Below are 56,420 nucleotides of genomic sequence, written 5' to 3' on the forward strand. Positions count from 1 at the left end.
CGGCAGCACCCGCAGGGAGACGTTGCCGATCAGCTCCTTGTCCAGCCGGTCCTTCACCATCCGGGCGGTGACCTTGGCGCCCTTGACCCGGCCGACCAGCGGCGAGGTGTTGGTGCCGATGGTCATCGAGATGGCCGGCTCGTCGACGGTGATCAGCGGCAGCGGGATCGGGTTCTCCGCATCGGCGAGCGTCTCACCGATCATGATCTCGGGGATGCCGGCGACCGCGATGATGTCGCCCGGACCGGCCGAGTCGGCCGGCTTGCGCTCCAGCCCCTCGGTCATCAGCAGCTCGGAGATGCGGACCCGCTGGGTGGTGCCGTCCGTGCGGCACCAGGACACGCTCTGGCCCTTGTTGATCGTGCCCTGCCGGACCCGGCACAGCGCCAGCCGGCCGAGGAACGGCGAGGCGTCGAGGTTCGTGACGTGCGCCTGCAGCGGCGCGTCCGCCTCGTACGCGGGAGCCGGGATGGTGTCGAGCAGGGTGCGGAACAGCGGCTCCAGGGAGTTGCTGTCGCTGGGCACCGAGCCGTCGGCGGGCTGGGTGAGCGAGGCGATGCCGTCGCGGGCGCAGGCGTAGACGATCGGGAAGTCGATCTGCTCCTCGTCGGCGTCCAGGTCGAGGAAGAGCTCGTAGGTGTCGTCCACGACCTCCTTGATCCGGGCGTCCGGACGGTCCACCTTGTTGATCACCAGGATGATCGGCATCCGGGCGCGCAGCGCCTTGCGGAGCACGAACCGGGTCTGCGGCAGGGGGCCCTCGCTGGCGTCGACCAGCAGCACCACCCCGTCGACCATGGTCAGGCCGCGCTCCACCTCGCCGCCGAAGTCGGCGTGCCCGGGAGTGTCGATGATGTTGATGGTGACCGGATCGGACCCGTCCGCCGGCAGGTACCGCACGCCGGTGTTCTTGGCGAGGATGGTGATGCCCTTCTCCCGCTCAAGGTCCATCGAGTCCATGACCCGCTCGGTCGTCTCGCCGCGGGCGCCGTAGGCGCCGGCCTGCCGCAACATGGCGTCCACCAGGGTGGTCTTGCCGTGGTCGACGTGAGCGATGATGGCGACGTTGCGGAGGTCGGTGCGAAGCTGCATACCCTCCATACTCCTGTCTACGGTTGCCGGGGCACGTGTCGGGGTCACCCCCAGATGGCCCGGATCTGTGCCGGAACTGCTGTTCCGACCGTTCCAGCGGCTGGCATGCTGGCCCCCGCGTGCTGGGGGACCGGATGCGTGACCTGCTGACCTCGCTGCAGGGCCTGTCGTCCCTGCTGATCTGTGTGATCGCCGCGACGATCGTCGCGGGGGAGACCGCGGTGATCTTCGGTCTGCTGGTGCCGGGCGAGGCGACCCTGTTGCTGGTCGGCTTCCTAGCGTACGCGGACACGCTGCGGCTCGTGCCGGCGCTGCTCGTGATGATCATTGCCGCGGTGATGGCAGACACACTCGCCTTCCGATCCGGTCGCCGCCCCGGCCCCCGGACCCGGCCGCCGTCCGGTTTCCGACCCGGTACGCGGTCGCCGGCCGCCAGCGGACGCACGCTCGCCTGGCTGGTCTCCCGCGACGCCCGCCGGCCGCTCGCGGAGGCGGCCTGGACGGCGCGGCGGCGGGCATAGCCGTGCTCGCCGGGGCCCGTGCCCACCTGGGCTGGAGCACGGCCGGCGGGACGGCGAGCGGTGCTGCCCGAGGGCGCCTGGACTGCCGTCTTCGTGCTGGTCCGGGCGACCCGGGACCGGGCCGTGCGGGTCGCGGACCGACCGCCGCACCTCGCCGGCCGGGTCGGTGGACCGGTAGGGCGGCGGTCGCGCGGGGCCCCGCGCGGCGGCGGAGCCCTGTTACGGTGCCGTTGGCCACCACGGGGAGGGGTTGACATGCGTCGACGGTCTGGTCGGCTGGCGCCGGCGGCGCTCACCGCCCTGCTGCTGCTGACGACGGCGGGGGTCGGCTGCGCCCGGGCGGAGCAGCCTCCGGTCGAGGTGGCCGCGCCGGTGGAGCTGCCCACCCCGGGGGCGGGCGACGCGCCCGCCGACGAGCCGACCGCGACGCCGCCGGCGGTGGAGTCGATGGGGGTCGCGCCCAGCCGCTCGGCCACGCCGAAGCCGAAGCCGAAGTCGAAGTCGACCGGTGCCCCGACTCGGGCCGGCGCGCCGCGGCCTCCGACGAAGCCGTTGACCGAGACCGGCGCCCCGCCCGCGCCGCGGCCTCCGGCGCCCACCGGGTGCGCGCCCAGCTACCGGGGCGCCGCGGTGAGCCGCAGCCAGGTGAAGGCCGCGCTGACCGACGCGGCGCAGCGCAGCTACTGGCCGGTCTCGGCGCCGGAGATCAGGATCCCGGTCCACCTGGTCAAGGCGACCGCCTGGCAGGAGAGCGGCTGGCAGTCGAACATCATCGCCTGCGACAAGGGCATCGGGCTGATGCAGGTGCAGCCGGAGACGGCCGAGTGGATGAACCAGCGCTTCGAGCGGGACTACGACGTGTACGACCACCAGGACAACGCCTACCTCGGCGGCACGTACCTGGCCTGGCTCACCAAGAAGATCGGCGACACCCACTTCGCCTCGGACTACCGGCTCGACTCCGCCCTGTGTGGAGAGGAGCTGAACTCGTGCCTGTTGAACGCCGTCATCGCGGCGTACAACTTCGGGGTGGGCGCGGTGATCCCGCAGGAGGAACAGGGGCCGATCGTGATCCCCAACTCCCAGTACGTCTACAACGTGCGCGCGCTGATGCGCGACTGCGTCTGCCTGGACTACTGACGCCCGGGGGGTCGCGGCGCGCCGCGACCCCCCGGGGGCCGGTCAGTTCCGCGCCGTCACCGGTTCCGGCGTGGCCGGAGGGGCCACCGCGGTCTCCCGCGCGATCCGGCCCGGCCACCAGAACCGGTCGCCGAGCACGAAGGCCAGCGCCGGGACCAGGACCGTCCGCACCAGCAGGGTGTCGAGCAGGACGCCGATGCAGACGATGATCCCGATCTGGGTGAGCGTGATCAGCGGCAGGACGCCGAGCACGGCGAAGACCGCGGCGAGCAGCACACCCGCGCTGGTGATCACACCGCCGGTGACCCGCAGCGCCGAGAGCATGCCGTCCCGGGTGCCGGTCCGCCGTGCGTCCTCGCGGGCCCGGGTGACGAGGAAGATGTTGTAGTCCACGCCGAGCGCCACCAGGAACACGAAGGCGAGCAGGAGGACGCCGCTGTCCAGCGCCGGGAAGTCCAGCACGTGTGCGAAGAGCAGCCACGCCGCGCCGAGGCTGGCGAAGAACGACGCGATGACGGTGAGCACCAGCAGCAGCGGCGCGAGCAGGCCGCGCAGCAGCAGCACCAGCACGGCGCCGACCAGCAGCAGGATGATCGGCAGGATGAGCCGCTGGTCCTTGGCGTTGGCCTCGTCGCTGTCGTAGGTGGCGGCGACGGTGCCACCGACCAGGGCCCCGCGCGGGGCGTCGGCGCCCGGTGCCGCCGGCGGGGCGGAGTCTCCGACCGCGGCGACCGCCTCCCGCAGCGCCTCGACGGTGCGGTCGGAGGCGGTGGTGCCGGGCTCGGCGGTCAGGACGACGTCGACCTGGGCCACGGCGTCGCCGGCCGTACCGGGACGCGCGGAGGCGACGCCGGGGACGGCCGCGGCGGCCCGGGTGACGGCCGGTACGGCGGCGGGGGACGTCAGCACGGCGACCGGCTGGGTCGTCCCGGCGGGGAAGGCCCGGGCGAGGGTCTCCGCGCCGGCGACTGCCTCGGGCTCGACCCGGAACTGCCCGGTCTCCGACAGGCCGGTGCGGATGCCGAGCCCACCGAGGGCGAGCCCGGCCAGCAGCAGGGTCGCCAGCACCGCGACCGGCACCGGGCGGCGGACCACGGCGGCGCCGAGCCGGCCCCAGAGCCGGCCCTCACGAACCGCGCCGCCGACCTGCGGCACGAACGGCCAGAACAGGCCCCGGCCGAAGATCACCAGGACGGCGGGCAGGACGAAGAGGGCCGAGAGCATGGCGAGCACGACGCCGGTGGCGCAGGCCACGGCGAGCGCCCGGTTCGTCTCCTGCTCGGACAGGAGCAGGGTGAGCACGCCGAGGACCACGGTGAAGCCGCTGGCGAGGATCGGCTCGGCGGTGCGGCGCACGGCGGCGCGCATGGCGGCGAAGCGGTCCTCCTCGCGGTGCAGCTCCTCGCGGTACCGGGCGATCAGCAGCAGGGCGTAGTCGGTGGCCGCGCCGAAGACCAGGACGCTGGCGATGCCGGTGACCGCGCCCTCCTGGAGGTGGATGCCGACCGCCGGGACGATCGTGTCGACCGCGCGCAGGGTGAGCTGCTCGGTGGCCGCGACGACCACCAGGGGGACGATCCAGAGGAACGGGCTGCGGTAGGTGATGAGGAGCAGCAGCGCGACCACGGCGGCGGTGACGACGAGCAGCGTGACGTCCGCGCCCTCGAAGACCTTGGTGAGGTCGGCGGTGAACGCCGGCGCGCCGGTCACCTCCACGGTCAGGCCGTCGGGCAGGGCGGCCAGGGAGTCGCGTACCTGCGCGACCGAGTCGGCGACGGCCTGCTGGCCGCCGGCGGTGGAGAGCGGGACGGCGACCAGCGCCACCGTGCCGTCCGGGGACAGCTGCGGCGGGCTGACCCGGCCGCCGACGGCGAGGCGGCTCAGCTCGCCCGACACCCCGGCCAGCGTGGCCCGGTCGGCCCCGGTGAGCGCGCCGCGGTCGGCGCGGCTGACCACGACGATGGCCGGCTGGACCTCGCTGGAGGGCAACTGGTCCTGGAGCCGCTCCACCTGGGTCGAGTGCCACTCGACGGAGAGGCCGGTGGAGGAGACGGGGGCGGGGTTGTCGGGCTTCGGCAGCCCGAAGACGGCCGCGCCGACGACGGTGGCGGCCACCACGGTGAGCCAGGCGGCCAGCCGGCTACGGGCGACGCGGGTGAACAGAGACATCGGATGCCCTCATGGTCCTTCGACGTTAGAATCTCGACTGCCGAGAGTTTCGCCTATCGAGAGTACGGCGACAAGGGCGATTCCGCGAATCTCAAATATCTCGACAGCCGAGGTTGTTGCCGGCTGCTCTATGCTGCAACCGGCCGTTCCGACAGGGGGAAGCGACGAGACGTGGCAGCGCACGGCATGTATCGGCGACGGGACGACCCGCGCGCGCGGATGATCGCGGAGATCACCAACGACCTGCGGCGCTACGCCGTGGACGCGCAGCACGTCGGGCACGCCTTCGCCGGCCTGCACGGGCTCAACGCCACCGACCTGCACGCCCTGATCGCCGTGATGGACGCCGAGCTGGCGGGCGACCCGATCACCCCCGGCCGGCTCGGTGAGCAGCTCAACATCTCGTCCGGGTCGGTGACCGCGCTGGTCGACCGACTGGAGCGGGCCGGCCACATCCGGCGTGACCGGGACACCGCCGACCGCCGCAAGGTCTTCCTGCACTACGCCGACCAGGGCGCCGCCCTGGCGATGAGCTTCTTCGGCCCGCTCGGCCGGCGCACCGACGAGGTGATGGCCCGCTTCAGCGACGAGGAGCTGGAGGTCGTCCACCGGTTCATGGCGACGATGGGTGCCTCGATGCGGGAGCACCGGGACGCGGTCCGCGCCGCCCGTCCCGAGTCGCCCGGCCGGCCGGCGGGCTGAGCCGCCGGTCCCCGGCCGCCTGGCCCGGAATCCCGCCGTCGCGCCCGATGGGCGCGTACGAATGTCACCCTCCGCAGTGGACTCGCGAGAGCCGTGGTGATCCTCCCGAGCGAAAAATCGCTCGTCCCAGCGTTCTCACAGGTTCGATCCATCTGAAAATAGACCGTTTGAGCTGGGGATTCATCACGCCCGAGGGCTACCGTCCGAATCGACGCCCGGCGCCGTGCAGCACAGGTCGGGCTCGCCGCTGGGCTCCGACATCGGTCACCCGGTGTCACGTGCCCGACCCCTCACCTGACGGAAGGGGGATCCATGACAACGGCTCCAGCCAACCTGCTGGCCGTCCGTCGGCTGCTCCTCGACCACCTCAACATCGATCCCGACACCGTCCGCGGCGACGACCTCGAACCGGCCGAGGTCGGCATCGTCGGCGACCCGAACCACCGCGGCGGATACCACTGCGGTTCCGACCGGGTGGTGACCAACGACTACTCGGTGGTGGAGTCCACCCGGGACTCCTCCGGCCTCACCCTGAACGCCTCCGCGCTGGACGTCGGCCTGTTCACCGTCCGCTCCGGCGGCGGCACCCACACCCTCTTCAGCTTCTCGACCTGGTGCGTCGCGCAGTGCGTGGCGAACACATCGGACAGCCGCGACGTACGAGAGATCATCTACTCCCCGGACGGGCGGACCGTCCGGCGGTGGGACCGTCTCGGCCGGCGTACCAGCGGGGACAACTCCCACCTCTTCCACACCCACTTCAGCTTCTTCCGCGACTCGACCAGGGCCGGCCGGGACCAGACCCCGCTGTTCCGCCGTTACCTCACCACCATCGGACTCCTGGAGGACACCATGAGCACCACCGCCGAGAACCAGATCCACAGCATCTTCACCGGCATGTTCAACGGCGGGTCGAGCATGGGGCGCAGCGTCGACCCGGACGGCTCCGGCCCCCGGCCCAGCGGCAACAGCCTGATCGCCAAGCTGGACTACCTCATGTTGCGTACGGACGCGATCGGGACCCAGTTGACTGCTCTGGCCAACCGGGACGTGACCGACGAGGCGGCCATCGTCGCCGGCGTCCTCGCCGGGCTCACCCCGGAGAAGATCGCGGCGGCGATACCGCCGACCATCGCCAAGCAGGTCGCCGACGAGTTGGCCCGCCGCATGGTGGCCTGACCCCACCGGCCTCCGCACCTGCCCGGGTCGATGCCGGGCAGGTGCGGAGGCCCGGTCAGGCAATGAGCATTGCGCAATAACTCTTGCGTAAGTCGGGTCGCGGGACCACGCTGGCCTCGTGGAACCGACACCGGTACGTCAGATCACCGACTCGCGGGTGCTGGCCGCCATGTCCCACCCGCTGCGCCGCCGGCTGCTGGACGTGCTCAAGGTGCACGGGCCGTCGAGCGTCGGCATGCTGGCCGAACGTACCGGCCAGGCACCCGCCAACATCAGCCACCACCTGAAGGTGCTGGCGGCCGGCGACCTCGTCGTCGAGGCCCCCGAGCTGGCCCGGGACCGCCGGGAGAGGTGGTGGCGGCTGGTCGCCCGGGGGCTGCGCTGGTCCCACACCGACTTCGAGGCCGACCCGGCCGCGCGGGCGGTCGCCGACGCCGCCGCCTCCCTCAACCTGGACCGCCACATCGCCCACGCCCGGGCCTGGCACGCCGCCGACGACGAGGAGCGGGCCGCCTGGGGGCAGGGGCCGTTCTCCACCGACCGGTGGCTGCACCTCACCCCGGACGAGCTCGCCGAACTCGGCCGCGAGGTGATCGACCTGCTGGCCCGCTGGGGCGACCGGGAAATCCCGGACGACGGCCGGGACCGCCAGCCGGTGTTCCTGTTCGCCCACGGCGTCCCGGCCCGGCCGTGACCGCCGTCGCCCGGCCCCGCCCGACGGCCTCGTCCGGGACGACGACGAAGCCCCCGGCGCGGCGCCGCGGGGGACTGCTGTGGCACCGGGACTTCCGGCTGCTCTGGGCCGGCCAGACCGCCAGCGCGGTCGGCAGCAACGTCAGCGCCGTGGCGCTGCCGCTGGTCGCGGTCGCCGTCCTGGACGCCAGCACCTTCCAGGTGGCGGTGCTCACCGCCGCCGCCTGGCTGCCCTGGTTGGTGATCGGGCTGCCGGTGGGCGTCTGGGTGGACCGGATCCGGCGCCGGCCCGTCATGGTCGCCTGCGACCTGATCTCCGCGCTGCTGTTCCTGAGCGTCCCGATGGCCGCGCTGGTCGACCTGCTGACCGTCGGCCAGCTGCTCGCCGTGGCCTGCGGCGCCGGTGCGGCCCGGGTCGTCTTCGAGACCGCCGACCAGGTGTACCTGCCGGTGCTGCTGCGGCCCGCGGAGGTGCCGGAGGGCAACGCCAAGCTCCAGGCCACCCAGACCGCCAGCTACGTGGTCGGGCCGGGGCTCGCCGGCGTGATCGCCCAGCTCGCCGGCGCGGTGACGGCACTGCTGGTGGACGCGGTGAGCTTCCTGGTCTCGGCGTTCTGCCTGCTGCGGATCCGGGCGGCCGAGCCGCCGCCGGCCCGACACGGCCGCTCGGCGTCGCTGCGTCGGGAGATCGCCGAGGGCATCGGATTCGTCGCCCGGGATCCCTACCTGCGGGTGCTGACCGCCTTCGGCGCGGCCAGCAACATCGGGCTCATCGGCTACCAGGCGGTGCTGGTGGTGTTCCTGGTCCGCGAGGTCGGGGTGGCCCCCGGCCTGGTCGGCGTGCTGATCGCCGGGTCGAGCCTGGGCGGGGTGGCCGGCGCGCTCGTCGCGCCCGTCGTCGCCCGGCGGCTCGGCACCGCCCGGACGGTCCTGCTCGCCGGGGCCCTGACCGGGCCCCCGGCGCTGCTCATCCCGCTGACCGGCGCCGGGACGCGGCTGCTCTGGCTGCCGCTGGGCGGGGTGCTGGTGAGCCTCGGCGTGGCCGTCGGCAACGTCGTCAAGGGCAGCTTCCGGCAGACCTACACGCCGCACCACCTGCTCGGCCGGGTGACGGTCAGCGGGCACCTGCTCAACTACGGGACGATCCCGTTGGCCGCGCTGCTGGCCGGCGCGCTGGGTGCGGCGTACGGGCCGGGCCCGGCCGTCCTGGCGATGACCGGTTGGCTGGCGCTGACCCCGCTGATCCTGCTGCTCGGTCCCCTGTGGCGGCAGCGGGATCTGCCGGCCAGGGCCGGTGCGGCCTGATGCGCCCAGTGGCGGCGGCCGTTCGGCCGCCGCCACCCGGCACGGCTGCTACATCGGGCGGACGTTGTCCGCCTGCGGACCCTTCTGCCCCTGGGTCACCTCGAACTCGACCTTCTGGCCCTCGTTCAGTTCCCGGTAACCGCTCGTCGCGATCGCCGAGTAGTGGACGAACACGTCCGGACCTCCGCCGTCCTGCTCGATGAAGCCGAAGCCCTTTTCCGAGTTGAACCACTTGACCGTGCCGGTTGCCATGCATCTCTCCCTGCTCAAGACGGGCCATCACCGCGTCGGCGGATGATCGCCCTGTGCCTCCCCGACAGTAACCGGCGAATCCGCCGTTCGCTGGCTGAAGTGCCGCATGGCGCGGATCGAAAACATCCGCGGGTCGCGCCGGAAAACCCGCGCGGCGTCCGGTCGGCTCCGGCACACTCGACCGGTGACCGCACCGAGCACGTCGGCGTTGTCCGTCCTGGAGCGTGAAATCGCCGCCTCCGGGGACGGGCTGGACCGGCTGCGGCTGGTGCCCACCCTGTTCGTGCCCGAGGTCCGGCTGCACCTGGCCGAGGACGCGATCGTCTGGTGGGCCCGGATGGAGGCGGCGGCCGGCCGCACCCTGCCCCCGCCGTACTGGGCCTCGGTCTGGGCCGGCGGGCAGGCGCTCGCCCGCCACCTGCTGGACCACCCGGAACTGGTCGCCGGACGTCGGGTGCTCGACCTGGCCGCCGGGTCCGGCCTGGTGGCCATCGCCGCCGCGCTGGCCGGCGCCGACCAGGTCGTCGCCAACGACATCGACCCGTACGCGCTGGCCGCGGTCACGGTCAACGCCCGGGCCAACGGGGTGACGGTCGCCACGAGCGAGGGCGACCTGCTCGAGGGCGACGGCGGCGACGTCGACCTGCTGCTCGCCGGTGACGTGCTCTACGACGAGGCGCTGGTCGGGCGGGTGCTGCCGTTCCTGCGTCGGGTCGTGGCCGGCGGTGCGCAGGTGCTCGTCGGCGACCCCGACCGCGGGCACGTGCCGCCGGACGCCCTGGAGGTCGTCGCCAGCTACCCGGTGCCGACCACCGAGCCGTTCGTCGACTCGCCGGTGCGCCGGGTCCAGGTGCTGCGTCCCCGCTGACGCTCAGGGCTGAACCCCGAGGTGGGTTCAGGGGACGGTGGGGGATCGGACCGGATGTGCCCGACCCGCCGCGGCCATAGCGTTCAGGCCATGCTGGATTCGTTGGCACAGGTCGGGGAGTTGCCCATCGTCCTCCTCATGGGAGCGCTGGGGCTGGTCATGCTCTTCGACGCCGTGCCGCTGCTCGGGGTGCTGGTCCCCGGCGACGTCGCGATCCTCGCCGCGGTGGCGGCGGGTCGCCCGGCCACCGGGGCGGCGACCGTCGCCGCGGTGGTCGCCGGCTGCGTCGCCGGCTGGTCGCTGAGCTTCCTGGCCGGCCGGTTGTACGGCGACCGGCTGCGGCACAGCCGGATCGGCGGCTGGATCGGCGAGTCCCGCTGGGCGGCCGCCGAGGACGTCCTGCGCTCCGGCGGCGGGCGGATGGTGCTGATCGCGCCCTTCCTGCCGGTCTTCAACGCCCTGCTGCCGCTGGCCGCGGGCGGGCTGCGGATGTCGTACCGGAGGTTCCTGGGCTGCGCGACCGTCGGCGCGGCGCTCTGGGCCGGCCTCTACCTGGCGCTGGGAACCGCGTCCCGGTCCCTGGCGGGGCTGCTGCCGGGCAGTCCGCTGCTCGTCACGATGGCGGTGGGTCTGGCGCTGGCCGGGGTGGTGCTGCTCGGCACCCGGCGCCGGCTGCGCGCCCTGACCGGCGTCGGCCAGCCGAGCTGACCGACGCCGGGAACGCTCACCAGCCGCGGGCCCGCCACTGCGGCAGCGACGGCCGCTCCGCGCCGAGGGTGCTGTCCTTGCCGTGCCCCGGATAGAACCAGGTCTCGTCCGGCAGCCGGTCGAAGAGCTTGTGCTCCACGTCGTCGATGAGCTGGCCGAAGCGCTCCGGGTCCTGGTCGGTGTTGCCGACGCCACCGGGGAAGAGGCTGTCGCCGGTCCACAGGTGCGGGGTGCCGGCCGGGTCGCGGTGCAGCAGCGCGATCGAGCCCGGCGTGTGCCCCCGGACGTGGATCACCTCCAGGGCGCAGTCACCGACCGGCACGGTGTCGCCGTCGGCGAGCGTCTCGGCCGCGATGGGCAGTCCGTCGGCGTCGTCGCCGTGCACCAGGACGCGCGCGCCGGTCTTGGCGACCACCTCCTCCAGCGCCACCCAGTGGTCCATGTGCCGGTGGGTGGTGACCACCGCGGTCAGCCCGCCGTCACCGATCAGGTCGAGCAGGCGGGGGGCCTCGTTCGCGGCGTCGATCAGCACCTGCTCGCCGGTGGCCCGGCAGCGCAGCAGGTAGGCGTTGTTGTCCATCGGACCGACCGACAGCTTGGTGACGGTGAGCCGGTCCAGGTCCCGGACGGCGGGCGCGCCGCCCGGCGAGACGTCTCCGGTGTAGCTCATGACGGTGGCTATATCCATTCCGGTGGGGTCGGCAGCTGACCGTCCGGGGTGACGGTCAGCACGTCGCCGCTGCTGCGGCCGATCAACCAGGCGGCCAGCTCGGTGACGGGACCGGTGACCAGGGGCGCGTTCTCCCGGTCACCCAGGACCACCTCGTGCCGGCTGCCGTCGAAGCGCAGCACCATCGCCGGCACGTCGGCCCGCGTGGCGAGGCCGTTGGTCACCTCGTGCAGCAAGTGGTGGGAGAAGGCCTCCGGCCAGTCGGCGCACCGGTAGCCGACGTCCAGGTCGACGTGGTGCACCTCGATCTCGCGCAGCCGGCCCCAGACCAGCATGGCGGCCTTCCACGGCCCGAGCCGGGCCTCGACGGTGGCCGTCCACGCCTCCACCGGCATCGCCGCGACCGCCTCGGCGAACCGCTCGGCGGAGCGGCGCAGGTCGTCCAGGTGGGCGGCGGGCGGCCGGGCGGCGCCGGCCTCGATGTCGGCCGTGCGGGCCGCGGTGCTGGCGTACATCGGGATGCGTTCACCCGTACGGGCGGCGGTGAGCAGGTTGACGAAGCCGTCCGCGTTGCGGGCCAGGTGGGCCAGGACGTGGCCGCGGGTCCAGCCCGGGAGCAGGGAGGGCGCCGCGATGTCGGCGGCGTCGAGGTCGGTCGCCGCGCGGAGCAGGCGGGCCGTGGCGTCGTCCACCTCGCCGGTCAGCAGAAGCGGATCAGTGGTCACGCTCCGACCCTAGTGGTCCGGGGCCGCCCCGTCTCCGGGGAAATCGCTTTCGGCGCGTCGGCGCGCCCCCTACCGTCGGTGGCGTACGCGGCGCCGGAGGTCGGAGGGGGTGGTCACGAATGCCGGTCTCAGCACGCGTGTTCCACCACCACCCGGTCCGACCCTCGTGAGGATGCCATGACCATCGATCTGACCGCCCTCGGCCTCGACGCCGAGCGGGCGGCGTACGCGCGTCGGCGCCCCGACCGCCGGCCCGGCCGGGTGGCCCGGGTCGACCGCGGGGTGTGCACCGTGCTCCGCGCGGACGGCCCCGTCCGCGCCTCGCTGGGCCCGGCGGTGCTGGCCGCCGCCGCCCGTGACCTGACCGCCCTGCCCTGCGCCGGCGACTGGGTGCTCCTGGCGACCTGGCCGGACGGCCCGGTCACCGTCGAGACCGTGCTGCCGCGCCGCACCGCGCTGGTCCGGCGCACCGCCGGCAAGGACGCCAGCGGCCAGGTGCTCGCCGCGAACCTCGACGCCGTCGCGGTCGTCGAGCCGGTGCACCCCGAGCCGGACGTCGCCCGGATCGAGCGGCTGCTCGCCCTCGCCCACGAGTCCGGGGCGCGGCCGCTGGTCGTGCTCACCAAGGTCGACCTGGCCGCCGATCCGGCCGCGGTCGCCCGGCAGTTCGCCGCGGTGGCGCCCGGCGTGCCGGTGCTGCCGGTCAGCGCCGAGCGGGGCACCGGACTGGACCCGCTGCGGCCCTTCGTCGCCCCCGGGCGGACCCTCGGGCTCGTCGGGCCCTCCGGGGCGGGAAAGTCGAGCCTGGTCAACGCGCTGGCCGGGGCGGTGGTCATGCCGACCCAGGCGATCCGCGGGGTCGACGGCAAGGGCCGGCACACCACCACCTGGCGGGCGCTCGTCCCGGTCCCCGGCGGCGGGGCGGTGCTGGACACCCCGGGGGTGCGGGCGGTGGGCCTGTTGGACGGGTCGGCCGGGCTGGACCGCGCCTTCGCCGACATCGCCGAGTTGGCCCTCGGCTGCCGGTACGCCGACTGCGGGCACGAGGCCGAGCCGGGCTGCGAGGTGCGGGAGGCGCTGGCGACCGGGGAGCTGCCCGCCCGCCGGTGGGAGAACTGGCGCCGGTTGCAACGCGAGGTGGCGTACGAGAGCGGCCGGCGCGAGGCCCGGCTGGCCGCGCAGCGCCGGGGTGGCTGGCGCAGCGGCCGGAAGCGGACCGCCCGTCCCTGACCGGCGCGGGCCGCGGGGCCGGTTGAGCTGGGGGAATGCGCTGGCGCGGTAAGTTGTCGTACCTCGGGGCTAAGGTTGCCGAGGCGTCTCTTCTGCGCCTCGAAAACCACACAGACCTCGCTCTGAGCGACAGATCCGCCTCACTTTCTTCTTCCGGGAGCACACGCACCGTGGCCGACCGACTGATCATCCGTGGCGCGCGCGAGCACAACCTGCGTGACGTCAGTCTCGACCTGCCCCGGGACGCCCTGATCGTCTTCACCGGGCTCTCCGGTTCGGGCAAGTCGAGCCTGGCCTTCGACACGATCTTCGCCGAGGGGCAGCGCCGGTACGTCGAGTCGCTGTCGTCGTACGCCCGGCAGTTCCTCGGCCAGATGGACAAGCCCGACGTCGACTTCATCGAGGGTCTGAGCCCCGCGGTCTCCATCGACCAGAAGTCGACCTCGCGCAACCCGCGCTCCACCGTCGGCACCATCACCGAGGTCTACGACTACCTGCGGCTGCTCTTCGCCCGCATCGGCGAGCCGCACTGCCCGGTCTGCGGGGAGCGGATCTCCAAGCAGAGCCCGCAGCAGATCGTCGACCGGGTGCTCGCGATGGCCGAGGGCACCCGGTTCATGGTCCTCGCCCCGGTCGTACGCGGCCGCAAGGGCGAGTACGTCGACCTCTTCGCCGAGCTCCAGGCCAAGGGGTACGCCCGGGCCCGGATCGACGGCGTGGTGCACCCGCTGACCGAGCCGCCCAAGCTCAAGAAGCAGGAGAAGCACACCATCGAGGTGGTGATCGACCGGCTCACCGTCAAGCCGAGCGCCAAGCAGCGGCTGACCGACTCGGTGGAGGCCGCGCTCGGCCTCTCCGGCGGGCTGGTGCTGCTCGACTTCGTCGACCTGGCCGAGGACGACCCCGACCGGGAGCGCCGCTACTCCGAGCACCTGGCCTGCCCCAACGACCACCCGCTGGCGATCGAGGACCTGGAGCCCCGGGTCTTCTCCTTCAACGCGCCGTACGGCGCCTGCCCGGAGTGCACCGGCCTGGGCACCAAGAAGGAGGTCGACCCGGAGCTGGTCGTCCCCGACCCGGAGCGCACCCTGCGCGACGGCGCGATCCAGCCCTGGTCCACCGGGCACAACCTGGAATACTTCCTGCGCCTGCTGGAGGCGCTCGGGGAGAGCCAGCACTTCGACATCGACACGCCCTGGCGGGCGTTGCCCTCTCGCGCCCAGAAGACGATCCTGCACGGCTCCGACGACCAGGTGCACGTGCGCTACCGCAACAAGTACGGCCGGGAGCGCTCCTACTACACCGGCTTCGAGGGCGTGGTGCAGTGGATCGAGCGCCGGCACTCCGACACCGAGTCGGAGTGGTCGCGGGACAAGTACGAGGGCTACATGCGGGACGTGCCCTGCGCGGCCTGCGGCGGGGCCCGGCTCAAGCCCGAGGTGCTCGCGGTCACCCTGGCCGGCAAGAGCATCGCCGAGGTCTGCAACCTCTCCGTCGGCGAGGCGGCCGAGCTGCTCGCCGGCATCGAGCTCACCGACCGGCAGAAGATGATCGCCGAGCGGGTGCTCAAGGAGATCAACGCCCGGCTGAAGTTCCTGCTCGACGTCGGGTTGGACTACCTCTCCCTGGACCGCGCGGCCGGCACCCTCTCCGGCGGCGAGGCGCAGCGCATCCGGCTCGCCACCCAGATCGGCTCCGGCCTGGTCGGCGTGCTCTACGTGCTGGACGAGCCGTCCATCGGCCTGCACCAGCGGGACAACCACCGGCTGATCGAGACCCTGCTGCGGCTGCGCGGCCTGGGCAACACGCTGATCGTGGTGGAGCACGACGAGGACACCATCCGGGTCGCGGACTGGATCGTCGACATCGGCCCGGGCGCCGGCGAGCACGGCGGCGAGATCGTGCACAGCGGCTCGGTGCCGGCGCTGCTGGAGAACCCCGAGTCGGTCACCGGGGCGTACCTGTCCGGGCGCAGGTCGATCCCGACGCCGCAGCGGCGTCGCCCGCAGACCCCGGAGCGGGAGCTGGTGGTGCACGGCGCCCGGGAGCACAACCTGCGCAACCTCACCGTCTCCTTCCCGCTCGGCCAGCTCATCGCGGTCACCGGGGTCAGCGGTTCCGGCAAGTCGACCCTGGTCAACGACATCCTCTACGCGGTGCTGGCCAACCAGATCAACGGCGCCCGGCTGGTCCCCGGCCGGCACACCCGGGTCACCGGCCTGGAGCACGTGGACAAGGTCGTCGGCGTCGACCAGTCACCGATCGGCCGGACGCCGCGGTCCAACCCGGCCACCTACACCGGGGTCTGGGACCACGTCCGCAAGCTCTTCGCCGAGACCACCGAGGCCAAGGTCCGGGGGTACGGCCCGGGCCGGTTCTCGTTCAACGTCAAGGGCGGCCGCTGCGAGGCGTGCTCCGGCGACGGCACCATCAAGATCGAGATGAACTTCCTGCCGGACGTCTACGTCCCCTGCGAGGTCTGCAAGGGCGCCCGCTACAACCGGGAGACGCTGGAGGTGCACTACAAGGGCAAGACCGTCTCCGACGTGCTGGAGATGCCGATCGAGGAGGCGGCCGAGTTCTTCTCCGCCATCCCGGCCATCCACCGGCACCTCAAGACGCTGGTCGACGTCGGCCTCGGGTACGTCCGGCTCGGCCAGCCCGCGCCGACGCTCTCCGGCGGTGAGGCGCAGCGGGTCAAGCTCGCCTCCGAGCTGCAGAAGCGCTCGACCGGCCGGACGGTCTACGTGCTCGACGAGCCGACCACCGGCCTGCACTTCGAGGACATCCGCAAGTTGCTGATGGTGCTGGAGGGCCTGGTCGACAAGGGCAACACGGTGATCACCATCGAGCACAACCTCGACGTGATCAAGACCGCCGACTGGCTGATCGACATGGGCCCGGAGGGCGGCCACCGGGGCGGCACGGTGCTCGCCACCGGCACCCCCGAGGAGGTGGCCGAGGTGACCGAGAGCCACACCGGGCAGTTCCTGCGCCAGGTGCTCAAGCTCGACGGCGAGGCCAAGGGCGCCAAGGCGGCCACCACCCGGGCGGCGCGGGCCAACGGGAGCGCCACGAAGTCGCGTACCCGCAAGGCCGCCGCCGGGGCGCGCTGAGCGGGCGACGTCGCGCGGACGGGCGGGCCGGGAAACCGGTCCGCCCGTCCGCTTCTCCGTGTCGACTGGGCGACGGGTGAACCGTCGGGCACAGTGATCCGTGTGCAGATGTGTGGCCGTCGATCACCGACCGGCGACGGCAGCCGAGAGAGAGGCCGGAGATGAGTGACGATCAGGTATTGACCGGACCCGTCGCGCGCACGCGGCGCGCCCTGCTCGCCGGGGCCGGGGCGGTGGGGGCGTCGGTCGTCCTGGCCGCCTGCGGCGACGACTCCGGTGACGGCGGCGTGTCCGCGCCGACCAGCGGCGGCCCGGGCGCGACCGGGGCCGGCGACGCCGAGGGCGGCGACCGCGAGGGCGCGTCCTCGCTGGCGAAGACGAGTGACATCCCGGTCGGTGGCGGGGCGGTCTTCGCCGCCCAGGGCGTGGTGATCACCCAGCCCAGCCCGGGGGAGTTCAAGGCCTTCGACCCGATCTGCACCCACCAGAACTGCCCGGTGTCGAACGTCGACGGGGGCACGATCAACTGCACCTGTCACAACAGCAAGTTCTCGATCACCGACGGCGCGGTGAAGCAGGGTCCGGCGACCAGGCCGCTCGCTCCCAAGGCGATCAAGGTCCAGGGCGACCGGATAAGCCTGGCCTGACCGCCACCGGGTCCGGCGCGGCCGCCACCGCGCCGGACCCGGTCGCGTGGCGGCGCTCACCGGAGCCTGTCGGATGCCCGGACTAGTCTTGGTTCGTGGCTGACCCCTCGACCTACCGTCCCGCACCCGGCACCATCCCGGAGCAGCCCGGGGTCTACCGCTTCCGCGACGGCACCGGCCGGGTCATCTACGTCGGCAAGGCCAAGAACCTGCGCAGCCGACTCAACTCCTACTTCGCCGACCTGTGGGGGCTGCACCAGCGCACCCAGCAGATGGTCACCACCGCAGAGTCGGTCGACTGGGTCACCGTCGGCACCGAGGTGGAGGCCCTCCAGCTCGAATACACCTGGATCAAGCAGTACGACCCCCGGTTCAACGTCCGCTACCGCGACGACAAGTCCTACCCCTACCTGGCGGTCACCCTCGACGAGGAATATCCGCGGCTGCAGGTGATGCGGGGCGCGAAGCGCAAGGGCGTGCGCTATTTCGGGCCGTACTCGCACGCCTGGGCGATCCGCGAGACGCTGGACCTGCTGCTGCGCGTCTTCCCGGCGCGGACCTGCTCCTCCGGGGTGTTCAAGCGGGCCGGCCAGGTCGGCCGCCCCTGCCTGCTGGGCTACATCGGCAAGTGCTCGGCGCCCTGCGTCGGCAGCGTCTCCGCCGAGCAGCACCGCGACATCGTCGACGGCTTCTGCGACTTCATGGCCGGCCGCACCGACACCATGGTCCGCCGGCTGGAACGGGAGATGACCGAGGCCAGCCAGCAGCTGGAGTTCGAGCGGGCCGCCCGGCTGCGCGACGACGTGGCGGCGCTGCGTCGGGCGTTGGAGAAGCAGACCGTGGTGCTCGGCGACGGCACCGACGCCGACGTGGTGGCCTTCGCCGACGACCCGCTCGAGGCCGCCGTGCAGGTCTTCCACGTCCGCGACGGCCGGGTCCGTGGCCAGCGCGGCTGGGTGGTGGAGAAGACCGAGGAGCTGAGCACCGGCGACCTGGTGCACCACTTCTGCACCCAGGTCTACGGCGGTGAGCAGGGCGAGGCGGACGTGCCCCGCGAACTGCTCGTCCCGGAGCTGCCCGCCGACGCCGACGCCCTCGCCGACTGGCTCTCCCACCACCGGGGCAGCCGGGTCAGCCTGCGGGTGCCGCAGCGCGGTGACAAGAAGTCGCTGCTGGAGACGGTGGAGCGCAACGCCAAGGACGCGCTGGCCCGGCACAAGCTCAAGCGGGGCAGCGACCTGACCGCCCGGAGCCGGGCGCTCGACGAGATCAGCGACGCTCTCGGCATGCGTACCGCGCCGTTGCGCATCGAGTGTTTCGACGTGTCGCAGATCCAGGGCACCGACGTGGTCGCCAGCATGGTGGTCTTCGAGGACGGCCTGGCCCGCAGGAGCGAGTACCGGCGGTTCATCGTCCGGGGCGCCACCGACGACCTCTCCGCGATGTCGGAGGTGCTGCGCCGTCGCTTCGCCCGGTACCTGGACGCGCGGGCCGAGAGCGGGGAGATCGGCGAGGAGACCGCCGGTGACCCGGACCGGCCCGGCATCGACCCGACCACCGGCCGGCCGCGCAAGTTCGCGTACCCGCCCCAGCTGGTGGTGGTCGACGGTGGCGCCCCGCAGGTCGCCGCGGCCGCCCAGGCCCTCGCCGACCTGGGCATCGACGACGTGGCGCTCTGCGGCCTGGCCAAGCGGCTGGAGGAGGTCTGGCTCCCCGACGACGAGTTCCCGGTCATCCTGCCGCGCACCTCGGAGGGGCTCTACCTGCTGCAACGGGTCCGCGACGAGGCGCACCGCTTCGCCATCACCTTCCACCGGCAGCGGCGCTCCAAGCGGATGACCTCCTCGGCGCTGGACGACGTGCCCGGGCTGGGGGAGGTGCGCCGCAAGGCGGTGCTGCGGCACTTCGGCTCGCTCAAGCGGCTCTCCGCCGCCACCGTCGAGGAGATCACCGAGGTGCCGGGGGTGGGCAGGCGCACCGCCGAGGCCATTCTCGCGGCGCTCGACGGCGACGAGGCGAAGACGCCGGCCACCGACTGACCGGCGTCGGGTCGACAGCGACCCGCGCGGCGGGGAGCGGGCAACCGGTCAGGACGGGTCGGCCAGGACGGTGAGGATCTGCTCGCCGTACTTGGCGAGCTTGTTCTCCCCGACGCCGTTGACCCGGGACAGGTCGGCCAGCGACCCCGGCGCCTCGGTCGCGATCTGCCGCAGGGTGGCGTCGTGGAAGATCACGTACGCCGGCACGCCCTGCTCCTTCGCGGTCGCCGCCCGCCAGGCGCGCAGCCGTTCGAACAGCGAGGTGGCCCCCGGGGTCAGGTCGGCCACCACGGTGGCCGCCCCGCGGGGCTTGGCCGACCGGCCCGACGCCGGCTTCTCCGGCTCCCGTCGCATGGTCACCGTACGGCGGCGGCCCAGCACGTCGGCGCTGGCCTCGGTCAGCGCCAGCGTGCCGTAGTCGCCCTCGACCGCCAGCAGGCCCTCGGCCAGCAGTTGGCGGACCACCCCGCGCCACTCGGCCTCGCGCAGCTCGGTGCCGATGCCGAAGGTGCTCAGCGCGTCGTGGCCGTACTGGGTGATCTTGTCGGTCTGCCGGCCGAGCAGGATGTCGACGCAGTGTCCGGCGCCGAAGCGCTGGTTGCGCTCGCGGTCCAGCCGGAAGACGGTGGAGAGGAGCTTCTGGGCGGCGACGGTGCCGTCCCAGGTCTCCGGCGGGGTCAGGCAGGTGTCGCAGTTGCCGCAGCCGGCCGCCCCGGCCTCGCCGAAGTATTCGAGCAGCTGCACGCGCCGGCAGCGGACCGTCTCGCAGAGGGCGAGCATCGCGTCGAGGTGGGCGGCGAGGTTGCGCCGGTGCGCCAGATCGCCCTCCGACGTCTCGATCATCTTCCGCTGCTGCACGACGTCCTGGAGGCCGTACGCCAGCCAGGCGGTCGAGGGCAGGCCGTCCCGGCCGGCGCGCCCGGTCTCCTGGTAGTAGCCCTCCACCGACTTGGGCAGGTCGAGGTGGGCGACGAACCGGACGTCGGGCTTGTCGATGCCCATCCCGAAGGCGATGGTCGCCACCATCACCAGACCGTCCTCGCGCAGGAACCGCTGCTGGTTGGTCGCGCGGGTGCTCGCGTCCAGCCCCGCGTGGTAGGGCAGCGCGGCGACCCCGTTGGCGACCAGGAACTCCGCGGTCTTCTCCACCGACGCCCGGGACAGGCAGTAGACGATGCCGGCGTCGCCCGGGTGCTCGTCGCGCAGCAGGCTGAGCAGCTGCTTGCGCGGCTCCTTCTTCGGCACGATCCGGTACTGGATGTTGGGTCGGTCGAAGCTGGCCACGAAGTGCCGCGCCTCGGTCAGCTTGAGCCGGGTGGCGATCTCGCCCCGGGTCGCGCTGGTCGCGGTCGCGGTCAGCGCGACCCGGGGGACCGCCGGCCACCGCTCGTGCAGCATCGACAGGGCCAGGTAGTCGGGGCGGAAGTCGTGCCCCCACTGCGACACGCAGTGCGCCTCGTCGATGGCGAACAGCGCGATCCGGCCCCGGTCGAGCAGGCCGAGGGTGGACCGGCTGCCCAGGGCCTCCGGGGCCAGGTAGAGCAGGTCCAGCTCGCCGGCGAGGAACGCCGCCTCCACCTTCCGCCGGGCGTCGAGATCCTGCGTCGAGTTGAGGAAGCCGGCCCGCACGCCGACCGCGGTCAACGCGTCGACCTGGTCCTGCATCAGCGCGATCAGCGGCGAGACGACCACCGCGACACCGTCGCGGACCAGGGCCGGGATCTGGTAGCAGAGCGACTTGCCGCCGCCGGTGGGCATCAGCACCAGGGCGTCGCCGCCGGCCACCACGTGGTCGATGACCTCCCGCTGGAAGCCGCGGAAGGCGTCGTAGCCGAAGACCCGGTTGAGCAGCCCGAGGGCGTCCTCGGTACGCAGGTCGGTGGGGGAGGTCATCCGGGGAGTCTACGAGCCCGCCCCGACACCGCCGACGACGCCGAGCGGACCGGGCCGCGGCGGAGCGGCAGCGCCCCGCGGCCGGCCGGCGAGGGAATATCGCGCCCGGCGTCGCTGCTTCCCCGGTGGCGGCAGCGGACGCCGAGGTCGACACCGGGACCGGTCGGACGGGCAGGAACGGATCGACGGCGTCCGCCGGGATAGAGTCGCTGACTGACCGCGCGCGTCCGGGCGAACCGGACGCGGCGCCACGGCTTGGGGGTAGTGGGTGAGCGAGGCGCGGACGACCGACGGGCACGCCCCGGACGGCGGCACGGGGACGGCGGAGGTGGAGACCACCCTGGTGGTGGTCACCGGGCTGTCGGGCGGTGGGCGCAGCACGGTGGCCCGGGCGTTGGAGAACGTCGGTTACTACGTGGTCGACAACCTGCCCCAGGCGCTGATGCTCGACATGGCCGAGCTGGCCGTGAAGGCCGGCGGGGCGGCCCGGCGTACGGCGATGGTGCTGGACGTCCGCTCGCGGGCCTTCTCCACCGACCTGGCCGGAGCCATCCGGGAGCTCAAGGAGCGGGGCTTCTCGCCCCGGGTGGTCTTCGTCGACGCCGACGACGAGGTGCTGATCCGCCGCTTCGAGAGCGTCCGCCGCTCGCACCCGTTGCAGGGGGAGGGGCGGCTGGCCGACGGCATCGCCGTCGAGCGCGCCCTGCTCGAGGAGGCCCGCGACCAGGCCGACGTGATCATCGACACCAGCCACCTGAACGTCAACCAGCTGCGCCGTCGGGTCGAGGAGCTCTTCGGCGGCGAGGACGCCCGCCGGCTGCGGGTCACCGTGCTCTCCTTCGGCTTCAAGTACGGCCTGCCGCCGGACGCCGACTTCGTGCTCGACGCCCGCTTCCTGCCCAACCCGTACTGGGTGCCGGAGCTGCGTGAGCACACCGGGCGGGAGGAGGCGGTCAGCGCGTACGTGCTGGGCCAGGAGGGCGCGGACGCCTTCGTCGCCGCGTACGCCGACCTGGTCAACGCCACCACCGCCGGCTTCGAGCGGGAGGGCAAGCGCTACCTGACGGTGGCCGTCGGCTGCACCGGCGGCAAGCACCGCAGCGTCGCGATCGCCGAGGAGTTGGCCGGCCGGCTGCGTCAGTCCAGCCTCGCGGCCAACGCCCAGCACCGGGACCTGGGGCGGGAATGACGGCGACGAGGGTGGTGGCCTTCGGCGGAGGGCACGGACTCTCCGCCTCGCTGCGGGCGCTGCGGCACTGCGCCGGCGAGCTCGACCTCGACATCACGGCGGTGGTCACCGTCGGCGACGACGGTGGCTCCAGCGGCCGGCTGCGCGCCGAACGGGGCGGCCTGCCCCCGGGCGACCTGCGGCAGGCCCTGGTGGCGCTGGCCGGGGACCATCCGGCGACGCGGCGCAGCGCCGGGCTCTTCCAGCACCGGTTCGCCGGGGGCGCCGGCGACGCGCTGGCCGGGCACGCGGTGGGCAACCTGATCCTCTGCGGCCTGGTCGAGCAGCTCGGCGACCCGGTCGCCGCCCTGGAGCACGCCGGGGCGATGCTCGGCGCGGTCGGCCGGGTGCTGCCGATGTCCCGCCAGCCGGTCGGCATCGCCGCCCGGGTGCGCGGCGCCGACCCGGAGCGTCCCGACGAGGTGCGCACCGTACGCGGCCAGCACCAGGTCGCGGTGACGAGCGGCCGGGTGGAGTCGCTGCTGCTCACCCCGGAGGCCCCGGAGGCGTGCGACGAGGCGGTGGCCGCGGTCGGCGCCGCCGACTGGCTGGTCTTCGGTCCGGGCAGCTGGTACACGAGCGTCCTGCCGCACCTGCTGGTGCCGGGCCTGGCCGAGGCGATCGTGGCCAGCCCGGCCCGTCGGCTGGTCACGCTCAACCTGGCGGCGGAGAAGGAGACGCTCGGCCTCTCCGTGGCCGACCACCTGGCCGCCCTGCACTGGTACCTTCCGCAGCTCGCCGTGGACTTCGTGCTGGCCGATTCCAAGGCGGTGGGCGATCCCGAACCGGTGGGGCGTGCGGCAGAATCGCTGGGTGCCCGGCTGGTCCTCGCCCCGGTCGCCGTCACCGACGGCACTCCCCGCCATGATCCGGCCGCACTGGGCGCCGCGCTGGTGCCTGTCCTGGGCGCCGATCGTTAAGCACGTACGTAATCACCGGCGACACGCCGGTACCGGTCCGTGGAGGGGCGCAGAATGGCGATGACGGCCGCGGTCAAGGACGAGCTGAGTCGGGTCGACGTGCCCAAGCCCTGCTGCCGGCGGGCGGAGATGGCGGCGCTGCTGCGCTTCGCCGGTGGGCTGCACATCGTCTCCGGCCGGGTCGTGGTGGAGGCCGAGCTGGACACCGGGGCGGTGGCCCGCCGGCTGCGCCGGGAGATCGCCGAGGTCTACGGCTATCCCAGCGAGATCCACGTGCTCGCCTCCGGTGGGCTGCGCAAGGGCAGTCACTTCATCGTGCGGGTGGTCAAGGACGGCGAGGCCCTGGCCCGGCAGACCGGCCTGCTCGACGTGCGGGGCCGCCCGGTGCGCGGCCTGCCGCCGCACGTGGTCGCGGCGAACGTCTGCTGCGCGGTCTCGGCCTGGCGGGGCGCGTTCATGGCGCACGGCTCGCTGACGGAGCCGGGGCGCTCCAGCGCGCTGGAGATCACCTGTCCCGGGCCGGAGTCGGCGTTGGCGTTGGTCGGCGCGGCCCGCCGGATCGGCATCACCGCCAAGAACCGCGAGGTGCGCGGGGTGGACCGGGTGGTGGTCAAGGACGGCGACGCGATCGCCGCGCTGCTCACCCGCATCGGCGCGCACTCCAGCGTGCTGGCCTGGGAGGAGCGCCGGGTCCGCCGCGAGGTCCGGGCCACCGCCAACCGGCTGGCCAACTTCGACGACGCCAACCTGCGCCGCTCCGCCCGGGCCGCGGTGGCCGCCGCCGCCCGGGTCACCCGGGCGCTGGAGATCCTCGCCGACGACGCCCCCAACCACCTGACCTCGGCGGGCCGGCTGCGGCTGGAGCACCGGCAGGCGTCCCTGGAGGAGCTGGGCGCGCTGGCGGACCCGCCGCTGACCAAGGACGCCATCGCCGGCCGGATCCGCCGGCTGCTGGCGCTGGCCGACAAGCGCGCCCGCGACCTGGGCATCCCGGATACCGAAGCTGCCGTCACGCCCGACATGCTCGTGGTCTGATGGGACGGTGAGGCGCCAGCATGCGAGCGGGATCTCCACCCGGCGCGGCGCGGCGTCGCAGGCTCGGATAGGGTCGCTGCGTACGGCAAGGGGGCCGGTACAGGCACTCCTCGCCGTGTACACCGCCTCGGGCGGTCAGGTCCGCACAGACCGCGGCGGGGTGGCCGAGATGAACCGTCAACGGCCGGCTCCACGGTCGGCGCACACACCTCCGCCGGTCCGGGTCTAACGCCGGCGGACCAGAACGCGAGGAGATGGGACCTGTGACCATCCGGGTTGGCATCAACGGCTTCGGCCGGATCGGCCGTAACTTTTTCCGGGCAGTGCTGGCATCCGGCGCTGACGTCGAGGTGGTGGCGGTCAACGACCTGACCGACAACGCGACGCTCGCCCACCTGCTCAAGTACGACAGCATCCTGGGTCGCCTCCCGCACGAGGTGAAGGCCACCGCCGACGAGATCACCGTGGGCGGCCGGACCATCAAGGCGTACGCCGAGAAGGACCCGGCGAAGCTGCCGTGGGGCGAGGTCGGCGCGGACGTCATCATCGAGTCCACCGGCTTCTTCACCGACGCCAGCAAGGCCAAGGCGCACATCGACGGCGGGGCCAAGAAGGTCATCATCTCCGCTCCGGCGAAGAACGAGGACGTCACGGTCGTCATGGGCGTCAACCACGACCAGTACGACCCGGCCAAGCACAGCATCATCTCCAACGCCTCCTGCACCACCAACTGCCTCGCTCCGATGGCGAAGGTGCTGCACGACACGTTCGGCATCCAGCACGGTCTGATGACGACGATTCACGCGTACACCCAGGACCAGAACCTCCAGGACGCGCCGCACAAGGACCTGCGTCGGGCCCGGGCCGCCGCGCTGAACATCGTCCCGACCTCGACCGGCGCCGCCAAGGCGATCGGCCTGGTGCTGCCGGAGCTCAAGGGCAAGCTGGACGGTTACGCGCTGCGCGTGCCGATCCCCACCGGCTCCACCACCGACCTGACCGTCAACGTGGGTCGGGAGACCACTGTGGACGAGGTCAACGCCGCGATGAAGGCCGCCGCCGACGGCCCGCTCAAGGGCATCCTGATCTACAACGAGGACCCGATCGTCTCCTCGGACATCGTCACCGACCCGGCGTCGTGCGTCTTCGACGCGCCGCTGACCAAGGTCGTCGGCAACCAGGTCAAGGTCGTCGGCTGGTACGACAACGAGTGGGGCTACTCCAACCGCCTGGTCGACCTGGTCAAGCTGGTGGGTCAGTCGCTGTGAGCATCCGTACCCTCGACGACCTGCTCGCCGAGGGGGTGTCGGGTCGGCGCGTGCTGGTGCGCGCCGACCTGAACGTCCCGCTCGACAAGCAGACCGGTGAGATCACCGACGACGGCCGCATCCGGGCCGTGCTGCCGACGCTGAAGGCGCTGGTCTCCGCCGGCGCGAAGGTCGTCGTCTTCTCCCACCTGGGCCGCCCGAAGGGCGCGCCGGACCCGCAGTACAGCCTCCGCCCGGTCGCCGGGCGGCTCGGTGAGCTGCTCGGCACGGCGGTCCACGTCGCCGAGGACACCGTCGGCGAGTCCGCGCGCTCCACGGTGGACGCGCTGGCCGACGGTCAGGTCGCCCTGCTGGAGAACCTCCGGTTCAACAAGGGGGAGACCAGCAAGGACGACGCCGAGCGGGGCGCGTTCGCCGACCAGCTCGCCGCCTTCGGCGACGCCTACGTCGACGACGCCTTCGGCGCGGTGCACCGCAAGCACGCCAGCGTGTACGACGTGCCGGCCCGCCTGCCGCGCTTCGCCGGCCGGCTGGTGCTGCGCGAGGTGGAGGTGCTCTCCAAGCTGACCGGCCAGCCGGAGCGCCCGTACGTGGTGGTGCTCGGCGGCTCCAAGGTCTCCGACAAGCTGGCGGTCATCGAGGCGCTGCTGCCCACGGTGGACCGGCTGCTCATCGGCGGCGGGATGTGCTTCACCTTCCTCAAGGCCCAGGGCCACGAGGTGGGCAGCTCGCTGCTGGAGCAGGAGATGGTCGAGACCTGCCGCAACCTGATGGAGCGCTCCGGCGGGAAGATCCTGCTCCCGGTCGACGTGGTCGCCGCGGACGCCTTCGCCCCGGACGCCGCGCACGACACCGTGCCGGCCGACGGCATCCCGAGCAAGCGGGTCGGGCTGGACATCGGCCCGAAGACGGTGGCCGGGTTCGCCGCCGCGCTCAAGGGCGCGAAGACGATCTTCTGGAACGGCCCGATGGGCGTGTTCGAGATGGCGGCCTTCGCCAACGGCACCCGCGGGGTCGCCGAGGCGATCGCCGGGTCCGGCGCGTTCACGGTGGTCGGTGGCGGCGACTCCGCGGCCGCGGTCCGTGCCCTGGGCCTGGACGAGTCCGCGTTCGGCCACATCTCCACCGGCGGCGGCGCCTCCCTGGAGTACCTCGAGGGCAAGACCCTCCCCGGCATCGCGGCCCTGGAGAACTGATGGCGAGCACCACCCGCCGGCCGCTGATGGCCGGCAACTGGAAGATGAACCTCAACCACCTCGAGGCCAACCTGCTGGTGCAGAAGCTGGCCGCGAGCCTGAACGAGAAGCAGCTCACCGACGTCGAGACGGTGGTGCTGCCGCCCTTCACCGACCTGCGGACCGTGCAGACCGCGGTGGACGGCGACAAGCTGAAGATCGGCTACGGCGCGCAGGACCTGTCGCCGCACGCGTCGGGGGCCTACACCGGGGACATCTCCGGCCCGATGCTGGCCAAGCTGGGCTGCTCGTACGTCGTGGTGGGGCACTCCGAGCGGCGGGCCTACCACCACGAGGACGACGGGATCGTCAACGCCAAGGTGCAGGCGGCGCTGACCCACGGTCTCGTCCCGATCCTCTGCGTGGGGGAGGGGCTGGACGTCCGGGAGCGGGGCGGGCACGTGGCGCACTGCGCCGCCCAGCTCGACGGCGCCCTGAAGGGGCTGACCGCCGAGCAGGTCACCAGGGTCGTCGTGGCGTACGAGCCGGTCTGGGCGATCGGTACCGGCAAGACGGCCACCCCGGAGGACGCCCAGGAGGTCTGCGAGGCGGTCCGGCGGCGCCTGGCCGACGCGTTCGACCAGGGCACCGCGGACCAGGTCCGGATCCTCTACGGCGGTTCGGTCAAGTCGTCGAACATCGCGGCGATCATGGCCAAGGCGGACGTCGACGGGGCCCTGATCGGCGGCGCCAGCCTGGACGCCGAGGAGTTCGCGAAGATCTGCCGGTTCCCGGAGCACACCGCCCGCTGATCGCTCGCTATTCTTGACTCCGCCCGTCCACCGGTCGGTGCCGCCGTGCCCGATCTGTCCGGGCGAGGATCGTTACGAGAGGACTGACCCCAGCCATGCCGATCTGGTTCGCATACACGTTGATCGTGTTGCTGGTCATCACGAGCGTTCTGCTCACCATGCTCATCCTGCTGCACCGGGGTAAGGGCGGCGGGCTGTCGAGCATGTTCGGCGGCGGGGTCAGCTCCAGCCTGGCCGGCTCGTCGGTGGCCGAGAAGAACCTGGACCGCTACACCGTGCTGGTGAGCATCGTCTGGTTCGCCTGCATCATCGGGCTGGGCCTGTGGCTCCGGCTCCAGGTCAACACCTGAGCGGTCCCCTCACGTCGTACAATCTGCGCGCGGTCCGTCACGACGGGCCGCGCGCAGTTTCGTTCGCCCCACTCCGCTGCACCGTCGCCGCCGCCCACCTCCCGGGTGGCGGTCCCCGCCGACGACAGGAGCGAGCCGTGCCCAGTGGCAACGTCATCCGTGGCGCGCGGATCGGGTCCGGCCCGGAACGGCCCGCCGAGCGGTACGCGCCGGCGCCGCGCCGCGCGGTGACCTACTGGTGCCGCAACGACCACGCCACCGAGATCCAGGTGGCGGTCGACGCCGAGGAACCGCCGGTCTGGGACTGCCCGCGCTGTGGCCTGCCGGCCGGGCGGGACGCCGAGAACCCGCCGGGCCGGGTCCGCTCCGAGCCCTACAAGACCCATCTGGCGTACGTGAAGGAGCGGCGCAGCGAGGCCGAGGGTGAGGCCATCCTCGCCGAGGCGCTCGCCGCGCTGCGCGAGCGACGCGCCACCCCCGGAAGCTGAGCCGGGCCCCCGGCCGACGCCCGGCGTCGACTGAGGGCCCGTCCTCGCAGGTCAGCGCAGGCTGCGGGAGCGCGGCGGGACGTCGGCCGCCGCCGCCCGGTCCAGCAGCCAGAGGGTGCGGGACACGCCCCGCGCGCCGGCGGCCGGCACCTGCACCGGACCCGCGCCGGCCAGCGCCATGCCCACCGCGCGGGCCTTGTCGGCCCCGCCGGCCACCAACCAGACCTCCTCGGCGGTGTTGATCGCCGGCAGGGTGAGGGTGGTCCGCAGCGGCGGTGGCTTGGGGCTGCCGCGGACCGCGCTGACCGGCCGGTTGTCGTGGTGCACCGGGTGCTCCGGGAAGACCGACGCCACGTGCCCGTCCTCCCCGACCCCCAGCATCAGCACGTCGAAGTGGGGGAGCGCGGCGTGGCCGGGGCGCGCGGCCCGGGCCAGCTCCTCGGCGTAGAAGGCCGCCGCCGACTCCGGATCCGACCCGGCCGGGCCGTCCGCGGCCGGCATGGGGTGCACCCGCGCCGGGTCCAGCGGCACCACGTCCAGCAGCGCCGCCCGGGCCTGCGTCTCGTTGCGCTCCGGGTCGCCGGCCGGCAGGAAACGCTCGTCGCCCCACCACACGTCCACCCGGGACCAGTCGACCGCGTCCCGGGCCGGCAGCGCGGCCACCGCCCGGTACACCGCCGCCGCGATCCGCCCGCCGGTCAGCACCACCGACGCCTGACCCCGGTCCGCCTGCGCGTCGAGCAGCTTCACCACCAACCGGGCCGCCACCGCCTGCGCCAGCAGGTCGGGATCGGCGTGTACGGCGACACTCGCCTCACTCATCTGTTGTGCCTTCGTCTCCGGACCGTAGCGGTCCCTCTTCGTCGTCCCCGGGGGCCGGCCGGCCCAGCCGATGCGGTGCTCAGCGCCCCGCGCTCGTCTCGGCGTGCGCGGTCACCCCGGCCTCGGCCCGCTGCGCGGTAGCCGGGTCCTTCCAGACGTGCACCCGCTGACCGGGGCGCTGGTCGAGGCCGGTGAGGCCCGCCGCGGTGCCCAGCGCCTCGGCGTACACCTGGTCGGCGTCGAGCCGGCGCAGCTCCTCGGCCAGCTCGTCGCCGAGCGGACGACGCACCAGCGGCAGCACCCGGTCGTCCTGGCCGCTACGCTTGAACGTCGCCATGCTCTCCTCGCGGGTCAACGTCAGCTCGTCGCCGTTGGCGCAGCGGAGCTGCACCTCCCGCATCCGGGGGAAATCGTCGGTGTGCCGCCACTGCGGTTCGATGCCGAGCCGGGCGGCCAGCCACCCGCGCATCAGCGCGGCGGTCGGGTCGGTGCGCGGCGCGACGACGGTCGCCTCGGTGACCCGCGCCGCGGTGGTGTCGAACGCCCCGGCGACCAGGGTGCGCCACGGGGTGATCCGGGACCAGGCCAGGTCGGTGTCGCCCGGGGCGTAGTCCCGGGCCCGCTGGCGCAGCGCCTCGATCGGGTCGGCGGCCTGCGCGGCGTCGGTGATCCGACGGTCGGCGACCACGCCGAGGAAGTCGGTGGCGATCTCGGCCGGCGGCTCGCCGTGCCACCAGGTGACCACCGGCACGTCCGGCACCAGCAGCGGCATCACCACGGACTCCGCGTGCAGGGCGAGGCGGCCGTACATCCGGGTCACCACCGCCTCGCCGGGACCCAGCCGGCCGCCGACGACGATCTCCGCGTCCAGCCGGTTGCGTTCCCGCTCGACCTCGGTGCGGACGACGACGATCAGCCGGCACGGGTGGGCGGCGGCGGCGATGGTCGCCGCCGCCTCCGCCTCGCGGACCCGCTTCTCGTCCACCACCACGATCAGGGTGAGGGCCATGCCGCTGGCCACCCCACCCGCGCTGCGCCGTTCGGCGGCGAGCGCCTTGACCACCTCGTTTCCGGTGGTGTCCCACAGGCCGATCACTGGAGCCTCCCGGTCCGCTCGCTTCGCCCGCTCACGATGGTCTGGTCGCCGTGTCCACTCATGCCCGCCGCCAGGCGCGGCCCTCGCGGGCCAGCATCTCGTCGGCCGCCCGCGGACCCCACTCGCCGGCCCGGTACGGCTCCGGCCTGATGCCCTTCCAGGCGTGCTCCAGCGGGTCGACCACCTGCCAGCTCTGCTCGACCTCCGCGGCGTCGGGGAAGAGCGTCCGGTCGCCGATCAGCACGTCCAGCACCAGCCGCTCGTACGCCTCGGGGCTGGACTCGGTGAACGCCTCGCCGTACTGGAAGTCCATCGCGATGTCGCGAACCTCCATCGTGGTGCCGGGCACCTTGGAGCCGAACTTGAGCACCACGCCCTCGTCCGGCTGCACCCGGATGACCAGCTGGTTGTTGCCGAGCGACTCCATGTCGGCGGGATTGAACGGCAGGTGCGGCGCCTTCTTGAACATGATGGCCACCTCGGTGACCCGGCGGGGCAGCCGCTTGCCGGCCCGGATGTAGAAGGGCACCCCCGCCCAGCGCCGGTTCTGGATGCCCAGCTCGACGGCGACGTAGGTCTCGGTGGTCGAGCCCTCGGGTACGCCCTCCTCCTCGAGGTAGCCCAGCGCCCGTTCGCCGCCCACCCAGCCGGGCAGGTACTGGCCGCGCACGGTGTCCCGCTCGATGTCCTTCGGCAGCGTGATCGCCTTGAGCACCTTCAGCTTCTCGGCCCGAATCTCGTCGGCGTCGAAGCTGGTCGGCTCCTCCATCGCCACCAGGGCGAGCAGCTGGAGCAGGTGGTTCTGGAGCACGTCACGGGCGGTGCCGACGGAGTCGTAGAAGGCGGCCCGGGTGCCGATGCCGACGTCCTCGGCCATGGTGATCTGGACCGAGTCGACGTACTTGGAGTTCCACAGCGGCTCGAACAGGTTGTTGGCGAACCGCAGGGCCAGGATGTTCTGGACCGTCTCCTTGCCCAGGTAGTGGTCGATCCGGAACACGTCCTGGCTGGTGAAGACGTCGTCGACGAGGTCGTTGAGTTCCTTCGCCGACGGCAGGTCGTTGCCGAACGGCTTCTCCACGACCACCCGCCGCCAGCCACCGGACTTGGCGTTGTCGGCCATGCCGGTGCGGGCCAGCTGCTTGAGCACCACCGGGAACGCCGCCGGGGGGATGGAGAAGTAGAACGCGGCGTTGCCGTGGATGCCGTGGGTGTCGCGCAGCTCGTCCAGCGTGGTGGCGAGCTGGTCGAAGGCGGCGTCGTCGTCGAACGAGCCACCGACGAACTTGATGTTGCCGGCCAGCCGCGACCAGACCTCCTCCCGCCAGGGGGTGCGGGCGTGCTTCTTCGCCGCGTCGTGGGCCAGCGACTCGAAGTCGCCGTCGCCCCAGTCCCGCCGGGCGAAGCCCAGCACCACGAAACCGGGCGGCAGCAGCCCTCGGTTGGCCAGGTCGTAGACCGCCGGCAGCAGCTTCTTGCGCGCCAGGTCACCGGTCACCCCGAAGATCACCAGGGCGCACGGCTCCGGGATCCGCGGCAGCCGCCGGTCCTGCACGTCGCGCAGCGGATTCACGCCGCCTCCTCGCTCGGTCCTGTCCATGTCGTCCATCGTCACGCCCGCCATCGTCCGATCGCTTCCAGCAGCTGGGCCAGGCCGGTGGGCCTGTCGGTCAGGTGCAGTCGTAGCACCGGCCGGCCCCGGTCGACCAGCGCCCGCCGGTCGCCGGCGGCCTGCGCCGCCTGCAGCTCTCCGAAGGTGTACGGCCGTCCCGGTACCGGCAGATCAACGGCCACCGCACCGGTCACCTGAAGATAGCTGCCGACCGCGGGACCGCCCTTGTGGTACTGCCCGGTCGAGTGCAGGTACCGCGGACCCCAGCCGAACGTGACCGGCCGTCCGGTCGCCGCCGCCAGCAGCGGGCGCAGTCGCGCCGCCTCGGCGTCGGCGCTCCGGTCGAGGTACGCCGTCACGGCCAGGTAGCCCGCGTCGCCCACCCCGTCGATGAGTTGACGCAGGACGCCGTCCAGGTCGGTGGGGCCACCCGGTGGGGCGTACACCTCGATCGCGCCCTCGGTGAACGAGGGCGTCTGCGCCGGCGGACCGGAGTCCAGGACCCGCCGGGTGTTCTCCTTGCTCCCGGCCACGTCCGGCTGGTCGAACGGGTCGACGCCGAGCACCGCCCCGGCGAGCGCCGTGGCGTACTCCCAGGCCAGGAAGTGCGCGCCGAGGGGGCCGTTGACGGCCAGGTCGGGGGCGCACCCGCCGCCGGGGACGGCCCCGACGGCCAGCGCACCGCCGTAGCTGACGGTCAGCACGTCCGGGCCGGTGGCGCCGGGCGCCCGTGGCGACTCGACGACCACCGGCAGCAGCCCGACGCCGGCCTTGCCGGTCGACTCGGCGAGCAGTTGCTCGACCCAGTCGCCCAGGCCGTCGAGGCCGGTGCCGTCGCTGACCAGGGCGACCTTGTCCCGGCCGGTGGTGGCCGCCGCGCCGAGCGCCGCGCCGAGCGCCAGGCCCGGGTTGTCCCGGTCCCGCGCCAGCGAGGCCGCGAACTCCTCGGCCTGGTCGAGCAGGTCGGCCACCCCGACGCCGGCCAGCGCGGCGGGTACCAGACCGAAGGCGGTCAGCGCCGAGTAGCAGCCGCCGACGGTCGCGTCGGCCGGGATCACCACGACGCCCATCTCGGTGGCCGTCGCCTCCAGCGGGGAGTCCGGGTCGGTGACCACGACGAAGCGCCGGGCCGCCTCCGCCTCGGTCATCCCGGCGTCGAGGAACGCCTGCCAGTACGCCCGGCGGTGGCTGTCGGTCTCCACCGTCGCGCCGGACTTGCCGGCCACCACCACCACGGTGCGTTCCAGGCGGTCGGCCAGCGCCGCCCGGACCTGGCCGGGGTCGGTGGTGTCGAGCACGGTCAGGGGCCGACCCAGCGTCCGGGTGATCACCTCGGCGGCGAGCGACGAGCCGCCCGTCCCGGCGAGCACCACGTGGTCCAGGTCGGCCAGCTCCGCCATCAGCTCGGCGAGCTGCGGGAGCAGCTCCCGGCTGCGGCGGTGGGTGTCCAGCCAGCCGAGGCGGCGCCTCGCCGCCGCCTCGGCCTCCGGGCCCCAGAGCGAGGGATCCTGCTGCGCCAGCCGGCGCGGGACGCCTGCGGAGAGCAGGGCGTCCCGCACCGGGGCGGGAGCGGACCGGTCGACCGCGCCGGCGCCGTACACGGCGAGTCCGGCGGCGGCGTCGACCGGTCCGGCCAGCAGGTCAGTCACGTCGGACTCCGCAGCCTCGCCCGGTGGGGCGGCCGGTCACGCGTTCCCACCCGCCTGCTGCGCCTTCGCGGCGCTTTCCGAGGCGGCCTTGTTCGGGGCGCTCTTGCCCTTCGCGGCGGCGGTGAGCGACTTGCGCACGCCGTCGAGCAGCTCGAGCCAGCTGGCCTCGAACTTCTCCACGCCCTCCCGCTCCAGGGTGGCGATCACGTCGGTCATGTCGACGCCCACCGACTCCAGGTCGGTGAAGACCTTCCGCGCCGCGTCGTACGACCCGGTGATGGTGTCGCCCCGGGTCTCGCCGTGGTCGGCGTACGCGTGGATGACCGACTCCGGCATGGTGTTGACCGTGCCGGGGGCGATCAGCTCCTCGACGTAGATCACGTCCCGGTAGTCCGGGTTCTTCGTCGAGGTGGACGCCCACAGCGGCCGCTGCGGGTGGGCGCCGGCGTCGGCCAGGGCCTGCCACCGGTCGGAGGAGAAGACCTGGCCGTAGCGCTCGTACGCCAGCTGGGCGTTGGCGATGGCGGCCTTGCCGCGCAGCGCCTTGGCCTGCTCGGAGCCGATCTTCTCCAGCCGCTTGTCGACCTCGGAGTCGACGCGGGAGACGAAGAACGACGCCACCGACGCGATCTTGGACAGGTCGTGGCCGTTCGCCTTGGCCTGCTCCATGCCGGCGAGGAAGGCGTCCATCACCGCGGAGTAGCGGTCCAGATCGAAGATCAGCGTCACGTTCACGCTGATCCCCTCGGCCAGGGTGGCGGTGATCGCCGGCAGGCCGGCCTCGGTCGCCGGGATCTTGATGAAGAGGTTCGGCCGGTCGACCAGCCACCACAGCGCCTTGGCCTCGGCGACGGTGCGGTCACTGTCGTGCGCCACGCGCGGGTCCACCTCGATGGAGACCCGACCGTCGACCCCGGCACTGCCGTCGTACGAGGGGCGCATCACGTCGCACGCCCACCGCACGTCGTACGTGGTGAGCATCCGCACGGCCTCTTCGACCTCGATGCCACGGGTGGCGAGGTCCTTCAGCTGCCAGTTGTACTCGTCGGCGTCACTCAGCGCCTTCGCGAAGATGGTCGGGTTCGTGGTGACCCCGGCCACGTGCTTCTCGCGGCGCAGCTGGTCCAGCCCGCCGGAGCTCAGTCGTACCCGGGAAAGATCGTCGAGCCATACCGCCACACCAGCGGCGGTGAGTTCACTCAGCCTGTCCGTCATGCCGTCCACGCTCCCCTCAGTTGCCGGTCGTGAAACCGGTGATGTCGCCCACCCGGGTCAGCGCCGCGTGCGCGGCGGCCACGATCCGGTCGGGGGTGAACCCGAACTGCTCGAAGAGCACGGTGTGCGGGGCGCTCGCGCCGTAGTGCTCCAGGCTCACGCTCTCGCCGCTGTCCCCGACGATCCCGCGCCACGACATCGCGATCCCCGCCTCCACGCTCACCCGTGCCTTTACCCCGCGCGGCAGGACCGACTCCCGGTAGGCCTCGTCCTGCTCGTAGAACCACTCCTGGCAGGGCATCGAGACGACCCGGGTCGGGGTGCCGTCGGCCTCCAGCCGCTCCCGGGCGGTCAGGCAGAGCTGCACCTCGGAACCGGTGCCGATAATGATCACCTGCGGCTTGCCGTTGGACGCCTCGGCGAGGATGTACCCGCCCTTGGTGACGCCCTCGGCGCTGCCCAGCTGCTCCCGGTCCAGGGTCGGCAGCGGCTGGCGGCTCAGCGCCAGCGCGGTGGGACGGTCGGTGTGCTCGAGGGCCTGCCGCCACGCCCACGCGGTCTCGTTGGCGTCGGCCGGGCGGACCACGTCCAGGCCGGGAATGGCGCGCAGCGCGGTCAGGTGCTCCACCGGCTGGTGGGTCGGGCCGTCCTCGCCCAGGCCGATCGAGTCGTGCGTCCAGACGTAGGTCACCGGCAGCTTCATCAGCGCGGCGAGCCGGACCGACGGGCGCATGTAGTCGCTGAAGACCAGGAAGGTGCCGCCGTACGGGCGGGTGCCGCCGTGCAGGGCGATGCCGTTGAGGATCGCGCCCATGGCGTGCTCACGGATGCCGAAGTGCAGCGTACGGCCGTACTCGTGGCCCGGGAAGTCCTTGGTCGCGTGGGCGGCCGGGATGAACGAGGGCTCGCCCTTCATCGTGGTGTTGTTGCTCTCGGCGAGGTCGGCCGAGCCGCCCCACAGCTCCGGCAGCACCGGGGCGAGCGCCTCCAGCACCTTGCCGGAGGCGGCCCGGGTGGCGAGGCCCTTGGCGTCGGTGGGGAAGGTCGGCAGCGCGTCGGTCCAGCCCTGTGGCAGGACCCGGCCGGCCATCCGGTCGTAGAGCGCCTTGCGCTCCGGGTTGGCCTCGGCCCAGGCGTCGAAGAGCGGGGTCCAGGCCTGCTCCTGCTCCGCGCCGCGGGTCAGCACCTTGCGGGCGTGCTTGAGGACGTCCTCGTCGATCTGGAAGGTCTGCTCCGGGTCGAAGCCGAGGATCTCCTTGGTGGCCTTCACCTCGTCGGCGCCGAGCGCCGAGCCGTGGATCTTGCCGGTGTTCTTCTTGTTCGGCGCGGGCCAGCCGATGATGGTGCGCAGCGCGATGAAGGAGGGACGGCCGGTCTCCGCCTTGGCGGCCAGCAGCGCCTGGTACAGCGCCTCCACGTCCTCGTGGTAGTCGCCCTGGTCGGCGTCGCCGGTACGCCAGTCGACGGTCTGCACGTGCCAGCCGTACGCCTCGTAGCGGGCCGCCACGTCCTCGCTCTTGGCGATCCGGGTGTCGTCCTCGATGGAGATCTCGTTGTCGTCGTAGATCACGCAGAGGTTGCCGAGCTGCTGGTGACCGGCGAGCGAGCTGACCTCGTGGGAGATGCCCTCCTCGATGTCGCCGTCGGAGGCGATGCACCAGATGTCGTGGTCGAAGGGCGACTCACCGGCTTCGGCCTCGGGGTCGAAGAGGCCACGCTCGCGGCGGGCCGCCATCGCCATGCCGACGGCGTTGCCGAGCCCCTGGCCGAGCGGACCGGTGGTGGTCTCCACGCCCGGGGTGTGCCCGTGCTCCGGGTGACCCGGGGTCAGCGAGCCCCACTGCCGCAGCGACTTGAGGTCGTCCAGGGCCAGCGGATAGCCGGCGAGGAAGAGCTGGATGTAGAGGGTGAGGCTGGAGTGGCCGGCGGAGAGCACGAACCGGTCCCGGCCGGGCCAGTTCGGGTCGGTCGGGTTGTGCCGCATGACCCGGTTGAAGAGCAGGTAGGCCGCGGGCGCGAGGCTCATCGCGGTGCCCGGGTGGCCGTTGCCGGATTTCTCCACGGCGTCCATGGCCAGCACGCGGACGGTGTCCACGGCCCGGCGGTCGAGGTCGGACCAGTTGAGTGCGGGGTGCTCGGGACGGTTGGCAGCCACGATGGTTGTGCTCCTCGGCAGATGGGCGGAACCCTCACTGATGACCCTATCGAGCCGCCGTAAACGTCCGCCCGGGGATCAGTGCACGGCGTGACCTACGTGTCCGACCGGCTGGTCGTTCGGCCCGGAGTGTGACGCCCCGCACCGTTGTCGGGTCGCCCGGGCAGCCAAAACGACGACGCGTAGTGTGTGGGGCGGTGTGTGGGCCCCTGCGGGCCCGCCCGATCCGATCTCCTCTGCCGACGCCGGAAGGTGGCAATCCGTGAGCATGATCACCGAGCGCCCCGTCAGCAACTCTGCCGGGCAGCCGCCGGTGCGCACGGTGCCCGAGGAGGCCGCCCGCGACGTCCGGGGGGTGATCGCCGCGTACGTGGCGCTGACCAAGCCCCGCATCGTCGAGCTGCTGCTGGTCACCACGGTGCCGGCGATGATGCTCGCCGACGGCGGCATGCCGTCGCTCTGGCTGGTCGCCGTGGTGCTGCTGGGCGGCTCGCTCGCCGCCGGCGCGGCCAGCGTGCTCAACTGCTACATCGACCGGGACATCGACCAGCTGATGCGGCGCACCAAGCGCCGCCCACTGCCGGCGCACACCGTGTCGCCGCGCAACGCGCTGGTCTTCGGGCTGGTGCTGGCGGCGGTGTCGATCGCGCTGATGGCGGCGTTCACCAACCTGCTCGCCGCCGGCCTCACCCTCGCGGCGATCCTCTACTACGACCTCGTCTACACCCTCTGGCTGAAGCGCACCACGACCGCGAACACCTTCTGGGGCGGGGCGTGCGGGGCCGCCCCGGTGCTGATCGGCTGGGCCGCGGTGACCGGCTCGCTGGCGCCGGCCGCCTGGGCGCTGTTCGCGGTGGTCTTCTTCTGGCAGATGCCGCACTTCTACCCCCTGGCGATGAAGTACAAGGACGACTACGCCCGGGCGGGCATCCCGATGCTGCCGGTGGTGGCCTCCGCCCGCCGGGTCAACGCCGAGATCCTGATCTTCGCCTGGCTCACCGTGCTGACCTCGCTGGCGGCCTGGCCGCTGGGCATGAGCGCGATCTACGGCGTGCCCACCCTGGTCGTCGGCGGGATCTTCCTGGTCGAGGCGCACAAGCTCTGCCGCCGGGTGGTGCGCGGTGAGGCGGTCAAGCCGATGCGGCTGTTCCACTGGTCCACCACCTACCTGACCATCGTCTTCGCCGCGGTCGCGCTCGACGCGCTGATCTGACCGGCACAGGGACGACCCCACACCGGACACGCCGTTCCAGGCGTGTCCGGTGTGACATTTTCGAGTTTTCCTCGGGGTGCCGTCGAGCTCCCGCATGTCGGACAGAAACCGCGTATCGGCCGCCCGTTTTGGGGGCCCTTATCCGACATGTGCGGGCAAGTTACCTGTGGTCTTCCTTAAACCCGCAGGTAATTGGCATCACAAAAGGTTCATGGTTCTCGCGCGTGCGGGTGGATGTCTGCTTAGGCTTCGCGTTATGGCAGATGGTTCCGATACGACGCTGACGGCCGATCAGACCGCCGAGCAGGCCCCGAACGGGCTGGTCTCGGGCATCAAGTCGTTCGCCGCCGGGCACGGCGGCGCGAAGGCGGTCATCGAGTACGTCGGCAAGCGGGGCGCACGGATCGTCCTGGTCGGTGAGGACGGGGAGTGGGCCGACCAGTTCGCCGACGACACCGTCGTCGCGCGGCAGGCGTGCGCCAAGGCGGGAGTCACCGTCGAGAACGCCTGGGAGCGTGAACTGATGGACCAGATGCGTCCGAGCAACGACCTCTGGCGGTCGATGGCCCGGCGCACGATGGCCCGTTGACATAAATTGACCAACGACCACCAGCCGACCCGGGGGGAACCCCGGGTCGCTCTCATTACCTGCTCCGGCCTGGCCGACCTCGACCCGGACGACCGGCTCGTGCTCCCGCCGCTGGCCGCCCGCGGTGTCCTCGCCGACGTGGCGGTCTGGGACGACCCAGCGGTGGACTGGTGCGGCTACGACCTGGCCGTGCTCCGCTCGCCCTGGGACTACGCGCTGCGGCGCGACGAGTTCGTGGCCTGGGCGGCGACCGTGCCGAGGCTGGTCAACCCGGCCGACGTGGTGCGCTGGAACACCGACAAGCGCTACCTCGGCCAGCTCACCGCGGCCGGGGTGCCGACGGTGCCGACCGCCTGGGTGCTGCCGGGGGAGTCCTGGACCCTGCCGGCCGACCACGGCGAGTACGTGATCAAGCCGGCGGTCAGCGCGGGCAGCCAGGACACCGGCCGGTACGACCTGGCCGACCCGGAGCACCGCGAACTGGCCGAGGCGCACGTACGGCGGCTCGCCGACGCCGGCCGGGTGGCCATGGTGCAGCCGTACCTCGCCGCCGTCGACACCGCCGGGGAGACCGCCCTGCTCTTCCTGGCTGGTCCGGGCGGGCTGGCGTTCAGCCACGCGATCCGCAAGGGTCCGATGCTGACCGGCCCGGACCTCGGCGTCGACGGGCTCTACAAGCCCGAGGAGATCACCGCCCGGACGGCGACGCCCGAGCAGTTGTCCGTCGCTGAGCAGGTCCTCGCGGCCGTGCCGGGTGGGGCGGAGCGGCTGCTCTACGCCCGGGTGGACCTCATCCCCGGCCCGGACGGCACGCCCGTCCTGGTGGAGCTGGAGCTGACCGAGCCGTCGCTCTTCATCGGGTACGCCGACGGCGCCCCCGACCGCCTCGCCGACGCCATCCTGACCTGCCTGACCCGCCCCTGACCGCCCTCCCTCCCCGTCCCCTGAACGGGGACCGGGTGCCGGTCCGCGAGTGATCGACCCCGTTTGCGGTGGGTCGGGGTATCCGGCGGCTGGGTTGCCGGAACATGCGGCAAACGGCAGCGGCATCCCGAGCCCGCCGCCGCTGCGGCTGGGCGTCCCGGCGCGTCCCGGCGCGTCCCGGCCGGCCCGGGTGTCGGCGCCCGGCCTGGGTGTCGGCGCCCGGTCTGGGGCGTCGGCGCTGGCCGGGGTTGTCGGCGCGGTGCCGCCGCCGTAGGGGTCGTAGCGGTGCCGCCGCCGCAGGCCGCCGCCTCGGTCGCATCGGTGCCGCTGCCGGCAGCGCGTGGGCGCCGGGCGATCGACTCAGGCGATGGGGGCGGGTGTGTTCGTCGGATCCTTTAGAGCTGATGACGTAAACGGTTCGCCCGTCCCGCCGACCGCTGAGTCGTTCACGTCATCAGCTCTAAAGCGTCCACACCGTAGGTGCGCCCCCTGGCCGAGCCGCCGCTGCCACCCGCCTCGTCGGCCCTGGGCAGTCGACGCCGTTCGCGGTGTGTCGGGGTGTCCCGCCGCGGGGATGCCGCGACACACCGCAAAGGGCGTCGTGGGTATCCCGGGGCGGCGGCCGTCTACGCCGCGAAGGGCGTCGCCGGCGTCCCGGGGCGGCGGCCGTCCCGGGGCGGTGGAGGGGAGCGGAGGGGTGGGGTCAGGCGGCGGCGGGGACCCGCTCCGCCGGGGCGGCGACGGTGGCCGGGGTGGGGGCCGGGCGGCGTTCGCGGGTCGACCAGAGCACCGACAGGGTGGCCAGCAGCACCAGGCAGGAGCCGAGCATGTGCGCGCCGACCAGCAGCGCCGGCAGGTCGGTGAAGTACTGCACGAAGCCGATCACGCCCTGACCCAGCTCCACCGCGAGCAGCACCCCGGCGGCGCGGGCCGGGCCGGTCGCGCCGACCGCCCGGAAGGCGAAGACCAGCGCCACCGAGAGGCCGAGCAACAGGAAGACCGCGTCGGCGTGCACCTGGGAGATCTGTTCCGGGTCGAGGCCGTTGCGGGCCGCGCCGCCGTCGCCGGCGTGCGGGCCGCTGCCGGTGACCCAGGTGCCCACCACGAGCACCGCCACGCTGGCCACGGTGGTGAGCACCGCCAGCGTGCGCAGCGGGCCGGGTACCACCGGCACCGCCGGGCCGTCCGGGTCCTTGATCCGCCGCCAGAGCGCGTACGCGGCCGCGATGACCGCCATCGAGGCGAGGAAGTGCAGCCCGACCACCCACGGGTTGAGGTTGGTCAGCACGGTGATCCCGCCGATGACCGCCTGCGCGGGGATGCCGAGGAACACCGCCACCGCCAGTCCCAGCAGCCCCTTGCGCCGCGGCCGGTGCGCCAGCACCGCGAGCACGGTGGCCAGCGCGATGATCCCCACCGCGAAGGTGAGCAGCCGGTTGCCGAACTCGATCACCCCGTGCACGCCCATCTCGGCGGTGGTGGTGTACGACTCGTCGGTGCACCGGGGCCAGGTCGGGCAGCCGAGCCCGGAGGCGGTGAGCCGGACGGCCCCACCGGTCACGACGATGGCCACGTTTGCCACGATCGAGGCGTACGCGAGGCGGCGCAGCAGAGCGGCGGAGACCGGGAACCGGACGGATCGCTTCACGGAGCGAATCCTACGCACCGTAGTGGATCCCGATCGGGTGACTCCGCCGGCCCGGTGTCGGGGATCACCGGGACCCGGGTTTGCGGGCCTCCGGCGAATTACGTAACGTTGGCGTTGTGAAAAACGCGGCGGCGCTCTCCGAGCAGCAGCCGGCGACCGGGACGGTCGCTGGTGCTGCCGCGTCGTCCACCGATCTTTCCACCCGGGACCGCGTGACCCAGCTGCTGCTGGAGCGGGGGGCGACCACCGCCGCCCAGCTCGGCTCAGCGCTCGGGCTCAGCCCGGCCGCGATCCGCCGGCACCTCGACGCGATGCTCGCCGACGGTGACGTGGTCGCCCGTGAGCAGGCCGTGCGCGGCAGCCGCGGGCGGGGCCGGCCGGCGAAGGTGTTCCTGCTGACCGAGGCCGCCCGGGTGCGCTGCGGCACCCACCACTACGACAACATGGCCACCGCCGCGCTGCGCTGGATCGCCCGCAACGGCGGTTCCGACGCGGTCGAGGCGTTCGCCGCCGACCAGGTCGCCGCGTTGGAGGCCCGCTGCCGGGCCGCCATGGAGGACGCCGGCGACGACCCGCTCGCGCGGGCCGAGGCGCTCGCGAGCGCGCTCACCGCCGAGGGCTACGCTGCGAACGCGTCCACGATCGCCTCCGGCGGCCAGCTCTGTCAGCACCACTGCCCGGTGGCGCACGTGGCCGCCGAGTTCCCCCAGCTGTGCGAGGCCGAGACCGCGGTCATCTCCCGTCTGGTCGGCACCCACGTGCAGCGCCTGGCAACCATCGCGCACGGCGACGGGGTGTGCACCACGCACATCCCGGCCCAGCCGCGTGCCCAGTCCGGTAACACCGTCACCACTGTGAGGACAGATAGATGACCGAGCAGATCGTCCAGCCCCTGACCCAGGAAGAGCAGCTCGCCGCCCTCGGTCGCTACGAGTACGGCTGGTCCGACCCCGACGTCGCCGGGGCGGTCGCCCAGCGCGGCCTCAACGAGGCGGTGGTGCGGGACATCTCGGCGAAGAAGAGCGAGCCGGCCTGGATGCTCGACCTGCGCCTGAAGGGGCTGCGGCTGTTCGGTCGCAAGCCGATGCCGTCCTGGGGCGCCGACCTCACCGGGATCGACTTCGACAACATCAAGTACTTCGTGCGGTCCACCGAGAAGCAGGCCACCAGCTGGGAGGACCTGCCCGAGGACATCAAGAACACCTACGACCGGCTGGGCATCCCGGAGGCGGAGAAGCAGCGCCTGGTCGCCGGTGTCGCCGCGCAGTACGAGTCCGAGGTGGTCTACCACAAGATCCGTGAGGACCTCGAGGAGCAGGGTGTCATCTTCCTGGACACCGACACCGCGCTGCGCGAGCACGAGGACATCTTCAAGGAGTACTTCGGCACGGTGATCCCGGTCGGCGACAACAAGTTCGCCGCGCTGAACACCTCCGTGTGGTCCGGTGGCTCGTTCATCTACGTGCCGAAGGGCGTGCAGGTGGAGATCCCGCTGCAGGCCTACTTCCGGATCAACACGGAGAACATGGGCCAGTTCGAGCGGACGCTGATCATCGTCGACGAGGGTGCGTACGTGCACTACGTCGAAGGCTGCACCGCGCCGCTGTACTCCTCCGACTCGCTGCACAGCGCGGTGGTGGAGATCATCGTCAAGAAGAACGCCCGGTGCCGCTACACGACCATCCAGAACTGGTCGAACAACGTCTACAACCTGGTCACCAAGCGTGCCGTCTGCCACGAGGGCGCGACCATGGAGTGGGTCGACGGCAACATCGGTTCCAAGGTCACCATGAAGTACCCGGCGGTCTACATGACCGGCGAGCACGCCAAGGGCGAGGTGCTCTCGGTCGCCATGGCCGGCGAGGGCCAGCACCAGGACGCCGGCGCCAAGATGGTGCACGCCGCGCCGCACACCTCCTCGACCATCGTCTCGAAGTCGATCGCCCGGGGCGGCGGCCGGACCTCCTACCGGGGTCTGGTGCAGGTGCTGGAGGGCTCGCACCACAGCCGGAGCACGGTCAAGTGCGACGCGCTGCTGGTCGACACCATCTCCCGCTCGGACACCTACCCGTACGTCGACATCCGCGAGGACGACGTGTCGATGGGGCACGAGGCGACCGTCTCGAAGATCAGCGACGACCAGCTCTTCTACCTGATGAGCCGCGGTCTGAGCGAGGACGAGGCGATGGCCATGATCGTGCGCGGCTTCATCGAGCCGATCGCCAAGGAGCTCCCGATGGAGTACGCCCTGGAGCTCAACCGCCTGATCGAGCTGCAGATGGAGGGCGCGGTCGGCTGACGCCGCCGCCCCACCCGGTGGGCCGGCCCGCGCCGGCCCACCGTCCGCTCACCTGACTCCATCGTCGCCAGAACAGACCAAGGAAGAGATGACTACCCAGGCTTCCGCGCCGCCCAGCACCAAGTCGCAGGCGCTCCGCTCGTACGACGTCACCGACTTCCCGGCCCTCACCGGCCTGGAGGAGGAGTGGCGCTTCACCCCGCTCAAGCGCCTCCGTGGCCTGGCCACGGCGGACACGTCGGCCGCCACCGGTCGGGGTGTCACGGTGGAGCACCCGCGCCTGCCGGCCGGGGTGTCGGTGCGGCTCGTCGAGCCGACCGACGCCAGCGTCGCGTCGGTGCTGGTGCCGGTCGACCGGATCAGCGCGCTGGCCCACGGCGGGGCGGCGAAGGTCGCACTGGTCGAGGTGGCGGCCGAGGCCGTGGTGTCCGAGCCGGTGGTCGTGCGGCTGCTGGGCGCGTTCCCCGAGGAGTTCTCCTTCGCCCGGACCCAGGTCCAGGTGGGTCGGTTCGCGGAGGCCACGGTCGTGTTCTCCCAGGAGGGTTCGGTCACGCTGGCCGACAACGTCGAGGTGACGGTCGCCGACGGGGCGAAGCTGACCCTGGTCACCGTCGCCGACTGGGCCGCCGACGCGGTCCAGGCGCAGCACCTCAAGATCAAGCTGGGTCGGGACGCCCGGGTGGTGCACGTCCAGGTCAGCCTCGGCGGTGACCTGGTCCGGCAGTACACCTCGGTGGAGTACACCGGCCGGGGCGGCGAGGCCGAGCTGTACGGCGTCTACTTCGCCGACGGCGGCCAGCACCTGGAGCACCGGCAGCTGGTCGACCACAACGTGCCGGACTGCCGCAGCTACGTCGGCTACCGGGGCGCCCTGCAGGGCGACGACGCGCACACCGTCTGGGTGGGCGACGTGCTGATCCGCGCCGAGGCGACCGGCACCGACACGTACGAGATCAACCGGAACCTGCTGCTCTCCGACGGCGCGCGGGCGGACTCCGTACCCAACCTGGAGATCGAGACCGGCGAGATCGCCGGCGCCGGCCACGCCAGCGCGACCGGCCGCTTCGACGACGAGCAGCTCTTCTACCTGATGGCCCGGGGCATCCCCGAGGGTGAGGCCCGTCGCCTGGTGGTCCGGGGCTTCTTCGCCGAGCTGATCAACAAGATCCCGGTCGAGTCGCTGCGTGAGCGCCTGGGGGACGCGATCGAGGCCCGGCTGGCGAAGGCCGGCGCGTGATGATCCGGATCTGTTCGACCGAGGACGTGCCGAAGGGCACCGCGATCAGTGCCGACGTCGACGGCACCCAGATCGCGCTCGTGCACGCCGAGGACGGCAGCTTCCACGCCGTCCACGACGAGTGCTCGCACGCCGCGGTCGCCCTCTCCGAGGGCGAGGTCGAGGGGTGCACGCTGGAATGCTGGCTGCACGGATCCCGTTTCGACCTGCGGACGGGTGAGCCCACCGGGCTGCCCGCCACCGAACCCGTTCCCGTCTATCCCGTCGAAGTCCGCGACGGCGACATCTACGTCAGCCTGACGCCGAGCAATGGAGTGACCCGATAATGAGCACCCTGGAGATCCGCGACCTGAAGGTGTCGGTCAAGCTGCCCGAGGGTGAGCTCAAGCCGATCCTGGCCGGTGTCGACCTCACCGTGAAGTCGGGTGAGACCCACGCGATCATGGGCCCGAACGGCTCCGGCAAGTCGACCCTGGCGTACTCGATCGCCGGTCACCCCAAGTACGAGATCACCGGCGGTTCGGTGACCCTCGACGGCGAGGACGTGCTGGCCATGTCCGTCGACGAGCGGGCCCGCGCCGGCCTCTTCCTGGCCATGCAGTACCCGGTCGAGGTTCCGGGCGTCTCGGTGGCGAACTTCCTGCGCACCGCCAAGACCGCCATCGACGGCGAGGCGCCGAAGCTGCGTACCTGGGGTGGCGAGCTGCGCGGCGCGATGGAGCGGCTCCAGATGGACCCGGCCTTCGCCCAGCGCAACGTCAACGAGGGCTTCTCCGGCGGTGAGAAGAAGCGGCACGAGATCGTGCAGCTGGAGCTGCTCAAGCCGAAGATCGCGATCCTCGACGAGACCGACTCCGGCCTCGACGTCGACGCGCTGCGCGTGGTCAGCGAGGGCGTCAACCGGGTGCGCGACACCGGCGACACCGGCGTGCTGCTGATCACCCACTACACCCGGATCCTGCGCTACATCAAGCCCGACTTCGTGCACGTCTTCGTCGCCGGCCGGATCGTCGAGCAGGGCGGCCCGGAGCTGGCCGACAAGCTCGAGGCCGAGGGCTACGAGCGCTACGCCGCCGGGGCCGGTTCGGCGCGGGCCTGAGCAGACCGATGACCTCCATCGCGATCCCGGCGGGCATGCCGCAGTACGACGACGTGCCCCGCTACGACGTGGCGCGGGTGCGGGCCGACTTCCCGATCCTGGACCGGGAGGTCAACGGGCACCCGCTGGTCTATCTCGACAGCGCCAACACCTCGCACAAGCCCCGGCAGGTGCTCGACGTGCTCGCCGAGCACTACGCCGCGCACAACGCCAACGTGTCGCGCTCGGTGCACACCCTGGGCACCGAGGCCACCGAGGCGTACGAGGGCGCGCGGGCGAAGGTCGCCGCGTTCATCAACGCGCCGAGCGTGGACGAGGTGGTGTTCACCAAGAACTCCACCGAGGCGATCAACATCGTGGCGTACGCGTTCTCCAACGCCTCGCTGCGGCCCGACGCCGACCCCCGGTTCCGGCTGGGCCCCGGCGACGAGGTGGTGATCTCCGAGATGGAGCACCACTCGAACATCGTCCCGTGGCAGCTGCTCTGCGAGCGCACCGGCGCGACCCTGCGCTGGTTCCCGGTCACCGACAGCGGGCGGCTGGACGAGTCGGGGCTGGAGGAGCTGGTCACCGAGCGGACGAAGATCGTCTCGTTGGTGCACATGTCCAACATCCTCGGCACGGTCAACGCCACCTCCCGGATCACCCGGCGGGTCCGCGAGGTGGGGGCGCTGCTGCTGCTCGACTGCTCGCAGTCGGTGCCGCACATGCCGATGGACGTGGTCGAGTACGACGCCGACTTCATCGTCTTCACCGGCCACAAGATGTGCGCGCCGACCGGCATCGGTGTGCTCTGGGGCCGGGGCGAGCTGCTCGCCGCGATGCCCCCGGTGTTCGGCGGCGGGTCGATGATCGAGACGGTGTCGATGGCGCGGTCCACGTTCGCCGCGCCGCCGGCCCGGTTCGAGGCCGGCACCCCGCCGATCGCCGAGGCGGTCGCGCTCGGCGCGGCGGTGGACTACCTCACCGGCATCGGGATGCGCGCCATCCAGTGGCACGAGAAGGAGCTGACGGCGTACGCGCTGGACGCCCTCGCCACCGTGCCCGGCCTGCGGGTCTTCGGTCCGTCGGTGCCGGTGGGCCGGGGCGGGACGATCTCGTTCGCGCTGGGTGACATCCACCCGCACGACGTGGGGCAGGTCCTCGACTCGCTCGGCGTGCAGGTGCGGGTGGGGCACCACTGCGCGAAGCCGGTGTGCACCCGGTTCGGCGTGCCGGCGATGACCCGGGCGTCGTTCTACCTGTACACCACCACGGAGGAGATCGACGCCCTGGTGTCGGGTCTCGAGCAGGTGCGGAAGGTGTTCGACTGATGCAGCTCGACCAGCTCTACCAGGAGATCATCCTGGACCACTACAAGCACCCGCACGGCCGTGGCCTGCGCGACGCCGACGACCCGGACGCCCGGGTCGCCGAGGCGCACCACGTCAACCCGACCTGCGGTGACGAGATCACCGTGCGGGTGGCCACCGGCGGCGACGTGCTCGACGACATCTCGTACGACGGGATGGGCTGCTCGATCAGCCAGGCGTCGGCGAGCGTGCTGCACGAGCTGCTGCGCGGTCGGGGTGCGGGTGAGGCGTTCGCCGTGCACGAGGCGTTCGTCGAGTTGATGTCCGGGCGTGGCCAGGTCACGCCCGACGAGGACGTGCTCGGGGACGGGGTCGCTTTCGCGGGTGTCGCCCGCTACCCCGCCCGGGTCAAGTGCGCGCTGCTGCCGTGGATGGCGTTCAAGGACGCCGCGGCACGCGCCGGTGTGGGCGTGAGCCCGACGGAGGTGAAGGCATGAGTAGCGAGGACACCGCCACCACGGCGACGCCGGAGGCCGGTGACGCCGCCACGACGCCGACCGCCGGTGGCGTGGCGACCGAAGGCGCCGCGACGGCGGCGACCGGCGGCAAGGCCGCCGTCGCCGACATCGAGGAGGCGATGAAGGACGTCGTCGACCCCGAGCTGGGCATCAACGTGGTCGACCTCGGCCTGGTGTACGGCGTGCACGTGGGCGACGACAACGTCGCGACGCTGGACATGACGCTGACCTCGGCGGCCTGCCCGCTGACCGACGTGATCGAGGACCAGGCCCGGCAGGCGCTGACCACCGGCCCCGGCGGGGGCCTGGTCGACGACATCCGGATCAACTGGGTGTGGCTCCCGCCGTGGGGCCCCGACAAGATCACCGACGAGGGTCGGGACCAGCTCCGCTCCCTCGGCTTCAACGTCTGACCCGCCGGACACCGGAAAGGCCCCGACTCAGGTCGGGGCCTTTTCCCGTACGGGCGGCGCGGCCCGGATCCACCGTCGGATAACCGCTGGCCCGGCCCGGACGGCCTCGGCCACAATTGCCCGATGATCGAGTCGAAGTCGTTCCGCACCGTCGCTGTCGCCGCGGCCATCGTCGCCGGGCGACAGCGGCCGGTGCCGGGGCGGCCGCGACCCGGTACCCGTCGCCATGGGTGACGCGCTGCTCGCCGGCCTGCTCGCCGGCTACGGGGTGGCGGTGCCGGTCGGGGCGATCGCCATCGTGGTCATCGGCCTCACCGCCCGTACCTCGTTGCGGGTCGGCGCCGCCGCCGCGCTCGGGGTGGCCGCGGCGGACGGCCTCTACGCGGCGCTGGCCGTGCTCGGCGGCGCGGCCCTCGCCGGCCTGGTGCGCCCGGTGGCGACCCCGTTGCGCTGGGCGGCCGTCGTGATCCTGCTGTTCCTCGCCGGGCAGCTCGCCGTGGGCGCGCTGCGCCGGCACCGTCGCCCGGTCGGCCCGGCGCGCGCCGAGCGGGGTCTGTCCACCCCGGGCCGGGCCTTCGCGGGGCTGCTGGCGCTCACCCTGCTCAACCCGATGACCATCGTCTACTTCGTGGCCCTGGTGATCGGCCGGCAGGCGTCCGGTGGCTGGACGCCCGCCGGCCAGGTGACCTTCGTGGCCGCGGCGTTCGCCGCCTCGGCGAGCTGGCAGCTGCTGGTGGCCGGCGGCGGCTCGCTGCTCGGCCGGCTGCTCACCTCCGACCGTGGCCGGCTGGTCACCGCGCTGCTGGCCAGCGTGCTGATCGTGCTGCTGGCGCTGCGGATGGTCTGGTGAGCCGGCCGGCTCAGTGCGGGTACACCTCCAGTTCCCAGAGCGAGAAGCCGTAGGCGGTGGCCCGGGTCAGCCCGACCATCCGCACGTAGCGGGCGCTGGTCGCGGCGAACCGGTCGTTGTCGGTGCCCCCGTCCCCGGCGGTGGTGGACCAGACCGTCCGCCAGGCGGCGCCGTCGGTGGAGACGTCGATCCGGTACGACCGGGCGTGCGCGGCCTCCCAGCGCAGCACCGCGCGGGCCACCGGCCGGACGGAACCGAGGTCCACGGTGATCGACTGGTTGTCCGACCAGCCGCTCGACCACCGGGTGCCCGGGTCGCCGTCCACCGCCCGGCTGGCGGGGAGGAAGAGCTGGCTGCTGGAGGCGGTGACCGGGCGGCCGGCGGCCAGGTTGGTCAGGTCGTCGCCGCGGCGGGCCGGGAAGGACACCACCTGCTGGTAGGTCGGCCGGTTCTGCCAGGCGATGACAGGCTGCTTCAGCCCGCCGAGCGGCGACTGCACGATGGCGTCGGCGCACCACTGGTCGCCGGCCGCGCAGCTCGCGTCGCCGGGATAGACCTCGGTCGCCGGTCGGGCGGCGGCGCTGCGCAGCGTGTCCAGCAGGACCTGCCGGCACGCGCCGAGGTCGCCGCCGCCGCAGTACCGGCGGTCCGACCCGCCGGGCACCGGCTCGCCCAGCACGGCGCGCAGGTCGGCGTCGACGTACCCCCACCAGCCGTACTGGAACGACGAGCCCTTGTGCCCCTGCGCCTCGTTCGCCGAGGTGGGCAGGGTGGACTCGTCGCCGCGCTGCTGCCCGGACGGCGACTCGTTGATCTGCATGGCGTTGACCAGTGCCTGGTACAGCTCCGGGCCGAGGGGTGCCTTGAACTGGCCGTTGACGAGCAGCGGCCACCAGGCGTCGAAGATCCGGATCGCCTCGGCGTGCCGGTAGGCCCTGCTGCCGCGGGCCGTTTCGACCCGAAGTGCGCCGTCGGCGCGCCAGGCCCGCAGCTTGCCCACCACGGCGGCCAGGTCGGCGTCGGTGACCGGTTGGCTCTCCAGCACCCGGATCAGCTCGTCGAGCACCTCGGCGCCGCGCAGGTCGGTCAGCCCGGCCCGCTCGACCAGCGAGGTCAGCGTCGCCCGGTCGAAGGTGCGCCCGGCCGCCAGCGCCGCCCGGATCGGCCGGTCCAGCAGGTTCACCCGGTGCACGGGGCCGAAGCTGAAGTTGCCGTCGGCGGCACCGAAGTCCTTGGCCTGCTTGTTGTTCCAGCTCACGTAGTAGTCCTGGTCCACCGAGTACGGATGCTCGGCCAGTGGCTGGTAGGCGGCGGTGTTGGCGACCGGGTCGAAGTCGCGCCACTCGTACGCCGGATCGCCCTTCATCGGCAGGTTCGGGTCGGACCCGGCCGCGCGCACCGGGTTGAGCCCCGAGTTGACGTACGCCGACTCGGTGGAGTTCACGTAGAACCAGTTGAACGCGTACCCGATGGTGCCGGCGGACTCGCGGAACGCCGCGGCGTCGCCCATCGCGGCCGGGTCGTTGAACATTTGGAAGCCGATGGCCGAGTCCGCCTCGTGCCGGTAGGTGGAGCGCAGGTGGGTGAAGGCGTGCGGCTGGCCGCCCACGGTGCCGCGCCAGGCGACCAGGCCGAGCGCGGTGCGCCGGGCGACCAGCCGGTACGACCCGGCGGCGGTGCCGTCGGCGAGGGTGGGCCGCCAGGCGTTGACGTGCGAAATCTCCTCCATCGGCTGGCACCGACCCCGGTAGCGGTAGTGGTTGCTGGCCAGGGTGGGTGCACTGCCGTCGGGGGTGCACAGCGGCAGCGCGTAGGTGTCGGTGATGTCGTGGGCCGACGAGGTGGCGCTCCAGGCGTAGTCCTGGCCCCGGCCCAGCAGCACGTAGAGGTTGAGCCCGGCGAAGGCGGCGCCGCGCGCGCTTATCCCCGGTCCCTGCAACTCCTGCACCATCAGCAGTTGAGGTGAGAAGTAGCCGGTCTGCGGGCCGAACACGGCGATCGGGTGGCCGGTGGCGGAGTGCTCGGCCGAGATCACCGCCGCGTTCGACATCCCCCGGCTCGCTCGGCCGATGGTCAGCCCGGACAGCGCGGCGGCCAGCTCGGACGGTCCGCCGGTGGCGGCGCCGGTGGCCGTGCCGGTGGCGTCGCTGACGACGGGCTCGACCCGGGCCGAGCCGCCGTCCGGCAGCACCACGCTGGAGGCGTTCGCGGGGGCACCACCGTACGGGAAGCTCTGTCCGTCGTGCAGGGTCAGCACCGTCTCGGGGTTCTCCTGGCTGCGGAAGGCGGTCCAGACCCGGTCACCCTCGACCACGCCGTAGCGGGCCCGGGCGGCCAGCCGGACCAGCGCCGACTGCATCTCGTTGCCGCCTCCGCCGCCGAACAGCCCGCCCACCACGCCGGCGATGGCGATCAGGTCGGTCATCCGGAACGGCTCGGGGCCGCCGGCGTTGGTGACCGCGTCCAGGTGCCCGGTGAGCACGTACTCGCCGGGGCAGTTGCGGTGCGCCATGCAGTGCCCGATGTAGGCGTTGATGCCGGCGATGTACTCCTGCACGTCGGTGTAGAGCTGCTCGCCCCGGGGGCCCTTGCGCCGCAGCGCGTCCACCTGCGCCGCCAGATCGGCCTCCGTGTACGGCGAGTTGCGCCAGACGCTCTGCTCCAGCGCCCGGTTGCCGGGCGCGCCCCCGGCGAAGGGGGTGAGCGTGCCCCGCCCGACGTGGCGCAGCAGGTCGATGGTGAACAGCCGGTCCTCGGCGCCGGCGTAACCGGCCCCGAACATGGTGCCGCCGCGGGTGCTGCCGGTGACGTGCGGGACGCCGGTCGCCCGGTCGCGCACGATGGTCACGTCGGCGCGCGGCGAGTAGCTGCGCTCGACCTGATCGGCCGGCACCCCGAAGCCGGCGTCGTTGAAGAACGCGCCGAGCTGGTCCTCGCGCAGCCCCGCGTAGCCGTAGACCAGGTCGGCGTACCGGCCGAGCTGGTCACCGGCGTGCCGGGGGAGAGTGCCGAGGGTCTGGTTGGCGAGCACCTCGACGAGGGTGGCGTTGCCGTTCTGCCCTGGCGGCAGGATGTCCGAGCACTCGCCGAGACAGTGGTCGCCGACGGCGAAACCGCTGGTGGTGGCGGTGGGGGCCACGGGCGCGGCGGCGGCGGGGGCGGGGGCGGCGGTGGCGGTGGCGGTGGGGGAGACGGTGAGCAGGGCCGCCGCGGTGACCGTCGCCGCGGCGGCGGCGGTCAGCCGGCGGGCGACGGCGCGGCGGGCGGGATGCGGTGGGACGGGACCGCGTGGCTGCATGGGTACCTCGCAGACGGAGGAGGATCCGAGAATCATTCGGTTACCGGATGGTATGTGTTCATCGATGCTCATGAAAGGCCCTGAGTGGCGTGCCGCCCGTGGTCCGACGATTCGGTACCGTTCGGCCATGACCAGTCGACCCGCAGCCGGAGGTGGCCGGTGGGTCGAGGTCGACCCGACCCGCGTCGCCCGCTGGGTCGAGGGCTTCGCCGACCGGCACGGCCCGCCCACCACCAGCGCCGAGGGGTACGGCCTGCTGCTGGCCGCCCCGGACGGCGCGACCGCCGAGCTGCACACTCCGCCCGGGGCGCCGCCCGCTCCCGACGTGCCCGCCTTCGTGGCCGCGGCGGCCGAGCCGCGCCGGATCGGCCTGCTGCTCGCCCGCAAGGGCGCGGTGGCGGTCGGCGTCGCGGCGGGGGAGGAGCTGGTCGTTTCCAAGGTGGACACCCGCTACGTGCAGGGGCGCACCGCCGCGGGCGGCTGGTCCCAGCAGCGGTTCGCCCGCCGCCGGGACAACCAGGCGAAGGCGGCGCTCGGCGACGCCACCGAGCTGGCCGTACGGCTGCTGCTGCCGGAGGTGGCGACGCTGCGCGCGCTGGTCGGTGGAGGTGACCGGCGGGCCGTCGACACCGTGCTCGCCGACCGGCGACTGGCCCCGCTCGCCGCGCTGCGGGCCGACCGGCTGCTCGACGTGCCGGAGCCCCGGCACGCCGTGCTGGTCGCCGCGATCGCCGCGGCCCGGGCGGTACGCATCCTGGTGCGCGACGCCGCGTCCGGCCCGGCCTGACCCCGCTGCCGGTCACCGCCGGGCGGGCGGCGACCAGGCCGGGTCGATCGTACCGAGCAGTTCGTCCTGGTGGTCGGCGAGTGGCGCGGTCAGCGGCAGCGGCGTGAACCGGCAGGCGAACAGCAGTCCGTCGTCCCCGCCGCCGCCCCCGACCCGGTGAATCCACCGTCGTGCCGGTCCGGCGCGCGCGGCCAGGTGCACGTAGGTGGTGCGGCGCGGCGAGCCGGTCACCGGGTGCGGCCGATCCCGTACGCCGAGCACGGCGACCGGCGTCATAGCCGTCAGCCCGGTCTCCTCGGCCACCTCCCGCGCCGCCGCATCGGCTGACGCCTCGCCCGGCTTCATTCCGCCGGCCGGGACCTGCGTGCCGGCTTGCGGGAAGTCGACGTGGTCGAAGACGAGCAGCTCCGGCCCGGCGGCACCGTCGCGGACGACGTAGGCGGCGACCCGGAGCCGGGGCGGGGCACCGGCCATCCGGCCAGTGTTGCCGAACGCGGCGGAACCGGCGACCGGAAAACGCCACGGCGGCCGGTGGGTCGAGAACCCACCGGCCGCCGCCGGGCACCTCGGGCCGGGGCGGTCAGAGGCCGCCGCCGAAGGTGTCGCACGACTTGGGGTCGCCGGTCTCGAAGCCCTTGGTGAACCACTCCTTGCGCTGCGCCGAGGAGCCGTGGGTGAACTCCTCCGGGTTGACCGGGCGGTTCGCCCGCTCGGAGATCGCGTCGTCGCCGATCTTCTCGGCGGTGTCGATCGCCTGGGCGATGTCCTGCTCGGTGATGCTGGTGAAGATCTTCTGACCGGACGCGTCCGCGGTGCCGGTGGCGTTCTTCGCCCACGCGCCCGCGTAGCAGTCGGCCTGCAGCTCCAGCTTCACCGACAGCGCGTTGGCGTTGTCCGGGTCGCGCTGCTGCTGGCGACGCATCTGCGCCTCCGTGCCGAGCAGGTCCTGCACGTGGTGGCCGTACTCGTGAGCCAGCACGTACGGCTGGGCGAACTCGCCCTCCGCGCCGAGCTGCTCGGCGAGCACCCGGTAGAAGGTCAGGTCGATGTAGACCTGGTCGTCGCCCGGGCAGTAGAACGGGCCGACGCCGGAGTCGGCCTGGCCGCAGGCGGTGTTCACGCCCTGGCTGAAGAAGACGGTCCGGGAGGGCTGGTACTGCTCGCCGAACGCCTCCGGCAGGGCGGTGGCCCAGTACGCCTGGATGGAGTTGACGTAGAGGGTGTTGCGGCAGTCCACCTGCTGGAGGGCGTCGTCGGCGGAGCACTTCTGCTCCAGGGAGGTGTTGTCGCCCTGCTCCGCCCCGCCGTTCATCGCGTTCAAGCCGAAGCCGCCACCGACGAGGGCGACCAGCACCGCGATGATGATGCCGACGATCCCTCCGCGGCCGCCGCCGATCGGGATGGGGATGCCCATCCCGCCGCCTCCGCCGGACCCCCGCCGGTCCTCCACCTGGCTGGTGTCGACCCGCGCGTTCTCGTTCAGCTCCATGTTGACCCCGATCACCGATTCATCACGTCTGGCGGTTGCGGTACCGGACCGGGTCCGGACGGCGAAATCGGTACCCGATGATCTTGCTTGGTAATCCGGACGGACCGCGGCGGGGCGCCCGGTACACTTGTCGGGTGCTGCTCTGCGAAGGCTGAACCGCCCCGCGCCGACGGGATCCCCGCCCGCCGGCGCTTTCGCGTGCCCTGAGTCAGCCCTTCCAGACCCCGAGAGCGAGTCCTTCACCATGATCACTGCCACCGGCCTGGAGCTGCGCGCCGGCGCCCGGATCCTGCTGTCCGACACCACCCTGCGGGTGCAGCCGGGTGACCGGATCGGCCTGGTCGGCCGCAACGGCGCCGGCAAGACCACCACCCTCAAGGTGCTCGCCGGCGAGGGGCAGCCGTACGCGGGCCAGATCGACCGGCGCAGCGCCATCGGCTACCTGCCGCAGGACCCCCGCACCGGTGACCTGGAGGTCACCGGGCGGGACCGGGTCCTCTCCGCCCGCGGGCTGGACGTGCTGATGGCCCAGATGAAGGAGATCGAGGCCAAGCTCGCCGTGGACTCCAGCGACAAGCTGGTCCGTCGCTACGGCGCGCTGGAGGACCAGTTCGCCTCCCTCGGCGGGTACGCCGCCGAGGCCGAGGCGGCCCGGATCTGCGCCAACCTCGGCCTGCCCGACCGGGCCCTGGCGCAGACCATCGGCACCCTCTCCGGCGGCCAGCGCCGCCGGATCGAGCTGGCCCGGATCCTGTTCCGCGACGCCGGCGAGAACGGCGGCGGCATCCTGCTCCTCGACGAGCCCACCAACCACCTCGACGCCGACTCGATCACCTGGCTGCGCGGCTTCCTCGCCAACCACAAGGGCGGCCTGATCGTGATCTCCCACGACGGCGCGCTGCTGGAGTCGGTGGTCAACAAGGTCTGGTTCCTCGACGCGACCCGCTCGGTGGTCGATGTCTACAACCTCGGCTGGAAGGCATACCTGGAGGCCCGGGAGACCGACGAGCGGCGCCGCCGCCGGGAGCGGGCCAACGCCGAGAAGAAGGCCGGCGCGCTGATGGCCCAGGCCGACAAGATGCGGGCCAAGGCCACCAAGACCGTCGCCGCGCAGAACATGGCCCGCCGGGCCGAGAAGCTCATCTCCGGGCTGGAGGAGGTCCGGGTCGCCGACAAGGTGGCCAAGGTCCGCTTCCCCAGCCCGGCGCCGTGCGGCAAGACCCCGCTCACCGCGACCGGCCTGTCCAAGTCGTACGGCTCGCTGGAGATCTTCACCGACGTCGACGTGGCGGTGGACCGGGGCTCGCGGGTGGCCATCCTCGGCCTCAACGGCGCCGGCAAGACGACCCTGCTGCGGATGCTCGGCGGCCTGCTGGAGCCGGACACCGGCGCGGTGCACGCCGGGCACGGGCTGCGGCTGGGCTACTACGCCCAGGAGCACGAGACGCTGGACGTGGACCGCACGATCCTGGAGCACATGCGCAGCGCCGCCAGCGACCAGACAGACACCGACCTGCGCAAGATCCTGGGCGCGTTCCTCTTCAGCGGCGACGACGTGGACAAGCCGGCCGGGGTGCTCTCCGGTGGTGAGAAGACCCGGTTGGCGCTGGCCACCCTGGTCTGCTCGGGCGCCAACGTGCTGCTGCTGGACGAGCCGACGAACAACCTGGACCCGGTCAGCCGGGAGCAGGTGCTCGACGCGATCGCCCGCTACCCGGGCGCCATCGTCCTGGTCACCCACGACCCGGGCGCGGTCCTCGCGCTCAAGCCCGACCGGGCGATCCTGCTCCCGGACGGCGACGAGGACGCCTGGAGCGACGACCTCCTCGAGCTGGTCGAGCTGGCCTGACCTCCGCAGCACGCTCCCGCGCCGACGGCTCGCGGGATCAGGCCGCGCCGCACGGCCGACGCACCGTGGTCGGGATGGGTACGGACACCTCAACGAGCGTGATACCTCAGAGGCATGTTGACGGCCCTGAGGTGTCACGCG

50 protein-coding genes (1 of these 50 cut by a window edge) are annotated in these 56,420 nt (G+C 72.7%); 34 read left to right on the forward strand and 16 right to left on the reverse strand.

Translation table 11 applies throughout. The features are described 5' to 3' along the window. Nucleotides 1–1,092 carry the 5' portion of a translational GTPase TypA gene (typA, locus tag AC5L3Z_RS08955; RefSeq protein WP_494840990.1) on the reverse strand. Its footprint begins 777 nt before the window's first position, so the window shows 1,092 of its 1,869 coding nt (coding positions 1–1,092); it begins with the start codon at nucleotides 1,090–1,092; the stop codon falls past the left edge of the window. A gap of 134 nt (nucleotides 1,093–1,226) precedes the next feature. Here typA and AC5L3Z_RS08960 point away from each other — a divergent pair, with 134 nt between their 5' ends. Together AC5L3Z_RS08960 and AC5L3Z_RS08965 are read left to right on the forward strand one after the other, a co-directional pair. After that, the gene (locus AC5L3Z_RS08960; RefSeq protein WP_494840992.1) at nucleotides 1,227–1,613 is read left to right on the forward strand and encodes a hypothetical protein; all 387 of its coding nucleotides are present in this window, start codon (nucleotides 1,227–1,229) and stop codon (nucleotides 1,611–1,613) included. Nucleotides 1,614–1,868: 255 nt separating this feature from the next. Further along, the gene (locus AC5L3Z_RS08965; protein WP_494840994.1) at nucleotides 1,869–2,753 is read left to right on the forward strand and encodes a transglycosylase SLT domain-containing protein; all 885 of its coding nucleotides are present in this window, start codon (nucleotides 1,869–1,871) and stop codon (nucleotides 2,751–2,753) included. Between the two features lie 42 nt (nucleotides 2,754–2,795). On the opposite strand, the gene AC5L3Z_RS08970 is transcribed toward AC5L3Z_RS08965, so the two are convergent. Further along, entirely contained in the window at nucleotides 2,796–4,922 is a 2,127-nt protein-coding gene (locus AC5L3Z_RS08970) for an MMPL family transporter (RefSeq protein WP_494840996.1), read from the reverse strand. Nucleotides 4,923–5,108: 186 nt separating this feature from the next. Here AC5L3Z_RS08970 and AC5L3Z_RS08975 point away from each other — a divergent pair, with 186 nt between their 5' ends. The 4 genes from AC5L3Z_RS08975 to AC5L3Z_RS08990 all read left to right on the forward strand — a co-directional run bounded on the left by AC5L3Z_RS08975 (nucleotide 5,109) and on the right by AC5L3Z_RS08990 (nucleotide 8,801). Then, a complete protein-coding gene (locus AC5L3Z_RS08975) occupies nucleotides 5,109–5,624 on the forward strand; it encodes a MarR family winged helix-turn-helix transcriptional regulator (protein ID WP_494840998.1) in 516 nt (171 codons plus the stop codon). A 312-nt stretch (nucleotides 5,625–5,936) separates the two neighbouring features. After that, nucleotides 5,937–6,803, forward strand: a complete 867-nt coding sequence (locus tag AC5L3Z_RS08980) for a hypothetical protein (protein ID WP_494841000.1) — start codon at nucleotides 5,937–5,939, stop codon at nucleotides 6,801–6,803. 118 nt (nucleotides 6,804–6,921) lie between these two features. Next, nucleotides 6,922–7,497 carry an ArsR/SmtB family transcription factor gene (locus tag AC5L3Z_RS08985; protein WP_494841001.1) on the forward strand — a complete coding sequence of 192 codons (576 nt, stop codon included), beginning with the start codon at nucleotides 6,922–6,924 and terminating at the stop codon, nucleotides 7,495–7,497. Beyond that, on the forward strand, nucleotides 7,494–8,801 hold the full coding sequence (locus tag AC5L3Z_RS08990; protein WP_494841003.1) for an MFS transporter: 1,308 nt from the start codon (nucleotides 7,494–7,496) through the stop codon (nucleotides 8,799–8,801). The genes AC5L3Z_RS08985 and AC5L3Z_RS08990 overlap by 4 nt, the downstream gene beginning before the upstream one ends. A gap of 48 nt (nucleotides 8,802–8,849) precedes the next feature. Here the strand turns inward: AC5L3Z_RS08990 and AC5L3Z_RS08995 are convergent, their stop codons facing one another. Then, a complete protein-coding gene (locus tag AC5L3Z_RS08995; protein ID WP_007072071.1) occupies nucleotides 8,850–9,053 on the reverse strand; it encodes a cold-shock protein in 204 nt (67 codons plus the stop codon). Nucleotides 9,054–9,237: 184 nt separating this feature from the next. On the opposite strand from AC5L3Z_RS08995, the gene AC5L3Z_RS09000 reads away from it, so the two are divergent. Beyond that, on the forward strand, nucleotides 9,238–9,921 hold the full coding sequence (locus AC5L3Z_RS09000) for a class I SAM-dependent methyltransferase (protein WP_334615261.1): 684 nt from the start codon (nucleotides 9,238–9,240) through the stop codon (nucleotides 9,919–9,921). Nucleotides 9,922–10,011: 90 nt separating this feature from the next. Beyond that, nucleotides 10,012–10,629 (forward strand): DedA family protein, encoded by a 618-nt coding sequence (locus AC5L3Z_RS09005; RefSeq protein WP_494841006.1) that lies wholly within the window; start codon nucleotides 10,012–10,014, stop codon nucleotides 10,627–10,629. Between the two features lie 16 nt (nucleotides 10,630–10,645). On the opposite strand, the gene AC5L3Z_RS09010 is transcribed toward AC5L3Z_RS09005, so the two are convergent. Together AC5L3Z_RS09010 and AC5L3Z_RS09015 are read right to left on the reverse strand one after the other, a co-directional pair. Beyond that, nucleotides 10,646–11,299, reverse strand: coding sequence for an MBL fold metallo-hydrolase (locus AC5L3Z_RS09010; RefSeq protein ID WP_494841007.1), 654 nt, complete (start codon nucleotides 11,297–11,299; stop codon nucleotides 10,646–10,648). Between the two features lie 8 nt (nucleotides 11,300–11,307). Beyond that, nucleotides 11,308–12,024 (reverse strand): maleylpyruvate isomerase family mycothiol-dependent enzyme, encoded by a 717-nt coding sequence (locus AC5L3Z_RS09015; RefSeq protein WP_334522729.1) that lies wholly within the window; start codon nucleotides 12,022–12,024, stop codon nucleotides 11,308–11,310. A 177-nt stretch (nucleotides 12,025–12,201) separates the two neighbouring features. Here AC5L3Z_RS09015 and rsgA point away from each other — a divergent pair, with 177 nt between their 5' ends. The 4 genes from rsgA to uvrC all read left to right on the forward strand — a co-directional run bounded on the left by rsgA (nucleotide 12,202) and on the right by uvrC (nucleotide 19,056). Next, nucleotides 12,202–13,254, forward strand: coding sequence for a ribosome small subunit-dependent GTPase A (rsgA, locus tag AC5L3Z_RS09020; protein ID WP_494841009.1), 1,053 nt, complete (start codon nucleotides 12,202–12,204; stop codon nucleotides 13,252–13,254). A gap of 170 nt (nucleotides 13,255–13,424) precedes the next feature. Continuing rightward, complete coding sequence (gene uvrA / locus AC5L3Z_RS09025; RefSeq protein ID WP_494841010.1) at nucleotides 13,425–16,370, forward strand: excinuclease ABC subunit UvrA; 2,946 nt, start codon at nucleotides 13,425–13,427, stop codon at nucleotides 16,368–16,370. A 161-nt stretch (nucleotides 16,371–16,531) separates the two neighbouring features. After that, nucleotides 16,532–17,017, forward strand: coding sequence for a Rieske (2Fe-2S) protein (locus tag AC5L3Z_RS09030; protein WP_494841012.1), 486 nt, complete (start codon nucleotides 16,532–16,534; stop codon nucleotides 17,015–17,017). Nucleotides 17,018–17,112: 95 nt separating this feature from the next. After that, nucleotides 17,113–19,056: an excinuclease ABC subunit UvrC gene (gene uvrC, locus AC5L3Z_RS09035; RefSeq protein WP_494841013.1), complete on the forward strand. Its 1,944-nt coding sequence runs from the start codon at nucleotides 17,113–17,115 to the stop codon at nucleotides 19,054–19,056. A gap of 48 nt (nucleotides 19,057–19,104) precedes the next feature. On the opposite strand, the gene recQ is transcribed toward uvrC, so the two are convergent. Further along, on the reverse strand, nucleotides 19,105–20,949 hold the full coding sequence (gene recQ, locus AC5L3Z_RS09040) for a DNA helicase RecQ (RefSeq protein WP_494841014.1): 1,845 nt from the start codon (nucleotides 20,947–20,949) through the stop codon (nucleotides 19,105–19,107). A gap of 328 nt (nucleotides 20,950–21,277) precedes the next feature. Between recQ and rapZ the strand changes: the two genes are divergently transcribed. The 8 genes from rapZ (at nucleotide 21,278) to AC5L3Z_RS09080 (ending at nucleotide 28,225) form a co-directional block, all read left to right on the forward strand. Further along, complete coding sequence (gene rapZ, locus AC5L3Z_RS09045) at nucleotides 21,278–22,138, forward strand: RNase adapter RapZ (protein WP_442933290.1); 861 nt, start codon at nucleotides 21,278–21,280, stop codon at nucleotides 22,136–22,138. Beyond that, entirely contained in the window at nucleotides 22,135–23,097 is a 963-nt protein-coding gene (locus AC5L3Z_RS09050) for a gluconeogenesis factor YvcK family protein (protein ID WP_494841016.1), read from the forward strand. The genes rapZ and AC5L3Z_RS09050 overlap by 4 nt, the downstream gene beginning before the upstream one ends. 54 nt (nucleotides 23,098–23,151) lie before the next feature. After that, nucleotides 23,152–24,132, forward strand: a complete 981-nt coding sequence (gene whiA / locus AC5L3Z_RS09055) for a DNA-binding protein WhiA (RefSeq protein ID WP_076467662.1) — start codon at nucleotides 23,152–23,154, stop codon at nucleotides 24,130–24,132. Between the two features lie 263 nt (nucleotides 24,133–24,395). Then, nucleotides 24,396–25,400 carry a type I glyceraldehyde-3-phosphate dehydrogenase gene (gene gap, locus AC5L3Z_RS09060; protein WP_494841017.1) on the forward strand — a complete coding sequence of 335 codons (1,005 nt, stop codon included), beginning with the start codon at nucleotides 24,396–24,398 and terminating at the stop codon, nucleotides 25,398–25,400. Further along, nucleotides 25,397–26,596 (forward strand): phosphoglycerate kinase, encoded by a 1,200-nt coding sequence (locus tag AC5L3Z_RS09065; RefSeq protein WP_494841019.1) that lies wholly within the window; start codon nucleotides 25,397–25,399, stop codon nucleotides 26,594–26,596. Before gap ends, AC5L3Z_RS09065 begins: the two co-directional genes overlap by 4 nt. After that, on the forward strand, nucleotides 26,596–27,387 hold the full coding sequence (tpiA, locus tag AC5L3Z_RS09070; RefSeq protein ID WP_494841021.1) for a triose-phosphate isomerase: 792 nt from the start codon (nucleotides 26,596–26,598) through the stop codon (nucleotides 27,385–27,387). Before AC5L3Z_RS09065 ends, tpiA begins: the two co-directional genes overlap by 1 nt. A gap of 95 nt (nucleotides 27,388–27,482) precedes the next feature. After that, nucleotides 27,483–27,737: a preprotein translocase subunit SecG gene (secG, locus tag AC5L3Z_RS09075; RefSeq protein WP_494841023.1), complete on the forward strand. Its 255-nt coding sequence runs from the start codon at nucleotides 27,483–27,485 to the stop codon at nucleotides 27,735–27,737. Between the two features lie 137 nt (nucleotides 27,738–27,874). Further along, nucleotides 27,875–28,225, forward strand: coding sequence for an RNA polymerase-binding protein RbpA (locus tag AC5L3Z_RS09080; RefSeq protein ID WP_494841025.1), 351 nt, complete (start codon nucleotides 27,875–27,877; stop codon nucleotides 28,223–28,225). Between the two features lie 51 nt (nucleotides 28,226–28,276). Here the strand turns inward: AC5L3Z_RS09080 and pgl are convergent, their stop codons facing one another. The 6 genes from pgl to tkt form a co-directional block, all read right to left on the reverse strand. After that, nucleotides 28,277–29,047, reverse strand: coding sequence for a 6-phosphogluconolactonase (gene pgl, locus AC5L3Z_RS09085; RefSeq protein WP_334522763.1), 771 nt, complete (start codon nucleotides 29,045–29,047; stop codon nucleotides 28,277–28,279). Between the two features lie 79 nt (nucleotides 29,048–29,126). Further along, nucleotides 29,127–30,143, reverse strand: a complete 1,017-nt coding sequence (locus tag AC5L3Z_RS09090) for a glucose-6-phosphate dehydrogenase assembly protein OpcA (protein WP_494841027.1) — start codon at nucleotides 30,141–30,143, stop codon at nucleotides 29,127–29,129. Between the two features lie 58 nt (nucleotides 30,144–30,201). Further along, on the reverse strand, nucleotides 30,202–31,752 hold the full coding sequence (zwf, locus tag AC5L3Z_RS09095; RefSeq protein ID WP_494841281.1) for a glucose-6-phosphate dehydrogenase: 1,551 nt from the start codon (nucleotides 31,750–31,752) through the stop codon (nucleotides 30,202–30,204). Between the two features lie 2 nt (nucleotides 31,753–31,754). Continuing rightward, nucleotides 31,755–33,404 carry a phosphoglucose isomerase-related protein gene (locus AC5L3Z_RS09100; protein ID WP_494841029.1) on the reverse strand — a complete coding sequence of 550 codons (1,650 nt, stop codon included), beginning with the start codon at nucleotides 33,402–33,404 and terminating at the stop codon, nucleotides 31,755–31,757. 36 nt (nucleotides 33,405–33,440) lie between these two features. After that, complete coding sequence (gene tal, locus AC5L3Z_RS09105; protein WP_494841030.1) at nucleotides 33,441–34,619, reverse strand: transaldolase; 1,179 nt, start codon at nucleotides 34,617–34,619, stop codon at nucleotides 33,441–33,443. A 16-nt stretch (nucleotides 34,620–34,635) separates the two neighbouring features. Then, nucleotides 34,636–36,774, reverse strand: coding sequence for a transketolase (gene tkt / locus AC5L3Z_RS09110; protein ID WP_494841031.1), 2,139 nt, complete (start codon nucleotides 36,772–36,774; stop codon nucleotides 34,636–34,638). 262 nt (nucleotides 36,775–37,036) lie between these two features. Between tkt and AC5L3Z_RS09115 the strand changes: the two genes are divergently transcribed. From AC5L3Z_RS09115 to AC5L3Z_RS09125, 3 genes are all read left to right on the forward strand, one after another. Continuing rightward, nucleotides 37,037–37,987 carry a heme o synthase gene (locus tag AC5L3Z_RS09115; RefSeq protein ID WP_494841032.1) on the forward strand — a complete coding sequence of 317 codons (951 nt, stop codon included), beginning with the start codon at nucleotides 37,037–37,039 and terminating at the stop codon, nucleotides 37,985–37,987. Nucleotides 37,988–38,243: 256 nt separating this feature from the next. Then, entirely contained in the window at nucleotides 38,244–38,576 is a 333-nt protein-coding gene (locus AC5L3Z_RS09120) for a hypothetical protein (protein WP_334615272.1), read from the forward strand. 6 nt (nucleotides 38,577–38,582) lie between these two features. Then, on the forward strand, nucleotides 38,583–39,500 hold the full coding sequence (locus AC5L3Z_RS09125) for an ATP-grasp domain-containing protein (protein ID WP_494841034.1): 918 nt from the start codon (nucleotides 38,583–38,585) through the stop codon (nucleotides 39,498–39,500). A gap of 703 nt (nucleotides 39,501–40,203) precedes the next feature. Here AC5L3Z_RS09125 and AC5L3Z_RS09130 read toward each other — a convergent pair. Beyond that, complete coding sequence (locus tag AC5L3Z_RS09130) at nucleotides 40,204–41,166, reverse strand: COX15/CtaA family protein (protein ID WP_494841036.1); 963 nt, start codon at nucleotides 41,164–41,166, stop codon at nucleotides 40,204–40,206. Nucleotides 41,167–41,264: 98 nt separating this feature from the next. Here AC5L3Z_RS09130 and AC5L3Z_RS09135 point away from each other — a divergent pair, with 98 nt between their 5' ends. The 9 genes from AC5L3Z_RS09135 to AC5L3Z_RS09175 all read left to right on the forward strand — a co-directional run bounded on the left by AC5L3Z_RS09135 (nucleotide 41,265) and on the right by AC5L3Z_RS09175 (nucleotide 48,856). Then, nucleotides 41,265–42,020, forward strand: a complete 756-nt coding sequence (locus AC5L3Z_RS09135) for a helix-turn-helix transcriptional regulator (RefSeq protein ID WP_494841038.1) — start codon at nucleotides 41,265–41,267, stop codon at nucleotides 42,018–42,020. Continuing rightward, nucleotides 42,017–43,447 (forward strand): Fe-S cluster assembly protein SufB, encoded by a 1,431-nt coding sequence (gene sufB / locus AC5L3Z_RS09140; protein ID WP_334522808.1) that lies wholly within the window; start codon nucleotides 42,017–42,019, stop codon nucleotides 43,445–43,447. The genes AC5L3Z_RS09135 and sufB overlap by 4 nt, the downstream gene beginning before the upstream one ends. An 88-nt stretch (nucleotides 43,448–43,535) precedes the next feature. Next, nucleotides 43,536–44,684 (forward strand): Fe-S cluster assembly protein SufD, encoded by a 1,149-nt coding sequence (gene sufD / locus AC5L3Z_RS09145; protein ID WP_494841039.1) that lies wholly within the window; start codon nucleotides 43,536–43,538, stop codon nucleotides 44,682–44,684. Further along, nucleotides 44,684–45,010 carry a non-heme iron oxygenase ferredoxin subunit gene (locus tag AC5L3Z_RS09150; RefSeq protein ID WP_334522861.1) on the forward strand — a complete coding sequence of 109 codons (327 nt, stop codon included), beginning with the start codon at nucleotides 44,684–44,686 and terminating at the stop codon, nucleotides 45,008–45,010. Before sufD ends, AC5L3Z_RS09150 begins: the two co-directional genes overlap by 1 nt. Then, nucleotides 45,010–45,783 carry a Fe-S cluster assembly ATPase SufC gene (sufC, locus tag AC5L3Z_RS09155; protein ID WP_436682283.1) on the forward strand — a complete coding sequence of 258 codons (774 nt, stop codon included), beginning with the start codon at nucleotides 45,010–45,012 and terminating at the stop codon, nucleotides 45,781–45,783. The genes AC5L3Z_RS09150 and sufC overlap by 1 nt, the downstream gene beginning before the upstream one ends. An 8-nt stretch (nucleotides 45,784–45,791) precedes the next feature. Continuing rightward, entirely contained in the window at nucleotides 45,792–47,096 is a 1,305-nt protein-coding gene (locus AC5L3Z_RS09160; protein ID WP_494841041.1) for a cysteine desulfurase, read from the forward strand. Further along, nucleotides 47,096–47,572: a Fe-S cluster assembly sulfur transfer protein SufU gene (gene sufU, locus AC5L3Z_RS09165; protein WP_494841042.1), complete on the forward strand. Its 477-nt coding sequence runs from the start codon at nucleotides 47,096–47,098 to the stop codon at nucleotides 47,570–47,572. The genes AC5L3Z_RS09160 and sufU overlap by 1 nt, the downstream gene beginning before the upstream one ends. Continuing rightward, nucleotides 47,569–48,006 carry a metal-sulfur cluster assembly factor gene (locus AC5L3Z_RS09170; protein WP_494841044.1) on the forward strand — a complete coding sequence of 146 codons (438 nt, stop codon included), beginning with the start codon at nucleotides 47,569–47,571 and terminating at the stop codon, nucleotides 48,004–48,006. The genes sufU and AC5L3Z_RS09170 overlap by 4 nt, the downstream gene beginning before the upstream one ends. Before the next feature lie 226 nt (nucleotides 48,007–48,232). Then, the gene (locus AC5L3Z_RS09175) at nucleotides 48,233–48,856 is read left to right on the forward strand and encodes a LysE family transporter (protein ID WP_494841046.1); all 624 of its coding nucleotides are present in this window, start codon (nucleotides 48,233–48,235) and stop codon (nucleotides 48,854–48,856) included. A gap of 10 nt (nucleotides 48,857–48,866) precedes the next feature. Here the strand turns inward: AC5L3Z_RS09175 and AC5L3Z_RS09180 are convergent, their stop codons facing one another. After that, complete coding sequence (locus tag AC5L3Z_RS09180; RefSeq protein WP_494841048.1) at nucleotides 48,867–52,154, reverse strand: penicillin acylase family protein; 3,288 nt, start codon at nucleotides 52,152–52,154, stop codon at nucleotides 48,867–48,869. A gap of 127 nt (nucleotides 52,155–52,281) precedes the next feature. Here AC5L3Z_RS09180 and AC5L3Z_RS09185 point away from each other — a divergent pair, with 127 nt between their 5' ends. Next, complete coding sequence (locus tag AC5L3Z_RS09185; RefSeq protein WP_494841050.1) at nucleotides 52,282–52,941, forward strand: acVLRF1 family peptidyl-tRNA hydrolase; 660 nt, start codon at nucleotides 52,282–52,284, stop codon at nucleotides 52,939–52,941. A 12-nt stretch (nucleotides 52,942–52,953) separates the two neighbouring features. Here the strand turns inward: AC5L3Z_RS09185 and AC5L3Z_RS09190 are convergent, their stop codons facing one another. Both AC5L3Z_RS09190 and ypfJ read right to left on the reverse strand, forming a co-directional pair. After that, nucleotides 52,954–53,415, reverse strand: a complete 462-nt coding sequence (locus AC5L3Z_RS09190) for an NUDIX hydrolase (protein WP_494841051.1) — start codon at nucleotides 53,413–53,415, stop codon at nucleotides 52,954–52,956. 106 nt (nucleotides 53,416–53,521) lie between these two features. Then, on the reverse strand, nucleotides 53,522–54,430 hold the full coding sequence (ypfJ, locus tag AC5L3Z_RS09195) for a KPN_02809 family neutral zinc metallopeptidase (RefSeq protein WP_494841053.1): 909 nt from the start codon (nucleotides 54,428–54,430) through the stop codon (nucleotides 53,522–53,524). A gap of 244 nt (nucleotides 54,431–54,674) precedes the next feature. Between ypfJ and AC5L3Z_RS09200 the strand changes: the two genes are divergently transcribed. After that, on the forward strand, nucleotides 54,675–56,279 hold the full coding sequence (locus AC5L3Z_RS09200; RefSeq protein ID WP_494841055.1) for an ABC-F family ATP-binding cassette domain-containing protein: 1,605 nt from the start codon (nucleotides 54,675–54,677) through the stop codon (nucleotides 56,277–56,279). Nucleotides 56,280–56,420: the final 141 nt, after the last annotated feature.

It is taken from the genome of Micromonospora sp. LZ37 (assembly GCF_059359015.1).

Excerpts from the sequence above, each read along its gene's own strand:
- tpiA (WP_494841021.1), top strand. The coding sequence starts at position 26,596 with ATGGCGAGCACCACCCGCCGGCCGCTGATGGCCGGCAACTGGAAGATG.
- secG (WP_494841023.1), top strand. The coding sequence starts at position 27,483 with ATGCCGATCTGGTTCGCATACACGTTGATCGTGTTGCTGGTCATCACG.
- zwf (WP_494841281.1), bottom strand. The coding sequence starts at position 31,752 with ATGGACGACATGGACAGGACCGAGCGAGGAGGCGGCGTGAATCCGCTG.
- AC5L3Z_RS08965 (WP_494840994.1), top strand. The coding sequence starts at position 1,869 with ATGCGTCGACGGTCTGGTCGGCTGGCGCCGGCGGCGCTCACCGCCCTG.
- sufC (WP_436682283.1), top strand. The coding sequence starts at position 45,010 with ATGAGCACCCTGGAGATCCGCGACCTGAAGGTGTCGGTCAAGCTGCCC.
- sufB (WP_334522808.1), top strand. The coding sequence starts at position 42,017 with ATGACCGAGCAGATCGTCCAGCCCCTGACCCAGGAAGAGCAGCTCGCC.
- AC5L3Z_RS09150 (WP_334522861.1), top strand. The coding sequence starts at position 44,684 with ATGATCCGGATCTGTTCGACCGAGGACGTGCCGAAGGGCACCGCGATC.
- AC5L3Z_RS09200 (WP_494841055.1), top strand. The coding sequence starts at position 54,675 with ATGATCACTGCCACCGGCCTGGAGCTGCGCGCCGGCGCCCGGATCCTG.
- whiA (WP_076467662.1), top strand. The coding sequence starts at position 23,152 with ATGGCGATGACGGCCGCGGTCAAGGACGAGCTGAGTCGGGTCGACGTG.
- AC5L3Z_RS08980 (WP_494841000.1), top strand. The coding sequence starts at position 5,937 with ATGACAACGGCTCCAGCCAACCTGCTGGCCGTCCGTCGGCTGCTCCTC.
- AC5L3Z_RS09180 (WP_494841048.1), bottom strand. The coding sequence starts at position 52,154 with ATGCAGCCACGCGGTCCCGTCCCACCGCATCCCGCCCGCCGCGCCGTC.
- AC5L3Z_RS09190 (WP_494841051.1), bottom strand. The coding sequence starts at position 53,415 with ATGGCCGGTGCCCCGCCCCGGCTCCGGGTCGCCGCCTACGTCGTCCGC.
- AC5L3Z_RS09160 (WP_494841041.1), top strand. The coding sequence starts at position 45,792 with ATGACCTCCATCGCGATCCCGGCGGGCATGCCGCAGTACGACGACGTG.
- AC5L3Z_RS08960 (WP_494840992.1), top strand. The coding sequence starts at position 1,227 with ATGCGTGACCTGCTGACCTCGCTGCAGGGCCTGTCGTCCCTGCTGATC.
- AC5L3Z_RS08970 (WP_494840996.1), bottom strand. The coding sequence starts at position 4,922 with ATGTCTCTGTTCACCCGCGTCGCCCGTAGCCGGCTGGCCGCCTGGCTC.
- AC5L3Z_RS09185 (WP_494841050.1), top strand. The coding sequence starts at position 52,282 with ATGACCAGTCGACCCGCAGCCGGAGGTGGCCGGTGGGTCGAGGTCGAC.
- tal (WP_494841030.1), bottom strand. The coding sequence starts at position 34,619 with ATGACGGACAGGCTGAGTGAACTCACCGCCGCTGGTGTGGCGGTATGG.
- AC5L3Z_RS09120 (WP_334615272.1), top strand. The coding sequence starts at position 38,244 with ATGGCAGATGGTTCCGATACGACGCTGACGGCCGATCAGACCGCCGAG.
- AC5L3Z_RS08995 (WP_007072071.1), bottom strand. The coding sequence starts at position 9,053 with ATGGCAACCGGCACGGTCAAGTGGTTCAACTCGGAAAAGGGCTTCGGC.
- AC5L3Z_RS09010 (WP_494841007.1), bottom strand. The coding sequence starts at position 11,299 with ATGAGCTACACCGGAGACGTCTCGCCGGGCGGCGCGCCCGCCGTCCGG.
- rsgA (WP_494841009.1), top strand. The coding sequence starts at position 12,202 with ATGACCATCGATCTGACCGCCCTCGGCCTCGACGCCGAGCGGGCGGCG.
- AC5L3Z_RS09170 (WP_494841044.1), top strand. The coding sequence starts at position 47,569 with ATGAGTAGCGAGGACACCGCCACCACGGCGACGCCGGAGGCCGGTGAC.
- AC5L3Z_RS09050 (WP_494841016.1), top strand. The coding sequence starts at position 22,135 with ATGACGGCGACGAGGGTGGTGGCCTTCGGCGGAGGGCACGGACTCTCC.
- AC5L3Z_RS09005 (WP_494841006.1), top strand. The coding sequence starts at position 10,012 with ATGCTGGATTCGTTGGCACAGGTCGGGGAGTTGCCCATCGTCCTCCTC.
- recQ (WP_494841014.1), bottom strand. The coding sequence starts at position 20,949 with ATGACCTCCCCCACCGACCTGCGTACCGAGGACGCCCTCGGGCTGCTC.
- pgl (WP_334522763.1), bottom strand. The coding sequence starts at position 29,047 with ATGAGTGAGGCGAGTGTCGCCGTACACGCCGATCCCGACCTGCTGGCG.
- sufD (WP_494841039.1), top strand. The coding sequence starts at position 43,536 with ATGACTACCCAGGCTTCCGCGCCGCCCAGCACCAAGTCGCAGGCGCTC.
- sufU (WP_494841042.1), top strand. The coding sequence starts at position 47,096 with ATGCAGCTCGACCAGCTCTACCAGGAGATCATCCTGGACCACTACAAG.
- AC5L3Z_RS08975 (WP_494840998.1), top strand. The coding sequence starts at position 5,109 with ATGTATCGGCGACGGGACGACCCGCGCGCGCGGATGATCGCGGAGATC.
- AC5L3Z_RS09175 (WP_494841046.1), top strand. The coding sequence starts at position 48,233 with ATGGGTGACGCGCTGCTCGCCGGCCTGCTCGCCGGCTACGGGGTGGCG.
- ypfJ (WP_494841053.1), bottom strand. The coding sequence starts at position 54,430 with ATGGAGCTGAACGAGAACGCGCGGGTCGACACCAGCCAGGTGGAGGAC.
- AC5L3Z_RS09030 (WP_494841012.1), top strand. The coding sequence starts at position 16,532 with ATGAGTGACGATCAGGTATTGACCGGACCCGTCGCGCGCACGCGGCGC.